Origin of the sequence: Sinomonas albida (genome assembly GCF_004919045.1) — a bacterium.
Taxonomy (GTDB): Bacteria; Actinomycetota; Actinomycetes; order Actinomycetales; family Micrococcaceae; genus Sinomonas; species Sinomonas albida.
This window is the reverse complement of record NZ_SWDW01000009.1, coordinates 137,723-191,035: the sequence shown is the minus strand read 5'-3', so window position 1 is coordinate 191,035 and position 53,313 is coordinate 137,723. Positions and strand designations below refer to the sequence as shown.

47 protein-coding genes, 1 tRNA gene and 1 pseudogene are annotated in these 53,313 nt (G+C 69.6%); 20 read left to right on the top strand and 29 right to left on the bottom strand.

Features of this window, described 5'->3' with window-relative positions; translation table 11 throughout:
• Positions 1-175: 175 nt before the first annotated feature.
• From E6A26_RS11090 to E6A26_RS11080, 3 genes are all read left to right on the top strand, one after another.
• Positions 176-577: a YccF domain-containing protein gene (locus E6A26_RS11090; RefSeq protein WP_136611259.1), complete on the top strand. Its 402-nt coding sequence runs from the start codon at positions 176-178 to the stop codon at positions 575-577.
• 152 nt (positions 578-729) lie between these two features.
• The gene (locus tag E6A26_RS11085) at positions 730-1,293 is read left to right on the top strand and encodes a YceI family protein (RefSeq protein WP_136611258.1); all 564 of its coding nucleotides are present in this window, start codon (positions 730-732) and stop codon (positions 1,291-1,293) included.
• Positions 1,294-1,301: 8 nt separating this feature from the next.
• Positions 1,302-1,814: a 2'-5' RNA ligase family protein gene (locus E6A26_RS11080; protein WP_136611257.1), complete on the top strand. Its 513-nt coding sequence runs from the start codon at positions 1,302-1,304 to the stop codon at positions 1,812-1,814.
• A gap of 15 nt (positions 1,815-1,829) precedes the next feature.
• Here the strand turns inward: E6A26_RS11080 and E6A26_RS11075 are convergent, their stop codons facing one another.
• Positions 1,830-2,717, bottom strand: coding sequence for a DUF4031 domain-containing protein (locus E6A26_RS11075; protein ID WP_136611256.1), 888 nt, complete (start codon positions 2,715-2,717; stop codon positions 1,830-1,832).
• Positions 2,718-2,895: 178 nt separating this feature from the next.
• On the opposite strand from E6A26_RS11075, the gene clpB reads away from it, so the two are divergent.
• Positions 2,896-5,538: an ATP-dependent chaperone ClpB gene (gene clpB / locus E6A26_RS11070; protein ID WP_136611255.1), complete on the top strand. Its 2,643-nt coding sequence runs from the start codon at positions 2,896-2,898 to the stop codon at positions 5,536-5,538.
• Between the two features lie 103 nt (positions 5,539-5,641).
• Here clpB and E6A26_RS11065 read toward each other — a convergent pair whose 3' ends face one another.
• Positions 5,642-6,088 (bottom strand): septum formation family protein, encoded by a 447-nt coding sequence (locus E6A26_RS11065; RefSeq protein WP_168928732.1) that lies wholly within the window; start codon positions 6,086-6,088, stop codon positions 5,642-5,644.
• Positions 6,089-6,424: 336 nt separating this feature from the next.
• Here E6A26_RS11065 and E6A26_RS11060 point away from each other — a divergent pair, with 336 nt between their 5' ends.
• Positions 6,425-6,643: a DUF3073 domain-containing protein gene (locus E6A26_RS11060; protein ID WP_136611253.1), complete on the top strand. Its 219-nt coding sequence runs from the start codon at positions 6,425-6,427 to the stop codon at positions 6,641-6,643.
• A gap of 9 nt (positions 6,644-6,652) precedes the next feature.
• Positions 6,653-7,594 (top strand): NAD-dependent protein deacetylase, encoded by a 942-nt coding sequence (locus E6A26_RS11055; RefSeq protein ID WP_136611252.1) that lies wholly within the window; start codon positions 6,653-6,655, stop codon positions 7,592-7,594.
• 208 nt (positions 7,595-7,802) lie between these two features.
• Here E6A26_RS11055 and purM read toward each other — a convergent pair whose 3' ends face one another.
• The 14 genes and pseudogenes from purM to E6A26_RS10985 all read right to left on the bottom strand — a co-directional run bounded on the left by purM (position 7,803) and on the right by E6A26_RS10985 (position 23,210).
• Positions 7,803-8,987, bottom strand: coding sequence for a phosphoribosylformylglycinamidine cyclo-ligase (gene purM / locus E6A26_RS11050; RefSeq protein ID WP_136611251.1), 1,185 nt, complete (start codon positions 8,985-8,987; stop codon positions 7,803-7,805).
• The gene (gene purF / locus E6A26_RS11045) at positions 8,984-10,588 is read right to left on the bottom strand and encodes an amidophosphoribosyltransferase (protein WP_136611250.1); all 1,605 of its coding nucleotides are present in this window, start codon (positions 10,586-10,588) and stop codon (positions 8,984-8,986) included. Before purF ends, purM begins: the two co-directional genes overlap by 4 nt.
• A gap of 36 nt (positions 10,589-10,624) precedes the next feature.
• The gene (locus E6A26_RS11040; RefSeq protein WP_136611249.1) at positions 10,625-10,969 is read right to left on the bottom strand and encodes a hypothetical protein; all 345 of its coding nucleotides are present in this window, start codon (positions 10,967-10,969) and stop codon (positions 10,625-10,627) included.
• 159 nt (positions 10,970-11,128) lie between these two features.
• Entirely contained in the window at positions 11,129-12,625 is a 1,497-nt protein-coding gene (locus E6A26_RS11035; protein ID WP_234865363.1) for a nucleobase:cation symporter-2 family protein, read from the bottom strand.
• A gap of 199 nt (positions 12,626-12,824) precedes the next feature.
• Positions 12,825-13,739 carry a factor-independent urate hydroxylase gene (pucL, locus tag E6A26_RS11030; protein ID WP_136611248.1) on the bottom strand — a complete coding sequence of 305 codons (915 nt, stop codon included), beginning with the start codon at positions 13,737-13,739 and terminating at the stop codon, positions 12,825-12,827.
• A gap of 3 nt (positions 13,740-13,742) precedes the next feature.
• Positions 13,743-14,084, bottom strand: coding sequence for a hydroxyisourate hydrolase (gene uraH, locus E6A26_RS11025; RefSeq protein ID WP_136611274.1), 342 nt, complete (start codon positions 14,082-14,084; stop codon positions 13,743-13,745).
• A gap of 39 nt (positions 14,085-14,123) precedes the next feature.
• Positions 14,124-14,648, bottom strand: a pseudogene (gene uraD, locus E6A26_RS11020) (2-oxo-4-hydroxy-4-carboxy-5-ureidoimidazoline decarboxylase); the annotation flags it as partial.
• Between the two features lie 323 nt (positions 14,649-14,971).
• Positions 14,972-15,445: a thioredoxin-dependent thiol peroxidase gene (gene bcp, locus E6A26_RS11015; protein WP_136611247.1), complete on the bottom strand. Its 474-nt coding sequence runs from the start codon at positions 15,443-15,445 to the stop codon at positions 14,972-14,974.
• Positions 15,446-15,466: 21 nt separating this feature from the next.
• Positions 15,467-16,810, bottom strand: coding sequence for an allantoinase AllB (allB, locus tag E6A26_RS11010; protein ID WP_136611246.1), 1,344 nt, complete (start codon positions 16,808-16,810; stop codon positions 15,467-15,469).
• On the bottom strand, positions 16,807-18,006 hold the full coding sequence (locus E6A26_RS11005) for a glycerate kinase (protein ID WP_136611245.1): 1,200 nt from the start codon (positions 18,004-18,006) through the stop codon (positions 16,807-16,809). Before E6A26_RS11005 ends, allB begins: the two co-directional genes overlap by 4 nt.
• Before the next feature lie 12 nt (positions 18,007-18,018).
• Positions 18,019-19,809, bottom strand: coding sequence for a glyoxylate carboligase (gene gcl, locus E6A26_RS11000; RefSeq protein WP_136611244.1), 1,791 nt, complete (start codon positions 19,807-19,809; stop codon positions 18,019-18,021).
• 57 nt (positions 19,810-19,866) lie between these two features.
• Positions 19,867-20,817 (bottom strand): 2-hydroxy-3-oxopropionate reductase, encoded by a 951-nt coding sequence (locus E6A26_RS10995; RefSeq protein WP_268815401.1) that lies wholly within the window; start codon positions 20,815-20,817, stop codon positions 19,867-19,869.
• A 21-nt stretch (positions 20,818-20,838) separates the two neighbouring features.
• A complete protein-coding gene (locus E6A26_RS10990) occupies positions 20,839-21,633 on the bottom strand; it encodes a hydroxypyruvate isomerase family protein (RefSeq protein ID WP_136611242.1) in 795 nt (264 codons plus the stop codon).
• Positions 21,634-21,752: 119 nt separating this feature from the next.
• Positions 21,753-23,210: an AAA family ATPase gene (locus E6A26_RS10985; RefSeq protein ID WP_136611241.1), complete on the bottom strand. Its 1,458-nt coding sequence runs from the start codon at positions 23,208-23,210 to the stop codon at positions 21,753-21,755.
• Between the two features lie 128 nt (positions 23,211-23,338).
• Between E6A26_RS10985 and E6A26_RS10980 the strand changes: the two genes are divergently transcribed.
• Positions 23,339-23,551: a hypothetical protein gene (locus E6A26_RS10980; RefSeq protein ID WP_136611240.1), complete on the top strand. Its 213-nt coding sequence runs from the start codon at positions 23,339-23,341 to the stop codon at positions 23,549-23,551.
• 139 nt (positions 23,552-23,690) lie between these two features.
• Positions 23,691-24,263, top strand: coding sequence for a dihydrofolate reductase family protein (locus E6A26_RS10975; RefSeq protein WP_136611239.1), 573 nt, complete (start codon positions 23,691-23,693; stop codon positions 24,261-24,263).
• A 310-nt stretch (positions 24,264-24,573) separates the two neighbouring features.
• On the opposite strand, the gene E6A26_RS10970 is transcribed toward E6A26_RS10975, so the two are convergent.
• The 4 genes from E6A26_RS10970 to E6A26_RS10955 are packed head-to-tail and all read right to left on the bottom strand — an operon-like array spanning position 24,574 to position 29,737.
• A complete protein-coding gene (locus E6A26_RS10970; protein ID WP_136611238.1) occupies positions 24,574-25,386 on the bottom strand; it encodes a bifunctional allantoicase/(S)-ureidoglycine aminohydrolase in 813 nt (270 codons plus the stop codon).
• A 20-nt stretch (positions 25,387-25,406) separates the two neighbouring features.
• Complete coding sequence (locus E6A26_RS10965) at positions 25,407-26,714, bottom strand: DUF6986 family protein (RefSeq protein ID WP_136611237.1); 1,308 nt, start codon at positions 26,712-26,714, stop codon at positions 25,407-25,409.
• Positions 26,714-28,312, bottom strand: coding sequence for a malate synthase A (gene aceB, locus E6A26_RS10960; protein ID WP_136611236.1), 1,599 nt, complete (start codon positions 28,310-28,312; stop codon positions 26,714-26,716). The genes E6A26_RS10965 and aceB overlap by 1 nt, the downstream gene beginning before the upstream one ends.
• 42 nt (positions 28,313-28,354) lie before the next feature.
• On the bottom strand, positions 28,355-29,737 hold the full coding sequence (locus E6A26_RS10955) for an NAD-dependent malic enzyme (RefSeq protein WP_136611235.1): 1,383 nt from the start codon (positions 29,735-29,737) through the stop codon (positions 28,355-28,357).
• 362 nt (positions 29,738-30,099) lie between these two features.
• Between E6A26_RS10955 and E6A26_RS10950 the strand changes: the two genes are divergently transcribed.
• The 5 genes from E6A26_RS10950 to E6A26_RS17620 all read left to right on the top strand — a co-directional run bounded on the left by E6A26_RS10950 (position 30,100) and on the right by E6A26_RS17620 (position 33,844).
• On the top strand, positions 30,100-30,855 hold the full coding sequence (locus E6A26_RS10950; protein ID WP_136611234.1) for an IclR family transcriptional regulator: 756 nt from the start codon (positions 30,100-30,102) through the stop codon (positions 30,853-30,855).
• 254 nt (positions 30,856-31,109) lie between these two features.
• Positions 31,110-31,619, top strand: a complete 510-nt coding sequence (locus E6A26_RS10945; protein ID WP_136611233.1) for a nucleoside deaminase — start codon at positions 31,110-31,112, stop codon at positions 31,617-31,619.
• Positions 31,620-31,629: 10 nt separating this feature from the next.
• On the top strand, positions 31,630-33,192 hold the full coding sequence (locus E6A26_RS10940) for an NCS2 family permease (RefSeq protein WP_136611232.1): 1,563 nt from the start codon (positions 31,630-31,632) through the stop codon (positions 33,190-33,192).
• A 115-nt stretch (positions 33,193-33,307) separates the two neighbouring features.
• The gene (locus E6A26_RS10935) at positions 33,308-33,589 is read left to right on the top strand and encodes an XdhC family protein (RefSeq protein WP_136611231.1); all 282 of its coding nucleotides are present in this window, start codon (positions 33,308-33,310) and stop codon (positions 33,587-33,589) included.
• Positions 33,590-33,679: 90 nt separating this feature from the next.
• Positions 33,680-33,844, top strand: a complete 165-nt coding sequence (locus E6A26_RS17620) for a hypothetical protein (protein ID WP_168928731.1) — start codon at positions 33,680-33,682, stop codon at positions 33,842-33,844.
• Between the two features lie 294 nt (positions 33,845-34,138).
• On the opposite strand, the gene aceE is transcribed toward E6A26_RS17620, so the two are convergent.
• Complete coding sequence (gene aceE / locus E6A26_RS10930; RefSeq protein WP_136611230.1) at positions 34,139-36,946, bottom strand: pyruvate dehydrogenase (acetyl-transferring), homodimeric type; 2,808 nt, start codon at positions 36,944-36,946, stop codon at positions 34,139-34,141.
• A 185-nt stretch (positions 36,947-37,131) separates the two neighbouring features.
• Here aceE and E6A26_RS10925 point away from each other — a divergent pair, with 185 nt between their 5' ends.
• On the top strand, positions 37,132-37,905 hold the full coding sequence (locus E6A26_RS10925; RefSeq protein WP_136611229.1) for an SDR family oxidoreductase: 774 nt from the start codon (positions 37,132-37,134) through the stop codon (positions 37,903-37,905).
• A gap of 52 nt (positions 37,906-37,957) precedes the next feature.
• Here the strand turns inward: E6A26_RS10925 and E6A26_RS10920 are convergent, their stop codons facing one another.
• Positions 37,958-38,356 (bottom strand): sterol carrier family protein, encoded by a 399-nt coding sequence (locus E6A26_RS10920; RefSeq protein ID WP_136611228.1) that lies wholly within the window; start codon positions 38,354-38,356, stop codon positions 37,958-37,960.
• A gap of 8 nt (positions 38,357-38,364) precedes the next feature.
• A complete protein-coding gene (locus E6A26_RS10915) occupies positions 38,365-39,384 on the bottom strand; it encodes an asparaginase (protein ID WP_136611227.1) in 1,020 nt (339 codons plus the stop codon).
• 160 nt (positions 39,385-39,544) lie between these two features.
• Here E6A26_RS10915 and purD point away from each other — a divergent pair, with 160 nt between their 5' ends.
• Positions 39,545-40,843 (top strand): phosphoribosylamine--glycine ligase, encoded by a 1,299-nt coding sequence (purD, locus tag E6A26_RS10910; RefSeq protein ID WP_136611226.1) that lies wholly within the window; start codon positions 39,545-39,547, stop codon positions 40,841-40,843.
• Positions 40,843-41,793, top strand: coding sequence for a phosphoribosylaminoimidazolesuccinocarboxamide synthase (locus E6A26_RS10905; RefSeq protein WP_136611225.1), 951 nt, complete (start codon positions 40,843-40,845; stop codon positions 41,791-41,793). The genes purD and E6A26_RS10905 overlap by 1 nt, the downstream gene beginning before the upstream one ends.
• Positions 41,794-41,823: 30 nt before the next feature.
• Here E6A26_RS10905 and E6A26_RS10900 read toward each other — a convergent pair whose 3' ends face one another.
• Entirely contained in the window at positions 41,824-43,080 is a 1,257-nt protein-coding gene (locus tag E6A26_RS10900; protein WP_136611224.1) for a helix-turn-helix domain-containing protein, read from the bottom strand.
• 151 nt (positions 43,081-43,231) lie between these two features.
• Here E6A26_RS10900 and E6A26_RS10895 point away from each other — a divergent pair, with 151 nt between their 5' ends.
• Positions 43,232-43,492 carry a hypothetical protein gene (locus E6A26_RS10895; RefSeq protein WP_136611223.1) on the top strand — a complete coding sequence of 87 codons (261 nt, stop codon included), beginning with the start codon at positions 43,232-43,234 and terminating at the stop codon, positions 43,490-43,492.
• Positions 43,493-44,004: 512 nt separating this feature from the next.
• Here E6A26_RS10895 and E6A26_RS10890 read toward each other — a convergent pair.
• The 5 genes from E6A26_RS10890 to E6A26_RS10870 form a co-directional block, all read right to left on the bottom strand.
• Positions 44,005-44,081, bottom strand: a tRNA-Pro gene (locus tag E6A26_RS10890).
• A 142-nt stretch (positions 44,082-44,223) separates the two neighbouring features.
• Positions 44,224-46,083, bottom strand: a complete 1,860-nt coding sequence (locus E6A26_RS10885; protein WP_136611222.1) for an ABC transporter ATP-binding protein — start codon at positions 46,081-46,083, stop codon at positions 44,224-44,226.
• Positions 46,080-47,948 (bottom strand): ABC transporter ATP-binding protein, encoded by a 1,869-nt coding sequence (locus E6A26_RS10880; protein ID WP_136611221.1) that lies wholly within the window; start codon positions 47,946-47,948, stop codon positions 46,080-46,082. The genes E6A26_RS10885 and E6A26_RS10880 overlap by 4 nt, the downstream gene beginning before the upstream one ends.
• 136 nt (positions 47,949-48,084) lie before the next feature.
• Positions 48,085-48,969, bottom strand: coding sequence for a metallophosphoesterase (locus E6A26_RS10875; RefSeq protein WP_136611273.1), 885 nt, complete (start codon positions 48,967-48,969; stop codon positions 48,085-48,087).
• Positions 48,970-49,079: 110 nt separating this feature from the next.
• A complete protein-coding gene (locus tag E6A26_RS10870) occupies positions 49,080-51,401 on the bottom strand; it encodes a transglycosylase domain-containing protein (RefSeq protein ID WP_136611220.1) in 2,322 nt (773 codons plus the stop codon).
• A 37-nt stretch (positions 51,402-51,438) separates the two neighbouring features.
• Here E6A26_RS10870 and E6A26_RS10865 point away from each other — a divergent pair, with 37 nt between their 5' ends.
• Genes E6A26_RS10865 through E6A26_RS10855 form a run of 3 tightly spaced genes read left to right on the top strand, consistent with a single transcriptional unit; the run spans position 51,439 to position 53,025 of the window.
• Positions 51,439-51,597: a DUF4177 domain-containing protein gene (locus E6A26_RS10865; protein WP_136611219.1), complete on the top strand. Its 159-nt coding sequence runs from the start codon at positions 51,439-51,441 to the stop codon at positions 51,595-51,597.
• Positions 51,594-52,109 carry a RidA family protein gene (locus E6A26_RS10860; protein WP_136611218.1) on the top strand — a complete coding sequence of 172 codons (516 nt, stop codon included), beginning with the start codon at positions 51,594-51,596 and terminating at the stop codon, positions 52,107-52,109. Before E6A26_RS10865 ends, E6A26_RS10860 begins: the two co-directional genes overlap by 4 nt.
• Positions 52,093-53,025, top strand: coding sequence for an NUDIX hydrolase (locus tag E6A26_RS10855; protein ID WP_136611217.1), 933 nt, complete (start codon positions 52,093-52,095; stop codon positions 53,023-53,025). The genes E6A26_RS10860 and E6A26_RS10855 overlap by 17 nt, the downstream gene beginning before the upstream one ends.
• Positions 53,026-53,313: the final 288 nt, after the last annotated feature.

Genomic DNA, 53,313 nt, shown 5'->3' with positions numbered 1-53,313 from the left:
CGTCGGGGCGCGGACGGCGTTCGGCGCGGGCCGCGCCGAGCGAGCGCTCCCGCGTCGAACTCGCGCCGCGGCTGATCGTTCTGCCGGCAGGGCCGGCGCCGCCGCCCGGGGCCCGCGCACGGCGCGCGGCCCCCGGCGCGTGGCTTAGAGCGCCCGGAAGCGGCAGACTGGACCCATGAAGACCCTGCTCAATGTGATCTGGTTCGTGTTCGGCGGCTTCGTGCTCGCCCTCGGCTATTTCCTCGCCGGCATCGTGTGCTGCCTTCTCGTGGTCACGATTCCCTGGGGGATCGCATCGTTCCGCATCGGCGCGTACGCGCTGTGGCCGTTCGGCCGGACGATCGTCGACAAGCACGAGCACGTGAGCGTTCCGACGGAGATCGGCAACATCATCTGGCTTCTCGTGGCCGGCGTGTGGATCGCGATCGGCCACGTGGCCACCGCGGTCGCGATGGCCGCGACGATCGTGGGCATCCCGCTCGCGGTAGCCAACATCAAGCTCATCCCCGTCTCGCTCTTCCCGCTGGGGAAGCGCATCGTCAAGTCGGACAAGCTCTTGGCCAGCTACTCGCGCTGACGGCGAATTGCGCCGGGCGGAGGGTGGTGCAGCGAGCCGCCGTGCGCCCGGCGAGAGCGCGGCGAACGGTGCACCGAACGGTCGGGCAATGCGGTACCTTTTGTGACCGATCCCTCAGGAGCTATAAGTTTGGTTACATCTAAGGAGGCCACATGCCCGAAATCGACCCCACTTACGCGGGGGAATGGCGGTTTGACCCTGCTCACACGCGCCTCGGGTTCTCGACCCGTCACGCGATGGTCACGAAGGTTCGCGGATCCTTCAACGACGTTGAGGGCGTCATCAACGTCAACGCCGAGGATCCGACAGAGTCGAGCGTCAACGTCAAGATCCAGGTGGCGAGCATCGACACGCGCAACGCCCAGCGCGACGAGCACCTTCGCACCAACGACTTCTTCGATGCACCGCACTACCCGGAAATCACGTTCAAGAGCACGCGCATCGACCAGGTCGAAGAGAACAGCTTCATCGTGAACGGCGATCTGACGATCCGCGGCGTGACCAAGGAGATCGCGGTTCCGCTCGAATTCGTCGGCGTCGAGCGCGACCCGATGGGCAGCCTGCGGGCCGGCTTCGAGGGCTCGCGCCGCATCGATCGCAAGGACTTCGGCCTCAACTGGAACGTCGCGCTCGATTCGGGCGGCGTGCTCGTTTCGGACCGCATTCTGCTCGAGTTCGAGATCTCCTGCATCAAGACCGAGGACCAGCAGAGCTAGGTCCAGCCATGGACGCGCGGAAGGCGCCCGCGGCACCGGAATCCACCGGTCCGCTGGGCGCCTTCGTCGTCGTCGCGTTCGTCGAGCGGACGCCGGTCGGGGTGCCGTTCAGCAAGCACCGCTGGCCTCTCCATGTAACCCTCCTCCGGTTCGACGCCGCGCATGCGGCGGCCCTCGCCGCCGTCGGGCGCGCCTTCTCGGGCCACGACGGCGGTCTCGGCATCCGGATCGGGGACGACGCCCACTTCGGCTACCACGGTCGCGTCCGCGTCTCGCTCGTCGAGCCGGAGCCCGCGCTCCAGACCCTGCACGCGCGCGTCCTCGCCGAGGTCGAGGCCGAAGGTGGGCGCGTGCACAGCCCCCAGCACACCGGGCAGGGCTTCCGGCCCCACGTGAGCGTCCAAGGCGAGCGGCGCGTGCACCGCGGCGACAGCCTCCGCCTCGACGACTTCGCGCTCGTCGACATGGCACCGGGCGGCGACACGTCTGTGCGCGTCGTCGTCGCCGAGTGGGGCGCGTGAGGCAGGCCGGGCGAGCTATGCGCCCGCGAGCAGCTCTGCGAGCTCGGCGCGGAGGTTCGCGCGCGCCGGCTCGAGCCACAGCTCCTGGGCCCGTGCGGTGTGGAAGAGCGGGTCGAGCGTGAGCAGGTGCTCGAGGACGCGGGCGCGGCCCGCACGGAACTGCTCGTCCGGGACGTGGGCGTACTCCTCGCGCACCTGGGCCGCGTAGCGCCAGTAGCCCGCGGGCTCCCTGCCCAGGACGGCAAGGTCGGCGTCGCACAGGAGCTGCCCGGCGCCGTCGTCCGTCCCCGGCGCGTGGCCCGCGGTGAGCCGCACGAGCCGCGCGACCTCGGCGACCTCGCGCCGCGCGAGTCCCGCGTCCGCGAGCCGCGCTTCGGCCAGTTGAGCGGACTCTTCCTCGTCGCGGCCCGCGGCCCCCGCATACACGGCGTCGTGGAACCATCCGGCGAGGACGACGGCGCGGGGCGCCTCGCCGCTCTCGGCGATCCGTTCGAGGGCGTCGAGGACCGCGAAGAGGTGGGCGGGTGTGTGGTAGCGGCGGTGCGGCTCGGACCAGCGGTCGACGAGCTCTCGGCCCAGACCTGCCTGGCCGGGCAGGAGCCGCTCCCAGCGCTCGGCAAGCGGCACGGACAGCGCCTTGGCGCGCTCGCGGGCCGGGATCCGGAGTCCCGAGGCGATGAGGGCCCGTGCGAGCGTCCGCCCGTCCACGGACCGCGCGCCGAGGGCCACGAGTTCGGCGTGCCGGCGCTCGGGGACGTCGTAGTGGTCTTCGTCGAAGGCCCGCTCCGGGATTTCTGCGGCCGCGGCGAACGCGTGCAGCTCAGCGAGGGACGTGTCGGACACGAGGTGCGCGAAGACGGTCCCATGCGCGGGCCACATCGGGGTGTCGATGAGGATCGCCATGCCTCTCAGCATGGCACGTCGCAGCATGGCACGCGGGGTGGGCCGATGCCCCGGTCGCCGGGCAGGGCTTCGTTTGGATCCGAGAGTTGAGTCGACTAGACTCAGGTTAAATGCGTTGACCGAAGTGAGATCGACGCTGTTTCATGGGGTCTGGAACCCGGGGGAAGGGAGCATCGCTTTGGACGTCAAATTCACCACGAAGAGCCAGGAGGCGCTTTCGGCTGCGGCCATGAACGCCTCGACGGCGGGCAACCCGCAGGTCGAGCCGGCCCACCTCCTCAAGGCGCTGATGGACCAGCGGGAGGGCGTCGCCGTCGCGCTCCTGCGCGCCACGGGCGCGGACCCGGACGCCGTGAGCGTGGCCGCGAGCACGGCCATCAAGGCGCTTCCCTCGAGCTCGGGCACCACGGTCGCCCAAGCGCAGCTGAGTCGCCAGGCGCTTCAGGTCATCCAGGCGGCGAAGGAAGAGTCCGAGCGGCTCGGCGACAGCTACGTCTCGACCGAGCACCTCCTGCTCGGGCTCGCGGCCGACGGCGGCGCGGCGGGCCACGCGCTCCGGGACAACGGCGCCAACCTCGAATCGCTCAAGGCGGCCCTCCCGGGCGTGCGGGGCGACCGCAAGGTGGACAGCCCGGACCCCGAGAATACGTTCCAGTCCCTTGAGAAGTACGGCACGGACCTCACCGCGATTGCCCGCGCGGGCAAGCTCGACCCCGTGATCGGCCGGGATGCCGAGATCCGGCGTGTAGTCCAGGTCCTCTCCCGGCGCACCAAGAACAACCCCGTGCTCATCGGGGAGCCGGGCGTCGGCAAGACCGCGGTCGTGGAGGGCCTCGCCCAGCGCATGGTCGCCGGGGATGTTCCCGAGAGCCTGCGCGGCAAGACCCTCATCTCGCTCGACCTCGGCTCGATGGTGGCGGGAGCGAAGTACCGCGGCGAGTTCGAGGAGCGCCTCAAGGCCGTCCTCGAGGAGATCCGCAGCTCCGAGGGCCAGATCGTCACGTTCATCGACGAGATCCACACCGTGGTCGGCGCCGGCGCCACGGGGGAGTCGTCGATGGACGCCGGGAACATGCTCAAGCCCATGCTCGCCCGCGGGGAACTGCGCCTCATCGGCGCCACGACGCTCGACGAGTACCGCGAGAACATCGAGAAGGACGCGGCGCTCGAGCGTCGCTTCCAGCAGGTCTTCGTCGGCGAGCCGAGCGTCGAGGACACGATAGCGATCCTCCGCGGCCTCAAGGAGCGCTACGAGGCGCACCACAAGGTCTCGATCTCGGATTCGGCCCTCGTGGCGGCGGCAAGCCTCTCGAACCGCTACATCGCGGGCCGGCAGCTGCCGGACAAGGCGATCGACCTCATCGACGAGGCCGCGTCGCGGCTCCGTATGGAGATCGACTCGGCGCCGGAGGAGATCGATCAGCTGCGCCGCGCCGTCGACCGCCTCACCATGGAGGAGCTCGCCCTTGACGGCGAGTCCGACGCGGCCTCGATCGAGCGGCTTGCGGCGATCCGGGAAGACATGGCCAACCGGAAGGAAGAGCTCGCGGCGCTCAATGCGCGGTGGGAGGCCGAGAAAGCCGGGCTCAACCGCGTGGGCGAGCTGCGCGCCCGTCTCGACGAGCTGCGCTCGCTGGCCGACAAGGCGCAGCGCGACGGCGATCTGGGCGAGGCTTCGCGGATCCTCTACGGCGAGATTCCCACGGTCGAGCGCGAGCTCAAGGATGCCTCCGCGGCCGAGCAGGAGGCGAGCGCGACCGTCAAGATGGTGGCCGAGGAGGTCACGGCAGACGACATTGCCGAGGTCATCTCCGCGTGGACCGGGATCCCGGCCGGGCGCATGCTCCAGGGCGAGAGCCAGAAGCTCCTGCACATGGAGGAGGAGCTCGGGCGGCGGCTCATCGGGCAGGCGAAGGCCGTTCAGGCGGTCTCCGACGCCGTGCGGCGCGCTCGGGCCGGCATCAGCGACCCGAATCGGCCCACCGGCTCATTCCTGTTCCTCGGGCCGACCGGCGTCGGAAAGACCGAGCTCGCAAAGGCGCTCGCGGACTTCCTGTTCGACGACGAGCGCGCGATGGTGCGCATCGACATGAGCGAGTACTCCGAGAAGCACGCGGTGGCCCGGCTTGTCGGTGCGCCTCCCGGCTATGTGGGCTACGAGGAGGGCGGGCAGCTCACGGAGGCCGTGCGCCGGCGCCCGTACTCCGTGATCCTGCTGGACGAGGTCGAGAAGGCCCACCCCGAGGCGTTCGACATCCTGCTCCAGGTCCTCGACGACGGCCGGCTCACGGACGGCCAGGGCCGCACGGTGGACTTCCGCAACACGATCCTCGTGCTGACGTCCAACCTCGGCAGCCAGTACCTCGTGGACCCCGACCTGAGCCAGGCCACGAAGCAGGACGCCGTCATGCAGGTGGTGCACGGGGCGTTCAAGCCCGAGTTCCTCAACCGGCTCGACGACATCATCATGTTCGAGCCGCTCTCGGTGGACGAGCTCTCGCGGATCGTCCAGCTCCAGGTCGATGCTCTCCAGAGCCGGTTGCACGAGCGGCGCCTCACCCTCGACGTCAGCGACGGGGCGCGGGCGTGGCTCGCGATGTCCGGCTACGACCCCGCGTACGGCGCGCGGCCGCTGCGGAGGCTCGTCCAGCGCGAGATCGGCGACCGGCTCGCGAAGGCGCTCCTCGCCGGGGAGATTGCCGACGGCGACACAGTCGCAGTGGACGTGGCAGACGTCTCAGTGGACCTCCACGACCTCACCGGCGCCTCGAGCGGCGGGCTGAGCGTCACGCGGAAGGCGTCCGCGGACAAGGGGGCGTAGCCGGGGCTCGCGGCCTCAGCCGAAGAGCCCGGGGGGCGGCGAGGCGCGTCGCCGAGTGGGCGGGCGTAGGCGTGTCGCCGGGGGGCGTAGGGTGCGCGGGGCGTCAGGACGGGAGCAGCGACTGGCTGAGCGAGTTGCCGTTCGAGCTCTCGACGAAGCAGTCCACGCGCCGGTCGCCGCCGCTCCAGCCGCCCTGCGTAGGGACGACCGTGCGCTGCTTGAGCTTGCTCGTGTCCTGAGGGAGGTCCAGCTTCGTCTGGCGGCACAGCTCGGCCGCGCGCGTGTCGAGCGACTCCTTGCCCGGGTAGGCGTCCGTCGCCGCGTAGGTAGCGGTCGCGACGAGTTGGGCGGAGTGGGCCTCGGTGCACGAGACGGTGCGGTTGGTGTCGGCGCTCGCGTCGAAGTCCGCGAAACAGTCGCCCACCGCGTACTTCGAGGCGGAGGTGACCCCCTCCGAGAGCGGTTCGGGTCCCGTGTGTTTCGCCGTCAGCGTAGCCACGAGCGCCCACAGGACGAGGAGGACGACGACGGCCCCTCCGACGGTCGTCACGCGGCCCCACGGGGTGGCGCGGAAGAGGCGCCTCTGATTGATGCGCCGAGGGCGCCTGGAGGGGGGCGTGGGGCGGGGTTCAGCGGTCTGTGGATCCCCCGGGTGCTGGCCATGGGAACCGTACACGCTGGTCATGCCGATCTGCGCCCTTCCTTCGTGCTCTTCGGGACGTGCCGGACGCGGTGTTCCCACGCCCGTTCGACCTCCCCCGTGAATACGCAGGCGGTCGGGATTACATGTAGTCTAGACCTACGACAAATTGATCAATGACTCCGGGGCCTCGCGAGCCTGCCTTCGCGACTACCTCCGGGACGAGGCAAAAGAGGGGGTCACGCCATGGGGCGCGGCCGTCAAAAGGCTAAGGCAACCAAGCAGGCTCGGGACATCAAGTACTACAGCCCGAACACTGACTATGCGGCACTTCAGCGCGAATTGGGCGCTTCGAACAGCCACCCGCATCATGACGCAGACCTCGAGCCGGACTACTCCGACTACGAGGACAAGTACGCGGATCAATTTGACGATGACGACGAGGACTCCCGGCAGACCGGCTGACCTCCGCTCATGAGCGAGGTCGGCCTCCGGGGGGACGATCCGTCGGTGGAGCGAGCTCACGCGGCCGCGCTCCGGTCGATAGCCCGTGAAGTCATCGAGACCGTCGAACCACAGGATCCTTCTGAGGCCCGAGCTGGGCTTCTGTCGATGCTGCGCTCTGGGCGGGTCATGGCCCTGACCGGTGCTGGAGTCTCCACGGCCTCCGGGATTCCGGACTATCGCGGCCCGGAGGGGTCGTGGCGCAAGCACCGGCCCATGACCTTCCAGGAGTTCCGCCACGATCCCGCGGCGCGGCACCGGTACTGGGCGCGCAGCTTCGTGGGCTGGCGGCACATCGACCGGGCGCGGCCCAACCGGGCGCACCGCACCCTGGCCCAGCTCGAGGCCGCCGGAAAGGTGCTCGGTGTCGTCACGCAGAACGTCGATGGCCTTCATGCCGCCGCCGGCTCCCGCAATCTGGTCACGCTGCACGGCGACCTCGACAAGGTCGTGTGCCTCAACTGCGGCAACGTCGAGGGCCGATCGAACCTCGACGAGCGGCTCACTCAGGCCAATCCGGGCTACGCGGAGGCCGTGCGACTCGATCCCGCGACGGTCAACCCCGACGGCGACGTCGAGCTTCCGCAGCTTTGGGTGGACCGCTTCCGCATGGTGGGGTGCCTCGTGTGCGGCTCGGTCGAGCTCAAGCCGGACGTCGTGTACTTCGGCGAGAGCGTCCCGACCGAGCGCAAGGAGCGGGCGACGGCGATGCTCGCCGACGCGAGCAGCCTGCTGGTCTTGGGCTCGTCCCTCGCGGTCATGAGTGGATTCCGCTTCGTGCTCGACGCGGTCCGCGAGGGCAAGCCCGTGGGGATCGTGAACGCCGGTCCGACGCGCGGCGACAGCCGGGCCCGCTGGCGGTGGCGGACCGATGTCGGAGCGGCTCTTGAGGACCTCGCGGCGTCCCTCTAACCCACTCCCGTCTCGGGTACAGAAACTCACCCTTCAAAGGCATTTCGGGTACAGAAACTCACCCTTCAAAGGCATTTCGGGTACAGATATCTGCCTCTCCCAGCGTTGCGGGTACGCCAACTTGCGCAGTTGGCGTACCCGAAACGGCGGAACGAATGAGTATCTGTACCCGAAACGGCAGGGAGCGGGAGTTGGCGTACCCGAGACGTCAGGCGTAGGCGTTGACGAGGCGGACAGCCCCGCCGTCCACGCCCTTGGCGCCCTGCACGTAATCCGGATCGCCGGCAGACGAGGTGGACGCACCCGCCGACGAGAATCCGTCGTCCGTTCCCACGGTGCCCATGGCCCACGCCTGGACGCCGCGCTCGGCGAGGCGCGCGAGGGCCGCGTCGGCGGCGGTCGGGGAGACGATCGCGACCATGCCGACGCCGAGGTTGAGCGTCCGCTCGAGATCGGCCTGCGGGACGCCGCCGAGCTCCGCGACGAGTTTGAAGATGGCCGGGAGCTCCCACGTGGAGCGGTCGACGGTCGCGAGGAGGCCCTTCGGGAGGACCCTCGCGAGGTTCGCGGCGAGCCCGCCGCCCGTGACGTGGCTGAAGCCCCGGAGCGCAAGGTCTTCGCCGAGCACCGGGTTCAGGGTCCGGACGAGGTCGAGGCAGTCGGCCGCGTACACCTTCGTGGGCTCGAGGAGCTCCTCGCCGAGCGTCCGGCCGAGCTCGGAGACCTGGCGGTCGAGGGCCCAGCCGGCGTGGTTGATGACCCGCCGCACGAGCGAGTAGCCGTTCGAGTGGATGCCCGAGGACGCCATCGCGATGACGACGTCGCCCGCGCGAACCCGCTCGGGGCCCAGCAGCGCATCGGCCTCGACGACGCCGGTGGCCGCGCCCGCGACGTCGTACTCGCTTTCGCCGAGGAGGCCGGGATGCTCGGCCGTCTCGCCGCCCACGAGCGCCGTGCCCGCCACGGAGCACGCCGCCGCGATGCCGCGCACAATGTCCGCGATCCGCTCGGGCACGACCTTGCCGCACGCGATGTAGTCCGTCATGTAGAGCGGCTCGGCGCCGACCACGACGATGTCGTCCACGACCATGCCCACGAGGTCGAAGCCGATCGTGTCGTGCACGTCCATGGCCTGCGCGATCGCGACCTTCGTCCCCACGCCGTCCGTCGACGTCGCGAGCAGCGGGCGGCGGTACGTGAGCAGGCGGCTCACGTCGAACAGCCCGGCGAAACCGCCGACGCCGCCCAGCACCGAGGCGTTGTGCGTCGCCTTGACGGCGTCCTTCATGAGTTCGACGGCGCGGTCCCCGGCCTCGACGTCGACCCCGGCGGCGGCGTAGGTGATCCCGCCTCCGGAGGCCTGGGAGTGCTGGGAGGGCGTGGGGGAATTCATACGGTGGCCTCGCGGTCTTCCGGGGTCAGCAGGGATTCGAGTTCGGAGCCGGGGCCGGGATCGCAGCCAGCCGCGCCGGGGCGGACGCCGGGATCCTCGTCCTCGGCTGGCTCGCTGCGCTGTCCGTCCTCTTGCGCCGCGTCCCGTTCGAGGAGGTTCTTTCCGAGCTTGTCCGCGCTGGGGAGCGCAATCGGGTACCTGCCCGTGAAGCACGCCGTGCACAGCCGCTCTCGAGGCTGCTGCGTCGCGGAGATCATCCCCTCCTCGGAGATGTACCCCAGGGAGTCGGCGCCGATGGCCTGCGAGATCTCCTCGACCGTCGCGCCATTCGCGATGAGCTCCGCGCGCGACGCGAAGTCGATGCCGTAGAAGCACGGCCACTTGACGGGCGGCGACGAGATCTTGATGTGGACCTCCTTCGCGCCGGCCTCCCGCAGCATGCGGACGATCGCGCGCTGCGTGTTGCCGCGCACGATCGAATCGTCCACGACCACCACGCGCTTGCCGCGGATTACGGACTCGAGCGCGTTGAGCTTGAGGCGGATGCCGAGCTGGCGCAGCGTCTGCGAGGGCTGGATGAACGTGCGGCCCACGTACGAGTTCTTGACGAATCCGTGCGCGAACGGGATGCCCGACTCCTCGGCGTAGCCCACCGCGGCGGGCGTTCCCGACTCCGGGACAGGGATCACGATGTCCGCTTCGTGCCGGTTCTCACGGGCCAGCTGACGGCCCATCTCGACGCGGGATTCGTACACCGAGCGGCCCGCGATGGCCGCGTCGGGGCGCGCAAGGTAGACGTACTCGAAGACGCAGCCCGCCGGCGTCGCCTCCCCGAAGCGGTGCGTGCGCACGCCCTTCTCGTCGATCGCGATGAACTCGCCCGGCTCGATCTCGCGGATGAAGCTCGCGCCGACGGTAGCGAGGGCCGACTGCTCCGACGCGACGACCCAGCCGCGCTCGAGGCGGCCGAGGCACAGGGGCCTGATCCCATACGTGTCTCGCGCGGCGTAGAGCGTGCCCTCGTCCATGAAGACGAAGCAGAAGCCGCCGCGGATCTTTGGGAGGAGTTCGAGCGCGGTCTCCTCGAGGGTGTGGCCCCGCTCTCCCGCGAGGAGCGCGGTCACGAGCGCCGTGTCCGACGTGTTGCCCTGCTTCATCTCGCCGGTGAGGTGGCCGCCCGTAATCTCCTCGATCATCTCGCGGAGTTCGGCGGTGTTCGTGAGGTTGCCGTTGTGGGCCAGTGCGACCGTGCCGTTGGCCGTGGCACCGAGCGTCGGCTGGGCGTTGGCCCAGTGGCTCGCGCCCGTGGTCGAGTAGCGGCAGTGGCCCACAGCAATGTGGCCCGTGAGCGTGTTCAGCGTCGACTCGTCGAAGACCTGGGAGACGAGGCCCATGTCCTTGTAGACGCTGATGCGCGTGCCGTCGCTCGCCGCGATGCCCGCGGACTCCTGGCCGCGGTGCTGCAGAGCGTACAGACCGTAGTAGGTGAGCTTGGCGACTTCTTCGCCGGGTGCCCACACCCCGAAGACGCCACAGGCGTCCTTGGGGCCTTGATCGACTGGGTCTAGGTCAAGTGAGAGGAGTCCGTCACCGCGTACCACTGGTCAATTGTCTCATGGCCGCGGAGGCGGCCCGGATCATTGCGCGGCGGGGCCGCTCCCGCCGTCGTCGTCTGTTTTGGGGCCTTCCTGCGGCTCGGTTTCCTCGGGAAGCTCCTCGACGTAGGCCTTGCGCGAGCGGGCCAGACTGATGCGGTCCAGGACCAGCGCGACGACGCCGCCCACGAGCACCCCCGCGGCCGCAAAGAGGACCAGGAAGTAGCCGAATACCGACTCCCGCGTGTACCCGTCCGGGACGGTCCCCGTGTACCCGACCACGAACGCCACGACGGCCCCGACCAGGCCGCCCGCCAGGAGGAACGGGAGGAACTTGGGGGCGCGGCGAACGGTGATCTCGTGGGTGGGCTGGGGCTCGGAAGGCATATTTCAAGGGTACCCGGGGCACGCGGATGGCCCCGCCCTCCGGAGTGGGGGGCGGGGCCAGCGGACGACGGCGCGGGCTGCTGGAGCGGGCGCGCTGCGGGCAAGCGTGCCGCGCGGTGAGAGGTCCGGCGCTCGTGGTTCGGTCTGGGGCTGTGGCGGCTAGTGCGCCCCGTTCGCCGTTTCGAGCGGAACCTCTTGGCCGTCCTTGTCCACGATCCTGCCGTCCTCGCAGCGGTCCCCTTCCTCGAGCGCGTCGAGGACCACGACCGGGATCATCCTCGTCGGCGCCGCGGCGAAGACGGACGGGTTCTGCTTCGGGTTGCCGCCGCGGAAGACGTTGAACAGGAGATTGAGGAGCACGGCCATGAGGGCCGCGGAGCTGATGCCCGAGTCGAAGATGACCTGGAACCAGGTCGGGAACTTCGCGTAGAAGCTGCCATTGACCACCGGGATGAGGCCGAACGCGATCGACGTCGCCACGATGATGAGGTTCATGTTGCCCTTGTAGTCGACCTTGGTCAGCGTCCGGATGCCCGAGGCCGCCACGGTGCCGAACAGGACGATCCCGGCGCCGCCCAGCACGGGCATCGGCACGGCGGCGACGACGCGGCCCAGGACGGGGAGCAGGCCGAGCAGCACGAGGACCACGCCGCCGGACGCGACCGCGAAGCGGCTCTTGATCCCGGTCACGGCCACGAGCCCCACGTTCTGGGCGAACGCGCTCTGCGTGAACGAGTTGAACACGGGCGAGACGGCCGAGGAGAGCATGTCCGCGCGGAGGCCGTTCGCGATGCGCTTCGAGTCGATCTTCGCCCCGGCGACCTCGCCCACGGCGAGGATGTCCGCGGTCGTCTCCGTCAGGATGACGAGGATGACGATGACCATCGAGATGATCGCGGCCGGCTGGAACGTCGGGAGGCCGAAGTGGAAAGGCTCGGGGAAGGCGACGATCGGCCCGGTGCCCACCTGCGAGAAGTCGGCTTTGCCGAGGAACACCGCGATGACGGTCGTGATGACGATGGAGAGGAGGATCGAGAGGCGCGAGATCACTCCGCTCCCGACCTTGCTCAGGACCATGATGATGGCGAGCGTGAGCGCCGTGAGCCCGATGTTCGAGGGATCGCCGTAGTTCGGCGCCTTCGAGTTGCCGCCGAGCGCCCAGTTCGCGGCGACCGGCACGAGCGAGAGGCCGATCGTCGTGATGACGACGCCGGTTACGACCGGCGGGAAGAAGTGCACGATCTGCGCGAAGAACGGCGCGATGACGAGGCCGATGAGGGAGGCGACCATGACCGCGCCGAACACCGCCTGGATGCCCCCGCCGCCGCTCACGATCGCGAGCATTGTCGCGACGGAGGCGAAGGAGACGCCCTGGACGAGCGGAAGGCGCGAGCCGAAGAACTTGATGCCCAGCGTCTGCAGCATCGTGGCGAGGCCGCCGATGAACAGGCAGGACGTGATGAGCAGCGCGATGTCCTGGGCCTTGAGGCCAGCGGCCGCGCCGACGATGAGCGGCGGGGCAATGATGCCGCCATACATCGTGAGCACGTGCTGGAAGCCGTACGCGAACGCTGTAGCGAGCGGCAGCTTCTCGTTTTCGGGGCTTGCGGCCTCGGGGGTGGGAGCGGGCGGGATGGGTGCGGTCTTTCGGGACACAGCGGACCTCCTTGTCAGCTTTGGTTTCCGAGTGCGCAACTTGGGTGGGTGGGTGTGGGTGGCGGGGTGGGTATGAGTGGCTGGGTGGGCGTAGGGAAGGCGGGACGACGGCGGCCAGGGAGTGCCGCCGTCGTCCGTCTTTGGGTGGGCGGTTAGAGGTGGGCGGGCAGGACGGCCGGCCAGGCGGCCGGTGAGAACGTCAGCAGAAGCCGGCGATGCCGTCCCACGCGTTTCCGGCGTCCGAGATCGTCTCGCGCTGGAAGTTCGCCTCGATGAGGCCGTACGGGCGGTCGGCCGCGTAGAAGACCTCGCCGGGGTTGTCGAGGCCGAACGGGCTCAGGTCGACCACGAAGTGATGCTTGTTCGGGGTCGAGAAGCGGAGTTCGTCGATCTCGGGGTGCGCGTCCAGGACCTTCTGGGCCATCTGGAAGAGCGTCTGCTGGAGCGCGTAGGAGTACTCCTCCGCGAAGCCTTCGAGCAGGAGCGCCTTGACGTCGTCGTAGGCCTTGTTGAAGTCGACGGTGCCGTTCGCGATCGCCTCGTTGTTGTAGCGCCAGCGGGCGGAGACGTCCGTCGCGAGGATGCGGTCGGTCGTCTCCGGAAGGGTCGTGAAGCGGTCCTTGGGGTAGCCCACGAAGCCTGACTCGGTCGTCTTGAGGACCGTGAGGTCGTTGAGCCCGGAGATGACGTAGAGGTTGTCGCCGTCCTTCGTCACGACCGCGTTGCGGACTTCCTGGCCCTTGCGGACGAACGAGTGGTCGTGGCCCTCGCCGTGCGCGACGATGCGCTCCCACGAGAACTGCTCGGCCTCCCAGCGGCCGCCCGTGACCCACTCGAACTCCGACGTGAAGTGGTTGGCGAGGCGGATGAGGAACTGCTCCGGAGAGCCAATCCCGTCCCGGGCGAAGCCGTAGACCGTGTTCTTCTGGGTGTCGGTCGGGACAACATGGCCGTTGTCGCCGTCGAAGTGGGCCGCCGCGAAGTCGCCGCGGAGCTGCGACGTGACGTTGAGGTCCTCGATCTCGTGGCGGGCCGTGTCGCGGGTGACCTTGACGACGCGGACCTCGGCCTTGCCGTACTGGTTCTTCCCCAGCACGATCTTGCTCTCAGACATGGGTTAACTCCCTCGGTAAGTTGAGAAGGCGAATGGACTCAGCAGGAGCGGAACGTGGTAGTGCGCCTCGTTCTCGTTGACCGTGAAGGTCAGAGAAACCTCCGGGAAGAAGGTCTCCTGCCCGATGCCGGCGAAGTAGGCTCCGGTCGCGAACTGGAGGCGGTATTCGCCGCTTGCCAGTCGCTCCGGGCCGAGGTCTTTCACCCGCCCGTCGGCATCGGTAGTGCCCGTACCAATCTGGGACCATGCCTCGCCGTCGCGGGCGTAGAGTTCGACGGCGACACCTGCGGCCGGCTTCCCGGCCGCGGTATCCAGAATGTGGGTGGTCACGTGGGAGACGCTCATGCGCCCATGCTCCTCTCGGGACAGGCTCTGCTCGAGCAGGCTTTGCTCGAGTCGAAGCACTGCGATCTCGCGGAGCTGCCCGGCGACGATCGCGTCCTCCTGCTCGGGCGAATGGCCCAGGCGCTCGCGGAGGGCGGAGAGCATCTCTGCGGCCGAACGGCCGGCGGCGCGGATCAGGAAGACCCGGCCGAACTTCTCTTCATAGGCCCTGTTGCCTTCAGCGAGCGCCGTGACGGTGGCGTGGTCGCGGGGATCGACCCCGGACTGCTCGCTGCGCGACATCGAGGCCTCGGTGGATTTGCCCCTGGCGTTCTCGCCGATCCGGGGGTGGTGCGCGAGCGCGCCCTCGAGCTCGGCGGCGGTGAACGGGCTTGCCGCGCCGCGTGCGGCGTCGAGGAGGTCTTCGAGGCTCGCGAACGGGCGGGCCTCGGTGATCTCTTCGATCCAGCGGGGGACGTCGAGGCACGGCTTCAAGAGCTCTCGTGCCTGATCGGCGGGGGCGGCGTTGAACTGTTCAAGCAACATGGCTTGTCGGGTCCTCAACTGCTCAATGCTGGCATCCACGGTGACGGCTATACGGAACGTCGGTTTCTTTGGTTCCGTATCGTGGAACTGTTATTTCAGCATGTGTAAATAGTGTGGCGGGGGCCACTGTGATTGTCAACACCCTAGCGTGTGATCCACTCCGCTTGGGGTCCGCCGTCGTGTTCCTGTCCGGTTCTAGCCGCGTCGGGTCCGTGTCGCGCCGAAACGCGCCGCAATCCGACCGATTGGGGAATGATAACCGGACAGGAGCGCGGCCTGAGCGCAAATAACCCGCGCTGGGCGCAAAAAAGAGGGGCTCCGGTTGTCCGGAGCCCCTCGAAGCGGGTGGAAGCGAGAAGGGGCTAGACCCCCAGACGGTCCCGCAGGGCCGCCACGTGGCCCTCGGCGTTCACGCTGTAGTCGATGGACTCGATGGAGCCATCCGGCGCGACGACCGCTGTCGAACGCAGGATGCCCTCGACGACCTCGCCGTGGCGGATGCGCTCGCCCCACGCGCCCCACTCCTTGGCGACGGCCGCGCCCTCGTCCGCGAGGAGCGGGAAGGTGAGGGCGAAGTCGTCGGCGAACGAGGCGATCGCCTCGACCGGATCCGGCGAAATGCCGATGACGCTGACCCCGGCGGCGTTGAGCGCGTCGAGGCTGTCGCGGAAGTCGCACGCCTCGGTCGTGCAGCCGGGGGTCGCCGCCTTCGGGTAGAAGTACACGACGACGCGGCGCCCGCGGTAGTCCGAGAGCGAGACGTCCTTCCCGGACGCGTCGGGGAGCGTGAATTCGGGGGCTAGCTGCCCGGAAGCGAGCTTCGTGGTGGTTGTCATGGTTCCTCCTCCAGCAAGGGGTCAGGCCGTGCCGCGGCGGATCAGCTGGCCCTTGGGCTCGCTGAAGTCCACCTCGGTGCCGCGCACGAAGGTGCGGCGCACCACGCCGGACAAGGTCTTTCCCTGATACGGCGTGATGTGGTTCTTGTGGTACAGCTTGTCCGCGTCGACAACGAACGCCTGGTCGGCGGCGAAGATCGCGAGGTCTGCATCGTACCCGGGCGCGAGGGTGCCCTTGCGCTGGAGCCGGGCGAGCGCGGCCGGCTTGCTGCCCATCCACTCCACCACGCGCTCGAGCGGGATGCCCCGCTGGCGCGCCTCGGTCCAGATGATGGAAAGGCCCAGCTGGAGCGACGCGACGCCGCCCCATGCGACGCCGAAGTCGCCGTTCTCGAGGTCCTTGAGGTCGATCGTGCTGGGGGAGTGGTCGGAGACGATGCAGTCGATCACTCCGTCCTCGAGCCCCTTCCAGAGCAGCTCCCGGTTGGACGCCTCGCGGATGGGCGGGCAGCACTTGAAGGCGGTCGCGCCGTTCGGGATCTCCTCCGCGAGCAGCGTGAGGTAGTGCGGGCACGTCTCGACGGTGAGCTTCACGCCGTCGCGCTTCGCGGTCGCGATCATCGCGAGCGCGTCCGACGAGGAGAGGTGCAGGATGTGGGCGCGCGCACCCGTCCAACGGGCCCGCTCGACGACCTCGGCGATCGCCACGTTCTCTGCCCCGCGCGGCCGCGAGTGCAGGAAGCTCTCGTAGACGTCGCCCTCGGGGTTCGGTGCGCGGTCGATCGCGCGCGAATCCTCGGCGTGGACGATCATGAGCCCGTCGAACGAGGCAATCTCGGCGAGGTCCTTCTCGAGCTCCTCGACTTCGAGGTGCGGGAATTCGTCCACGCCCGAGTGCAGCAGGAAGCACTTGAAGCCGAACACGCCCTCGTCGTGGAGCGCGCGGAGATCGCCCGTGTTCCCCGGGATGGCGCCGCCCCAGAAGCCCACATCCACGAACGACTGCGTCTCCGCGGCCGAGCGCTTGAGCCGGAGCGCGTCGACGTTGACGGTCGGCGGGATGCTGTTGAGCGGCATGTCGATGATGGTGGTGACGCCGCCCGCGGCGGCGGCGCGGGTGGCCGACGCGAAGCCCTCCCATTCCGTGCGGCCTGGCTCGTTCACGTGGACGTGGCTGTCCACGAGGCCGGGGATGAGAGTCTCGTCGTCGGCGAGCTCGATGACCTCGCGTCCCGCGAGCCCATTGCCGAGCGGCTCGAGCGCGACGATGCGACCGTCCGTGATGCCCACTTCCCGCGGCGCGATCCCCGCGGTCGTGAGGACGCGCTGTCCGCGGATGACCAGATCGAATCCGGTGTCAGTCATCGCACAGACTCCTTCCTGCTGTCAGTGTCAACGTTAGTGGGGGCGTCCGACGTTCCCGCGAGGCCGTGGGAAGCCAGTTTCTGCCCGATGAGCAGTCCGGTCTCGCGGACCAGCCGCCGGGCGTCCCGGAGGCAGACCTCGACGTCCCCTTCGAGATCGGTGAGCGCATGGACGGCGGCGAAGCCCGCCGCGGCACGCGCGGCGCCGTCGAGCTGGCTCCGCCCGCACACCGCGACCACGGGAACGCCATATGCGCGGGCCTCGGCGGCGACGCCTATCGGTGCCTTGCCTCCCAGGGACTGGGCGTCGAGGCTGCCCTCGCCCGTGATCGCGAGCGCGGCGCCGTCGAGCTTCTCCCGCAGGCCCGTGAAATCGACGACGACGTCGATGCCGCGCCGCCGCTGGGCCCCGAGCGCGAGGGCCGCGTACCCGACACCGCCGGCCGCGCCGGCGCCGGGCGCGTCCTTCGCAGCGGCTGCCCGAGGTCCGAGGGCCGCGCCGAGGACGGCGGCGAAGCGCGCGAGGGCGGCGTCGAGCTCGGCGACGTCCGACGGCGTGGCTCCCTTCTGCGGGCCGAACACGGCGGCGGCACCGCGCTCGCCCAAGAGGGGATTGTCGACGTCGGCGGCGAGGATGAGCGTCGCGTCGTCCAGGCGGGAGTCGAGGCCCGAGAGGTCCGCTTCGGCGATCCGCGCGAGAGCCGCGCCGCCCAGCGGGAGCTCGGTGCCGCCGTCGTCCGTGAAACGCGCTCCGAGGCCCTGGAGCATGCCCGCCCCGCCGTCGGTGCAGGCGCTGCCGCCGACGCCGAGGATGAGCCGGCGCGCGCCGGCGTCGAGCGCGGCGCGGAGGAGCTGGCCGGTGCCGAGGCTCGTCGCGTTGCGGGCGTCCTTGGCGCCGCCCGGGAGCACGTCGAGGCCCGAGGCCGCGGCCATCTCGACGACGGCGGTGCCGCTCGCCGGGTCGAGCGCGAACTCGGCCGTGAGGGGCTCGCCGGTGGGGCCCGAGACGCGCGCTCGGCGCGGGGAGAACCCCGCGCCGAGCGCCGCCGTCACGGTGCCTTCGCCGCCGTCGGCCACGGGGACCAGGACGAGCTCGGCGCCCGGGAGCCCCGCGCGGAGGCCCTCCGCGAGCGCCTCCGCCACCTCGGGCGCCGCGAGCGTGCCCTTGAACTTGTCTGGGGCGAGGACGATCTTCACGCCGGCCCCGTCCTAGTCCAGCAGCGCCACGATCGCGGTCGGGGCGTCCTCGCGGCGCTCCGCGAGGTCCTCGAACTCGACCACGTTGTCGAGCTCAGTGCCCATCGCGATGTTCGTGACGCGCTCGAGGATGGCCTCGACGACCACCGGCACCTTGTACTCCGCCATGAGGGCGCGCGCCTTCTCAAAGGCCGGGCCCAGATCGTCCGGGTGCTCCACGCGGATCGCCTTGCAGCCCAGGCCCTCGGCGACCTTGACGTGGTCCACGCCGTAGCCCTGGGCCGTCTCCGACAGGCCCGCGGAGTTGACGTTCTCGAACGCGAGGGAGACGTGGTAGTCCATCTCGAAGCCGCGCTGCGACTGGCGGATGAGGCCCAGGTACGAGTTGTTCACCACCACGTGGATGTACGGCAGCTGGTGCTGCGCGCCCACGGCGAGCTCCTCGATCATGAACTGGAAGTCGTAGTCGCCCGAGAGTGCTACAACGGTCTCGCCCGGCTTGCCGCGCACCACGCCGAGGGCAGCAGGCCCCGTCCAGCCGAGCGGCCCAGCCTGGCCGGCGTTGATCCACTTGCGCGGACCGAACACATGCAGCATCTGGGCGCCGGCGATCTGCGAAAGGCCGATCGTGGTCACGTACGTGGTCTCGGGGCCGAACGCGCGGTTCATCTCCTCGTAGACGCGGAACGGCTTCATGGGCACGTTGTCGTAGTGCGTCTTGCGCTGGAGGCGGCCGCGCTTCTCCTGGGCAGACTCGGCCCACGCCGAGTAGTCCGGGAGCGTCCCGGCGGCCTGGCGCTCGCGGGCCACCTCGAGGAGGGCCTCGAGGGCGAGGCCCGCGTCGGAGACGATGCCGAAGTCGGGCGAGAACACGCGGCCGATCTGGGTCGGCTCGACGTCGATGTGCACGAACTTGCGGCCCTCGGTGTACTTCTCGATCGAACCGGTGTGGCGGTTCGCCCAGCGGTTGCCGATCCCGATCACGAAGTCGGACTCGAGGAACGTCGCGTTGCCGTACTTGTGGCTTGTCTGGAGGCCCACCATGCCGGCCATGAGGCGGTGGTCGTCCGGGATGGCGCCCCAGCCCATGAGGGTCGGGACCACGGGGACGTTGAGGAGCTCGGCAAGCTCGACGAGCCGGTCCGAGGCGTCCGCGTTGATGATGCCGCCGCCGGCCACGATGAGCGGCCGCTGCGCGGCGGTCAGCATGTTGAGGGCCTTCTCTGCCTGCTTGCGCGTGGCTCGGGGCTTCTCGACGGCGAGCGGCTCGTAGGCGTCGATGTCGAACTCGATCTGGGCCATCTGCACGTCGAACGGGAGGTCGAGCAGCACGGGGCCGGGGCGGCCGGTCCGCATGAGCTGGAAGGCCTTCTGCACCGCGCCCGGGACCTGGCCGGGCTCGAGGATGGTCATGGCCATCTTCGTGAGCGGCTTCGCGATGGACTCGATGTCCACGGCCTGGAAGTCCTCCTTGTGCAGCTTCGCGACGGGCGCCTGGCCCGTGAAGCACAGCATCGGGATGGAATCCGCTTGGGCCGCGTAGAGGCCCGTGATCATGTCGGTGCCTGCGGGGCCCGAGGTGCCGAGGCACACGCCGATGTTGCCGGCCTTGGCACGGGAGTAGCCGTCCGCCATGTGCGAGGCGCCCTCCACGTGGCGGGCGAGCGTGTGGCGGATGCCCCCGTGGGCCTTCATCGCCGAGTACAGCGGGTTGATCGCGGCGCCGGGCAGGCCGAACGCCTCCGTGGCGCCCTCCTTCTCCAGGATGGCCACGATCGCGTCGACAGTGCGCATCTTTGCCATGTCGGTGCTCCTTAAAGGTGGGTGGGCGGTTGGCCCGGCGCGGCCGGGCCAACCGGATTAGTTCTTGCCTGAGAGCTCGTTGGTGAGCTTGAAGAGGCCGGAGTGGTCCAGTCCGCCGTCGCCGCGGGCGACGAGGGCGGAGACGAGCTGGGCGACGGCCGCACCGAGGGGAACGACGACGCCGGCCTCCCGGGCGGCCGAGGTGACGATGCCGAGGTCCTTGTTGTGCAGGGCCAGTCGGAACCCGGGGTCGAAGTTGCGGCTGAGCATCTTCTGGCCCTTCTGGTCGAGGACCTTCGAGCCGGCGAGGCCTCCGCCGAGGACCTTGAGCGCGGCGTCGGTGTCCACGCCGTAGGCCTCGAGGAAGACGATGGCCTCCGAGAGCGCCTGGATGTTGACGGCGACGATGAGCTGGTTCGCAGCCTTCACGGTCTGGCCGGAGCCTGAAGGGCCCACGTGGACGATCGTCTTGCCCACGGCGTCGAGGACCGGTTTGGCGGCCTCGAAGTCCTCGGCTGAGCCGCCGACCATGATCGAGAGCACGGCGTCGATGGCGCCCTGCTCGCCTCCGGAGACCGGTGCGTCGAGGGGGCGGATGCCGGCCGTTCGGGCGTCCGTCGCGAGGCGGGCTGCCACGTCGGGGCGGATCGACGAGGCATCAATCCACAGGGCGCCAGGCTTGGCGTTCGCGAAGACACCCTCGGGGCCGGTCACGACCGCCTCGACGTCGGGGGAGTCCGGGACCATCGTGATCACGACGTCGGCGTCCTTGACGGCCTCAGCGATGCTCTCGGCGCCGCTGCCGCCCTCGGTGACGAGCTTGGCCACCTTGTCCGAGCTGCGGTTGTAGCCGGTGACCTGGTGGCCGGCCTTGACGAGGTTCACGGCCATGGGAAGGCCCATGATGCCCAGGCCGATGACGGCGACGCTGGCCTTGTTCTCTGCGTTGCTCATGTTCTCTCCTGAAGTCTGTGTGCTGCTGGTGTTGGTCGCGAGGTGCTGGTGCAGGTGCTGTTCGCTGGTGGGGGGTCAGCCTGCGACGGGCCGGATGGTCCACTTGAACGCCTCGGCCGCCGGGGCCTTGTACTCGAGCCCGATGTAGCCGGAGTAGCCGAGCTCACGGGAGCGTGCGATCCACTCGCCGAGCGGGAGCCCGCCGGTGCCGGGGGCCCCACGGCCGGGGTTGTCGGCGATCTGGATGTGGCCGAAGTCCTTCGCGTGCCCCTCGATGACCGCCGCGACGTCGTCGCCGTTGACTGCGAGGTGGTAGAAGTCGGCGAGGAGCTTCACGTTGTCCGCACCGGCCTCCTCGGTCCTGGCGATCACCGCGAGCGCGTCCGCCGCGGTCTTGAGCGGGTACGCAGGGGTGCCAGAGACGGGCTCGAGCAGCACGGTGCCGCCGATCTCCGCGATGCCCTTGGCCGCCGCCACGAGGTTCTCGAGCGCGAGCTCGTCCTGGGCCTCGGGGGTGGACTCGGGGAGGCGGTTGCCGTACAGGGCGTTGAAGGCCCTCGTTCCGAGCCGCTCGCCGATGGCGGCGACGACCGCGATGTTGGCCTTGAACTCGCCCCCGCGGCCGGCCCACGAGACGAGGCCGCGGTCGCCGGCCGGCATGTCCCCGGCAAAGAAGTTGAGGCCGCTCAGCTGCACCCCGGCATCCTGGATCGCGGAGACGAACGCGTCGACGTCCTTGTCGGCGGGAACGGCCTCAGCGAAAGGCCACCAGAACTCAACCGCGTCGAAGCCCGCGGCCTTGGCCGCAGCCGGACGCTCGAGCAGGGGAAGCTCGGTCAGGAGGATGGAGCAGTTCACCGTGTACGTCATTGTCATGGTCCCCTCGGCGCTACTTTCATATTGCGGAAGAAGATTCTCTCTTGATGAAAGTGTAGGACCGTGGGCCGAGCCGGGTCAACCCGGTATACCGCTCCCTTTCGGAGGCTGGTTCAGGAAGTGGGGAAGCCGGTTCGGCTGGCCGGAGGAGTTGGGGAAGTTGGCCTGGGTGGGCGGGTGCCGGCCGGATGGCTGCCCAGGAGCGTGCGCGTGAGCGCCTCGGACTCCGCCATGAGGGCGGCCGCGGCGTCGTCCAAGTGGCGGTCCTCGGGTTCCGACCCATCCTCCGCCGCCCCCAGGACCGCCCGCCGGACGAGCTCCTTGGCGAGCGACGCCGTCGTGCCTTCGATGCGCCCCGCCGCGCGTTCCAGCGCGACGTCGCTGAAGCCCAGCCCACCCCCGTAGAGGGCGAGCAGCGCACGGCGCTCATCGAGCCCGGGGAGCGGGAGCTCGACCGCGAGATCCACGCGCCCCGGCCGTTGGGAGAGGGCCCGCTCGAGGACGTCGACGCGGTTGGTGGTGAGGACGAACGCGATGTCGGCGTCGCCGTCGAGCCCGTCGAGCGCATCGAGGATCTCGAAGAGGAGCGGCTGCGGCATCGGCCCGAAGCTGCGGTCCTCGGCGACCAGGTCCACGTCTTCGAGCACCACGATCGACGGCGTGAGCGCCCGCGCCATCTGCGCAGCCTCGCTGATCCGGGCGAGCGAGCGCCCGGACATCATGAGCACGGTGGTCCCTTCGGAGGCCCCGATGAGATGCCGGACGGTGTGCGTCTTGCCCGTCCCGGGCGGTCCGTAGAGCAGGAGCCCTCGCTTGAGATGCTGTCCTCGGGCCGAGAGGGCGGCCGCGTGGCGGCCCACCCCGAGCGCGTGCTCGCGGATCCGGGGGAGAACTCCCGGAGCGAGGATGACCTCTGCGTCGGCGACGTGCGGCCGGTCGACGAACGTGATCCCGCCCGAGGCCGGCGCGCGACCCGGCCCGAAGCCGGTTTCGGACAGAAGGACCACCTGGCCCTTGAAGACGCTCTCCCGCTCGAGCCGCCCTCGGAGCTCGGCGAAGAGCCGAGAGACGGCGTCCTCGTCGGTGGCGATGACCTCGAGCTGAGGGACGAAGCGCTGGTCATTCGGGGAGGCCCCGCGCTGCAGGACCGCGACCGGCGTGCCGTCGTAGCGGAAGAGGCGGAGTCCGAACTGGAGGGTGCGGCGCTGCCTGCTCGGTCCCACCGACGCGTTCGAATAGTCGGGCTGCGCGACGGCTGGGAAGGAACGGCCCACCGGGCTGGGATCCAGCATGGAGCGCAGGTCTGCGTGCATCCGCATCTGCCCGCCGCCCACGCCGAGGCCGCGAGCCGAGGGATCGCGGCCCGCGATCTCGTCCAGCACCACATCGGTGTCGACGAGGCGGAGCTGCTGGATCGGCTCGATGACCACGGGGAATTCGCCCGGGTCCGCGTCGAGGTGTTTCCGCACAAAATCGCGGATCGCGGTCCCTGATCCGCCCCGCGCGTTCTCGGCGGAAAGCCGCACGAGCTCGCCGAAATCGCTGATGAACCTCCCCAAAGCCTCATCCATGGCGCAGAGCCTAGCAGTGACCTCCGTCACTGGCGTGTTCCGCTCGGAGGAGGCAAGCTGGCCATATGGCCAGCTATGTGGGTGCCGAGCGAGCCTCGAGCACAGACCCTAGAGACTGGGGGCGGGCCTTGGCCGTTGCTCTCGAACGGCTTCTTGAGGCCGCACGCCTCGACGGGCATTACGCGGAACACGAACATCTCTACGGTGAGGACCTCGTCCTGCGGATCGAGGAGGACGGCGACGGCGCAAAAGTCACCGTCCGCTGGGTCCCGACCGGCAACGGCGGCGAGCGCCGTGCGGACGACGGCGACGCCGACGACGACGAGGAGCTCGCCGGCTGACGGGGTTGCCTCGGCGAGCCGCGGCCCGAAGGCCTCGACGGCTGTAGACCTCGGCGGGCTGTAGACCTCGGCGGGCTGTCGGCGAGAGGCGCCTGCCTGAGCCCTTGCCCGCGCCCTGCACGGATGCAACCGTGGGGGCATGGGAAGGCTCGTGGTGCAGGAAACCGTCACGGCGGACGGCTTCGCGGCGGATTCGGACGGCCACTTCACGTTCACCCAGAAGGTTGAGGGACGGGTCGACGAGTGGGATCGGCACCAGTTCGCATGGCTCGACGGCATCGACGCCATGGTGATGGGCGCCAAGACCTACGAGCTCTTCAATTCCTACTGGCCCACGCCGGCTTCGTCGGACGAGATCATCGCGGACAAGCTCAACGCGCTCGAGCGCCATGTCTTCTCCAGGACGCTCCGCAATGCGCCGTGGGGATCGCTCGGCGAGTGCAGCATCGAATCGGGGGACGCGGCCGAAGCGATCCGCCGGATCAAGCACGGGACGGCCGGCGACGTGGCGCTCTGGGGGAGCCTCACTCTGGCCCGCGCGTTCTTCGCCGCCGGCGAGGTCGACGAGCTGCGACTCCTCGTGATGCCCGCGCTGCTCGGCGCCGGACGCGGGTTCGTGCCGGAGGGCACGCAGCGCCTGGCCCTCAGGGGCACCCAGACGTTCGATTCGAGCCTCGTCGAGCTGGTCTACGACGTGGTCCGGGCGGCGTAGCCCCCGCCTCAGGTGAGCAATTGATTGACGAATGAGCAGTTCAGGCGGGTGCTGCCCCACGACACCCGCGCCTGCTGCTCGCTCGCGGACCGCTGCCGACAGGCCTCCGCCCCCGGCGTTGCGCGACCGGGGGCGGAAGTGGGTACGACGGCGCAGGACGGCTCAGTGCCAGTCCTGCCCCGCGCCGTCGTGCTTTTGGGCCGCCGCGTGAAGCGGCGGGGTGCGCCGGGGGCGCCGGGTGTGCCGGCACCCGGCGGCGGGTGCGCCGCGTGAAGCGGCGCGTGTGCCGGCACCCGGCGGCGGGTGGGCGTCAGGTGAGGCGGACCTGTCGGTTGACGTCCTTGTAGAGGAGGTACCGGAACTCGCCCGGGCCGCCCGCGTAGCACGCCTGGGGGCAGAACGCGCGGAGCCACATGAAGTCGCCGGCCTCGACCTCTACCCAGTCGTTGTTGAGCAGGTACATGGCCTTGCCCTCGAGGACGTAGAGGCCGTGCTCCATGACGTGGGTCTCGGGGAACGGGATCACGCCTCCGGGCTGGAACGTCACGATGTTCACGTGCATGTCGTGCGCGAGGTCGTCCGGGTCCACGAAGCGCGTGGTCTTCCACACGCCGTTGACGTTCGGCATCTCGCGGGGAGCGACCTCGGCGTCGCTCGTCACGAAGGACTTGGCCTCGTAGCCCTCGAGGCGCTCGTACGCCTTGCGGATCCAGTGGAACGAGACGATGCCGTCCGAGGTGTTCTCGAGCCCCCACGCGTCACCCGCGGCGAGGTAGGCGTAGCCGCCCTCCTCGAGCTCGTGCACCTCGCCGCCCAGCGTGAGGTTCATCCTGCCCTTCGTCACGAAGACCACGCCCTCGACCCCCGGCTCGAACTCGGCCTTCGGGGCCGCGCCGCCCGGGCCGATCTCGACGATGAGCTGGGAGAACGTGGTGGCGAAGCCCGAGATGGGGCGCGCGATGATCCAGGCCCGCGTGTTCGTGAAGCCCGGGAGGTTGCTCGTGACGATGTCGGTGAGGACGCCCTTGGGGATGACCGTGTACGCCTCCTTGACGATCGCGCGCTCGGTCGTGAGGTGGGTCTGCGGCGGCAGGCCGCCCTCGGGGTAGTAGTACTTGCCCATCGATGGATCCTTACGTCTGGTCAGTTCGGGACAGTCTGGAGGCGCGGGTGCGCAAGCCGCGTGAGGTCGGCTTCGGAGAGGCCCGTGAGGGCGCGGACCTCGTCCGCCCCGACGGCGCCGCATTGGACGCCGCGGAGCACGAAGGCCGCGAGCGCGCGCGCCGTCGCGGGCTCGTCGAGGACGGCCCCCACGGTTTGCTGCACGTAGTTCCGCAGCCGCTCGGTGGCATTGGCGAGGCCCTCGCGGTAGAACGCGTACGTCGCGATGTACCGCGTGGGCAGCTGATGGGCGTGGAGGTCCCAGCCCTGGTAGTAGCCGCGCTCGAGCGAGCGCCGGACCAGCCGAGCGTGGAGCTTCCACGCCTCTTCGCGCTGCGCGGCGTCGCCCACCGGGAGCACGTTCGTGGAGCCGTCGGAGAGCCGGATGCCGGTCCCGGCCACCGCGAGCTGCATGACTTCCTTGGCGAAGTCCGCGGCCGGGTGCTCCATGGACTGGTACGCGGCCGCGATCTGGAGCGACGCCGAATAGTCGTACGTGCCGTAGTGGAGCGCGGTGATGCGCCCCTCGGCCCGGTGCGGGAGCTGGGCGACGGGATGGCTGCCGTCCGCGCCGACGATGAGCTGCGGGGTCTCCACCTGGACCTCGAAGCCGAGGCGGCCGGGGTGCAGGCCCAGCGCGGCTTCGAGACGTCCGACGGCGTAGACCATCGCCTCGACCTGTTCGACCGTGCTCACCTTGGGCAGCGTGAGCACGAGGCCCTCGGGGAGACCGCCGTTCTGCACGAGGCGTGCGAGGAACAGCTCGAGCGTGCGCAGGCCCCGGCGCCGCGTGGCCTCCTCGAAGCACTTGAAGCGGATGCCCACGAACGGCGTGGCGGTCCCTGCGGCGATCGCGGCGGTGACCTGGTCCGCGGCGTGGAGCGCCTCGGCGTCCTCCGTCCCCTCCGGGTCGTCGGATCGGGCGGGGGCGAGGTAACCGTCCTCGAAGTCGATCCTGAGGTCCTCGATGGCCTCGGCCCGCAGCTTGGCCTCGACGCGGGGGGCGACCTCGGCCGCGAGCTCGGGGGACAGGCCCACGAGCTCGGCGAGGCGCCGGATCCCACCGGCCTCTGCCGCCGCGGCCAGGGCCTGCTGGCCCCAGTCCGCGGCGATCGACGGCGTGAAGCGGTCGGCCGGGACGTACACGGTGTGAACGGGCTGGCGAGTGCCGGCGTCGCCCGGGTACGCCTCTGCCAGGAGGCGGTCCGAGCCCGCGAGCTGTGCGTCGATCCGTTCGAAGTCCGCGTCACCGAAGAGCGGTGCCGGGAGGCCGGAGGCGGGGACGCTCATCAGCCCACCAGCTCGTACGCGGGCGTTGTGAGGAAGTCGGTGTAGTCCTCGGAGAGGCAGATGTCCGCGATGAGGCGGCTCGCCGGCTCGTAGTACGCCGCGAACTGGCCGGGATCGACCTCGCCGCGCAGGCGCTCGGTCTCCTCCGCAAGGAGCGTCGAGACGAGTTCGCGCGTCACGGTGTTCCCGGTGTCGCTGAGGACCACCTTGTTGTGGATCTGCTGCCACACCTGCGAACGCGAGATCTCCGCGGTCGCTGCGTCCTCCATGAGGTTGTGGATCGCCACGGCGCCGTTGCCCGAGAGCCACACGGCCGTGTAGGCGACCGCGACGTAGAGGTTGAGGCGGAGCCCGGCCTCGGTTGCGACGCCCTCGGCCGAGGACACGTCGAGGAGCTGCTCCGCGGTCACGTTGACCTCGGGGCGCTGGCGGTCCACCTGGTTGGGCTTGTCGCCGAGGACCTCGTCGAAGACCGCCTGGCACGTCTCGACGAGGTCGGGGTGCGCGACCCACGAGCCGTCGAAGCCGTCCGTCGCCTCGCGGGTCTTGTCGGCACGGACCTTCTCGATCGCGGCCGCGGTGATCTCGGGCTCCTTGCGGTTCGGGATGAACGCCGCCATGCCGCCCATCGCGAACGCCCCGCGCTTGTGGCACGTCTGGACGAGCAGCTCCGTGTAGGCCCGCATGAACGGGGCCGTCATGACCACGGAGGCGCGGTCCGGCAGCGTGAACTTCTCGCCGGCGTCGCGGAAGAACTTGATGATGCTGAAGAGGTAGTCCCAGCGGCCGGCGTTGAGGCCTGAGGCGTGGTCGCGGAGCTCGTACAGGATCTCGTCCATCTCGAATGCCGCAGGGATGGTCTCGATGAGCACGGTCGCGCGGATGGTGCCCTGGGGGATGCCGAGGTAGTCCTGCGCGAAGACGAAGACCTCGTTCCAGAGGCGCGCCTCGAGGTGGCTCTCCATCTTGGGCAGGTAGTAGTACGGTCCGCGGCCGGAGGCGATGAGCAGCTTGGCGACGTGGAAGAAGTGCAGACCGAAGTCGACGAGCGCACCCGAGGCGGGCTCGCCGTCGACCAGGACGTGCCGCTCCTCCATGTGCCACCCGCGCGGGCGGGTGACGACGACGGCGAGCGGCGCGTCCGTGTGCAGCCGGTACTCCTTGCCCTCGGGCGAGGTGAAGGAGAGCGTGCCGAGCGCGGCGTCGCGGAGGTTGAGCACGGAGTCGACGACGTTGCCCCAGTGCGGGCTCGAGGCGTCCTCCATATCGGCGAGCCAGACCTTGGCGCCCGAGTTGAGCGCGTTGATGGCCATCTTTGAGGGGCTCGCGGGGCCGGTCATCTCGACGCGGCGGTCCTCGAGCGCGGCCGGTGCAGGGGCGACCTTCCACTCGGCGGCGCGGATCTCCGCCGTCTCCGGCAGGAAGTCCAGGCGGCCGGTCGAGGCGGCCTCCGCGCGTCGTGCTTTCCGAGCCTCGAGGCGAGCCTTGCGCTCGCCGGCGAACCGTCGGTGCAGTTCCTCGACGAACGCGAGCGCCTCGTCGGTGAGGATCTCCTCGGCGCGCTCCACGGGCTTGGGGTCGGTCACAGTGATGGCCATAGCTCTACTTTCCTCCCTGGTCTGAAGTCTTGGTCCCGAGAATCAGGCGTGCGCTGCCGCGACGATGGCCGCGGCAACGTCCTGGGCGACGTGCGGGTCGAACACGCTCGGAATGATGAAGCTCGCGTTGAGCTCCTCGTCAGAGACGCGTGACGCGATGGCCTGGGCCGCTGCCACCAGCATGTCAGGGGTGACGTCGGCCACGCCAGCGTCGAGGAGGCCGCGGAACACGCCCGGGAACGCGAGCACGTTGTTGATCTGGTTCGGGAAGTCGCTTCGCCCCGTCGCGACCACGGCGGCGTGCTCCGCTGCGGCGATCGGGTCCGTCTCGGGGTCCGGGTTGGCCATCGCGAAGACGATCGCGTCCTGGGCCATCGTCGCGACCTGCTCGGGGCCGAAGAGGTTCGGCGCCGAGACGCCGATGAACACGTCCGAGCCCTTGAGCGCCTCGTGCAGCGTGCCTGAGAACGCCTCGGGGTTCGTGTTCTCCGCGATCCAGATGCGGTGCGCGTCGGTGAGCTGCTGGCCCCGGTGGATCGCGCCGTTGCGATCGCACGCGATGATGTTCGTCGCGCCCTGGGCCTGGAGCAGCTGGATGATCGCGTTCCCCGCGGCGCCGACGCCGGAGACGACGATCCGCACGTCCTCGATCTTCTTGTCCACGAGCTTGAGGGCGTTGACGAGCGCCGCGAGAGTGACGATCGCGGTGCCGTGCTGGTCGTCGTGGAAGACGGGGATGTCGAGCTCTTCCCGGAGGCGGGCCTCGATCTCGAAGCAGCGCGGCGCGGCGATGTCCTCGAGGTTCACGCCGCCGTACACCGGGGCGATCGCCTTCACGATCTTGATGATCTCCTCGGTGTCCTGCGTATCGAGGCACACCGGCCACGCGTCGACGTTCGCGAACTGCTTGAACAGGGCGGCCTTCCCCTCCATGACGGGGAGCGCGGCGGCCGGGCCGATGTTGCCGAGGCCCAGTACGGCCGAACCGTCCGTCACGACCGCGACGGTGTTCCGCTTGACGGTGAGGCGGCGGGCGTCCTCCGGGTTTTCCGCGATGGCAAGGCACACGCGGGCGACGCCGGGAGTGTAGGCACGCGAGAGGTCGTCGCGGTTGCGGAGGGGAACCTTCGGGACGACTTCGAGCTTGCCGCCGAGGTGCATGAGGAAGGTGCGGTCCGAGACCTTCCGCACGTTCACGCCGTCGAGCGCGTCCAAGGCCGCGGCGACCTGCTCGGCGTGCTGCCCGGACGTCGTGTTGCACGTGATGTCCACGGTGAGGCGGTCGTGGTGCGACTCGCTGATGTCGAGGGCTGTGACGGGGGCCCCCGCCGCGGCGACGGCGGCGGCGAGCTCGCCCGTGATGCTGATGCGCGAGGGGGCGTCGATGCGGAGCGTGATGGAGTTGCCGGGGCTGGGACTCGCCATTGAATCGTCCTTACGTCAGGAGGCAACCGCCTCGATGCTCGAATTCCGTACTATGGATATTATTGTCTGCATATCGGAAAAACAAGTCTGGGACGGGACCCCGCAATGTCTGGGACGGGACCCCGCAATGTCTGGGACGGGACCCCGCAATGTCTGGGACGGGACCCCGCAACGTCTGGGACGGGACCCCGCAACGTCTGGGACGGGACCCCGCAACGTCTGGGACGGGACCCCGCAACGCGTTGGGGGGTGGGGCGCCTGGTGACGTGGTGGCGTGTTGTATCGTGAGGTAGCCGCAGAGTTTCCGGGATGCGGATAATTAATGCCGGAACAACATCCGGTCGCAACCCATGGAGGACCACATGGCCGAGAAGGCCTCAGGCGGCGTGCAGTCCGTAGAGCGCGTGTTCGAGCTGCTCGAACTCATCACCGACGCCGGTGGGGATGTCACGCTGAGCGAGCTGTCGTCGTCGACCGAACTCCCGCTGCCCACCATCCACCGGCTCCTGCGCACGCTCGTCGCGCTCGGCTACGTGCGGCAGCTGCCCAACCGGCGCTACGCGCTCGGGCCGCGGCTCATCCGGCTCGGCGAGGGCGCCAACAAGCAGCTCGGGGCGCTAGCGCAGCCACAGCTCAAGACGCTCGTCGAGAGGCTCGGCGAGACCGCCAATATGGCCGTGCTCGACTCCGACATGGTCATCTACGTGGCCCAGGTCCCGTCGCTGCACTCGATGCGCATGTTCACCGAGGTGGGCCGGCGCGCCCACACGCACGACACCGGCGTGGGCAAGGCGATCCTCTCCCAGCTCGACGACGATCAGGTGCGCGCGATCGTGGGCCGGCAGGGCATGCCCACGCCCACGGCCTACAGTATTGGCGACGTCGAGACGCTCCTCGCGGACCTCGACAAGATCCGTGCGCGCGGCTACGCGATCGACGAGCAGGAGCAGGAGGTCGGCGTCCGCTGCTTCTCGATGCCTGTGCCCAACGCTCCGACCCCGACCGCGATCTCGGTCTCGGGCCCTGTCTCGCGCGTCGACGACGCTTTCGGGGAGCGCGCCGTGCCCGCGCTGCGCGAGGCCGCCGCCCGCATCTCCGAGGAGCTCAACCGCTCCTAGCGCAGGGAGAGCTTCCGCCTCGCGGAAGTTGTATTCCAAAAAAGTTCGCCAAACCTATGGCGCACATCACACGCCCTTGCTATCGTCGATGTGTCACGGCGGGTCCCCGGGCGAATCTGGAAAGCAGATCCCGGGAGCTATCACCAGGCAACCTCAATTCAGAGCTTTCGAAGTCTGGTCAGGCCTGGTCTGCACGGATAGCCACGGGCGTTCCCGGAGTGGCCGGACTTCCCCCCAAGCGAGGGAGTCTCCCCATGACCACCACCCTTTCCAACCCTGCGCCGCTCACGGCCGGCGAACGCCTCCACTTGGCGCGCGCCGTCCAGCTCGCGGCCCAGAACGTCCTCGAGAACGGCGGCCCCTTCGGCGCCGTGGTCGTCAGCGCTGACGGCCAGATCTTCGACGGCGTCAACCGCGTGACCGCGAACAACGACCCGACGGCCCACGCCGAGGTCACCGCGATCCGGGCCGCGTGCCGCGCGCTCGGCACGTTCGATCTCAGCGGCGCCGTCCTCTACTCGAGCTGCGAGCCGTGCCCCATGTGCCTCGCCTCCGCCCTCTGGGCCCGCGTTGAGACCGTCCGCTTCGCCGCGGACCGCCACGACGCGGCCGCGGCAGGCTTCGACGACGCCGTCTTCTACGACTACTTCGACACCCACGTCGAGCAGCGCTCGATGCCGGTGGTGCACTCCGAGCCCGAGGGGATCAGCCGCACGGCTCCCTTCGAGCAGTGGGCCACGTTCGCACAGCGCGTCGAGTACTGAGGCGGCCGCCATGAGCATCAATACCGGTAGCACCGTGCGTACCGACGAGCTCGGGCCGGAGTCCGAGGGCGCGCAGCCGACGACGGAACAGACGACGACGGCGCCCGCCACCCGCGAGCGCCCCTCGGCCCCCGCCGGGCGCGGCCTGCTGGACAGGGTCTTCAGCATCTCCCTGCGCGGATCGACGGTCTCGCGCGAGATCCGCGGCGGCCTCGTCACGTTCTTCACGATGGCGTACATCGTGATCCTCAACCCGCTCATCCTGGGCGGCTTCAACGCGGCGACGGCGCCCACGGACGTCACGGGCGCGTTCCTCCCGGCGGCCCAGGTCGGCGCCGTTACGGGCCTCACGGCCGGCGTCCTGACGATCCTGTTCGGCATCTTCGCGAACCTGCCGTTCGGCCTCGCCGCGGGCCTCGGGATCAACTCGTTCCTCGCGGTCGCGGTGGTCAAGGACGTCTCGTGGCCCGAGGCGATGGGCCTCGTGGTGATCAACGGCGTCCTCATCGTCCTCTTCGGCGTGACCGGGGCCCGGACGGCGATCTTCCGCGCTGTGCCGCGCGAGCTCAAGGCCGCCATCACGGTGGGCATCGGCCTCTTCATCGCGTTCATCGGCTTCGTGGACTCGGGCTTCGTGCGGGGAACGCAGGCGGGGCCGCCGGTCCAGCTCGGCCATGACGGCTCCATCACCACGCTGCCCACGCTCGTGTTCATCGTCGGGCTGATCCTCATGGGTATTCTCGTTGCGCGGAAGATCCAGGGCGGGATCCTCATCGGGATCGTCGCGACGACGCTCCTCGCGATGGGCGTCGAGGCGATCTGGCACATCGGCGCCGGCGGCCCCAACAACCCCGACGGCTGGCACCTCAACACGCCTGTCCTCTCGGGTCAGCTCGTCTCGATCCCGGACCTGAGCCTCGTGGGCCACTTCGACCTCTTCGGCGCGTTCGGCCGGATCGGCCTCCTCGCGGGCATCACGCTCGTCTTCACGCTCGTGTTCACGAACTTCTTCGACGCGATGGGCACCATGACGGGCCTCGCGAAGAGCGCGGGCGTGGCGGATAAGGACGGCACGTTCCCGCGGCTCAAGTCGGCGTTCATCATCGAGGGCTTCGGCGCGGTGCTCGGCGGCGCGAACTCGGGGTCGTCCAACACCGTGTACATCGACTCGGCGGCGGGCATCGGTGAGGGCGCGCGCACGGGCCTCGCGTCCGTGGTGACCGGCGCGCTGTTCCTCGGCTCAATGTTCCTCACGCCGCTCACGAGCGTGGTCCCGCTCGAGGTCGCGTCCGCCGCGCTCGTCGTCGTCGGCACGATGATGGCCGGGCAGATCCGCGAGATCGACTTCACCAAGTTCGACATAGCGCTGCCCTCGTTCCTCACGATCGTGACGATGCCCCTCACGTACTCGATCGCGAACGGCATCGGCGCGGGGTTCATCACGTGGGTCGTGATCCGGGCCGCGAGCGGGAAGGCGAGGCAGATCCATCCGCTCATGTGGGTCGTCGCGGCCGGGTTCATCGTGTACTTCGTGCGCGGGCCGCTCGGTCATCTCATCGGGGCCGGCGCCTAGCGGGCTGGGCCCCAACCAGACAAAACCCCATCAGACCGCGCCCGCGGGGCCCCGGAAGTGACGCTCCGGGCCCCCGCGGGCGCACCATTGACATACCTCATCAGAAGGGGGACCCATGATCGAGCTCCTGAGCGCGCTGCCCGCCTGGCAGCCCGCGGCCCGAGGGGCGCGCTGCGCGGTCGCGACGGTGGTCGCGGCGAGCGGATCGGTGCCGCGCCCCGTGGGCACGTCCATGCTCGTCGCCGCGCCCGAGCACCCCGGCGGCGCCCCGGCCGTCCTCGGCAGCCTCTCCGGCGGCTGCGTCGAGGGCGCGGTCGTCGCCGCAGCCCTCGACGTCTTGGACAGCGGCGACGCGCGGCTTGAGCGCTTCGGCTACTCGCCCGCGGCGAACCCTTGACCGGGCGCGACCGGTCTCGATAGAATTTCATCTATCAATAAAACTTTTCCGAATAATGAAAGTTTGGACCAGTCCAGAAAGGGGAGGAAGATGCCCACGAAAGAAACCAACCAACTTGCACCCGCGCAGGAGCCGGCCGCCGTCTACATTCCCCGCGAGTGGACTACGGATCCCGACTTCGCCGTCTCGGCTGACCGCAACGAGAGCAGGACCGGCTGGTTCAGCCGAATGCTCGGCTGGCTCGCTGGTCGCTGAACCGCAACCCCCGATAACTCGGAACGCGAGAGGGCTCCCGACGTCACGACGGCGTCGGGGCCCTCTCTGCGTGTGCCGGGACCCCGCAACGCCGTGCCAGGGACCCCGCAACGCCGCGGACGGGACCCCGCAACGCCGTGCCGGGGACCCCGCAACGGCGCGGACGGGACCCCGCAACCCTGGGGGTGTGGGGTCATCGGCGCCCGATTGCGGGGTCAGCGCCACGGCGAACGGCGTAGGACGGTCAGCTCCCGTGGGTCGGATACCCACGGGAGCTGACCGTTGAACAGGAGGTCACTCGTCGGTGCTGGCCTCCGGGCCCGCGGTGACGTCGAGGAGGCGGTACTTCTCGATGGCCCGGCGCGGGGCGTCTGCCGGGACCTCGCCGCGGCGCGCGAGCTCCTGGAGGGCACGGACGACGACGGACGTCGAGTCGATCTTGAAGAACCGGCGGGCCGAGGCCCGGGTGTCGGAGAACCCGAAGCCATCGGCCCCGAGGACGGCGTAGTCTCCCGGAACGAACTGCCGGATCTGGTCCGGGACGGCCTTCATGTAGTCGGTCACGGCCACGACGGGGCCGCGCGTCCCGGCGAGCTGCTGCGTCACGAACGGCACGGGGGCCTCGACCTCAGGGTGGAGGAACGCCTGCTCCTCGGCCGCGAGGCCATCGCGGCGCAGCTCGGTCCACGACGTCACGCTCCACACGTCCGCGGCCACGTCCCAGTCCTCGGCGAGGAGGCGGCGAGCCTCGATCGCCCACGGCACCGCGACGCCCGAGGCGAGCAGCTGCGCGCGCGGGGCATCCTGCGGGAGGCGAGCGGCGCCGTCGTCGGCCTTCGTGGCTTCGACTTCCGGAGCGGCGGGACCGCTCGAACCGTCGACGTCGAGCGGAAGGCGGTACATCCCGCGCAGCAGCCCGTCGACGTCGAGTCCCTCCGGCTCGGCCGGCTGGACGATGGGCTCGTTGTAGACCGTGAGGTAGTACATGACGTTCGGGTCAGAGTGGTTCCCGCCGTACATCCGCTCGAGGCCGGCCCGCACGATGTGGCCGATCTCGTAGCCGTACGCCGGGTCATACGTGACGACCGCGGGGTTCGTCGAGGCGAGGAGGGGCGAGTGCCCATCGGCGTGCTGGAGGCCCTCGCCCGTGAGCGTGGTCCGGCCGGCCGTGGCCCCGATGATGAAGCCGCGGGCCATCTGGTCCCCGGCGGCCCAGAAGGAGTCGCCCGTGCGCTGGAAGCCGAACATCGAGTAGAAGACGTAGATCGGCACGAGCGGCTCGCCGTGCGTCGCGTACGAGGTCCCCGCCGCCGTGAACGCCGCGACCGCGCCGGCCTCGTTGATGCCCGGGTGGATGAGCTGGCCCGCGGGAGACTCCTTGTAGGCGAGGACCAGGTCGCGGTCCACGGAGAGGTAGTTCTGGCCGTTGGGGTTGTAGATCTCGGCGGTCGGGAAGAACGCGTCCATGCCGAAGGTCCGGCTCTCGTCCGGGACGATCGGCACGATGCGCTTGCCGAACTGCTTGTCGCGCATGAGGTCCTTGAGCAGGCGCACGAAGGCCATGGTGGTCGCCGCCTGCTGCCTGCCCGAGCCGCGCGAGGCGACGGCGTACGCGGACGACGGCGGGAGGCTTACCGCGGCGTGGCGGCTGCGCCGCTCGGGCACGGACCCGCCGAGGGCGCGGCGCCGCTCGAGGAGGTACCGGATCTCGGGCGCGTCGGCGCCGGGGTGGTAGTACGGCGGGCGGTACGGATCGGCCTCGAGCTGCCCGTCGGTGATCGGGATGCGCAGGTGGTCGCGGAAGTCCTTGAGGTCCTGGAGCGTGAGCTTCTTAATCTGGTGCGTCGCGTTGCGGCCCTCGAAGTGGGAGCCGAGGCCGTAGCCCTTGACCGTCTTCGCGAGGATGACCGTGGGCTTGCCCTTGAACTCGGTCGCCGCCTTGTAGGCCGCGAAGACCTTGTGGTAGTCGTGGCCGCCGCGCTTGAGGTTCCAGATCTGCTCGTCGGTGAGGTCGGCGACGAGCTCCTTCGTCTCCGCGGACTTGCCGAAGAAGTGCTCGCGGACGAACCCGCCGTCCTCCGCCTTGTAGGTCTGGTAGTCGCCGTCCGGGGTCTCGTTCATGATCCGGAGCAGGTGGCCCTCGCGGTCCTTCTCCAGCAGCGAGTCCCACTCGCGGCCCCACACGACCTTGATCACGTTCCAGCCCGCCCCGCGGAAGAACGCCTCGAGCTCCTGGACGATCTTGCCGTTCCCGCGCACCGGGCCGTCGAGGCGCTGCAGGTTGCAGTTGACCACGAAGGTCAGGTTGTCGAGGCCCTCGTTCGCGGCGAGCTGGAGCAGGCCGCGGCTCTCGGGCTCGTCCATCTCGCCGTCGCCGAGGAACGCCCAGACGTGCTGATCGGACGTCTCCGCGAGGCCCCGCTGCTGCAGGTAGCGGTTGGATTGGGCCTGGTAGATCGCGTTCATGGGACCGATGCCCATGGACACCGTGGGGAATTCCCAGAACTCGGGCATGAGCCGCGGGTGCGGGTAGGACGAGAGCGCGTGGCCTTCGCGGGACTTCTCCTGCCGGAACCCGTCGAGGTCCTCTTCGGTGAGGCGCCCCTCCATGAACGCGCGCGCATACATCCCCGGCGAGGCATGCCCCTGGAAGAACACCTGATCGCCGCCGCCCGGGTGGTCCTTGCCGCGGAAGAAGTGGTTGAAGCCCACCTCGTAGAGCGTCGCGGCCCCCGCATACGTCGAGATGTGGCCGCCCACGCCGATGCCCGGCCGCTGCGCCCGGTGCACGAGCACCGCCGCGTTCCAGCGCATCCAGGCGCGGTAGCGGCGCTCGGTCTCCTCGTCTCCCGGGTACTCAGGCTCCTGGTCGGCAGGGATCGTATTGACGTAGTCGGTCGTCGTCACAAGTGGGACGCCGACGCTCTGCGCCCCGGCGCGCTGCAGGAGGTTGCGGACCACGAACTGCGCCCGTTCGGTGCCGCGTTCCTGGACGAGTGAATCGAACGATTCGATCCATTCGGCCGTCTCTTCCGGATCGTGGTCGGGCAGCTGTGCTCCGAGCCCGCTGACGATGTGCTGGGTATGCTCTCCAGTCAACAAGTCCAACCTCTTTCTGTGCGCGCCGGATTGCGCGCGCTCGTCCGCGGGACTTCGTCATCCCGTGGAGGGAGTGGTCTACGTCGCTTCCATGCTTCCGTATAATGGAAACGAAATATTGCAGTGTGGATTAAGAGTGGCGTGTGGGCGTGAGGCACGTCAAGTGTGGGCCGGCCGGAGGAGGTTCTGTGAACGAGGTGCCAAGCACGGGCGCTGGGGTGCGCGTCGCGGTCGTGACGGGTGCGGGCTCGGGGATCGGGCGCGCGGTCGCCCGCAAGCTCCTCGCGGAGGGCTGGAACGTCGCCCTCGCCGGGCGCCGGGCCGAGCCGCTCGCGGGAACGGCGGAGGGCTTCGGGGAAAGGGCGCTCGTGGTGCCCACGGACGTGAGCGCGGCCGACGACGTCGAGCGCCTCTTCGACGAGGTGACGCGCCGCTGGGGGCGGGTCGACGTGCTCTTCAACAACGCGGGCGCCTTCGGTCCGTTCGGGGACGTGAGCGAAATCGAGCCAGCGGCCTGGGAGTCGACAGTCGCCGTCAACCTCACGGGCAGCTTCCTGTGCGCCGCGGCCGCCTTCCGCGCCATGAAGGCGCAGAGTCCGCAGGGCGGTCGCATCATCAACAACGGCTCGATCTCGGCGCACAGCCCGCGCCCCAGGTCCGTCGCGTACACCGCCACGAAGCACGCCGTCACGGGGCTCACCAAGAGCATCGAGCTCGACGGACGGCCGTACGGCATCACGTGCGGCCAGATCGACATCGGCAACACGCGAACCGAGATCATGGACACGCTGGGTGTCGGCGAGGGGGCCCTCCAGGCGAACGGGTCGCGGCTCGTCGAGCCGACGTTCCCCCTGGAGGAGGCCGCGAAGGCCGTGTTCCTCATGGCCTCGCTCCCGCCCTCGGCCACGGTCGGCTCGCTCGTGATCACGGCCTCTGGCATGCCGTTCGTGGGGCGGGGCTAGTTCCCGCAGCACGGGCCGACCCCGGGCGAACGGCTGCCGGGCGCAGCCAGACTCACGCGAGCGGAAGGAGCTCGCTCAAGTCCGTGCGCGTGCCGGACGCGCTGAGCTTGCCGGTCGCGAGCGCGTCCGGCCACGTCAGGGAGCCGGTGGCGAGTCCGAGCCATGTCTCGGCGTCCGTCTCGACGACGTTGGGGGGAGTCCCGCGCGTGTGCCGCGGGCCCTCGATGCACTGGGCCACGCCGAACGGCGGGACGCGCACCTCGACCGAATTGCCCGGCGCGCGGGTGGCGAGCTCCTCGAGCGTGTACCGCACCGCCGTGGCAAGCACCGGGCGGGGCAGAGCGGACGACGGCGCCGTCCCGCCTTCGCCGTGCCGCTCACCGCGCGCGGTGAGCCATTGGGCGATCGCCGCGCGGCCGTCGTCGACCGCGATCCTCCGTCTCGGCGCCATGCGGCTCCCTAGTCGAGCAGCGCCGAGACGGCGCGCCCGAGCCGGATACGGCCGACTGGGCGCCCGCCGCCCAGGATCGGTTGGACCACATCATCGAGGACCCGAGCCACCTCGGGGATGTCTACGGCGTCCGCAGCCGCGAGCATCGTGAGGGCAACGAGCGTGGTCGCGCGGCGGTTGCCGTCGAGGACCTTCACGGCCACCGACGCGCCCTGCGGCGTCGCCATGACGAGGACGCCCTCGGCTCCGCCCTTCGCGAGGAGGCCGAGCTCGCGCATCACCACGGTGTTGTCCCGCGACCTGCCCTGCACCGCCCACGGGTAATCGAGCATGGACGTCGCAACCGTCGCCGCCCGCGCGTCGCCCAGCTGGCCGCTTCCGCCGCCGGGCGCCTTCGCGAGGTGCGAGTAGGCGCGGGCCAGCGCCGTGAGCGAGACCGCCGCCACGGGGGCACCGCAGCCGTCGATGCCGAGGTGGGCGCTGCGCTCCTCGGTGTACTCCTCGACGGTCTGGCGCACCAACTGCTGGAGGGGGTGGTTCGGCTCGAGGTAGCTGTGCTTGTCCCAGCCCTTGACCACGCACGCCCACAGGAATGCGGCGTGCTTGCCGGAACAGTTGCACGCGAGCCGGCGCTTGCCGATCTCGGAGCGCACGAGCCACGCCCGCGCCTCCTCGTCCTGCGGCCATTCGGCAGGGCACTGGAGGTCGGACTCGCGGAGCCCGGCCGCCTTGAGCATGCCCTCCACGACGTCCATGTGGTCGAGCGAGCCCACGTGCGACGCGCACGCGAGCGCCACCTGGGCACCGCGCAGGGGGACGCCGCTGCGCATCGCGGCGAGGGCCTGGAACGGCTTCAGTGTGGAACGGGCCAAGACCGGCGCGTGGATGTCCCCCAGGGCGGTCACGACCGTGCCGTCCCCCGCCAGGACCACAGCCGAGCCGACATGGCGGGACTCGACGAATCCGCTGCGTTCGATCACAGCGAGCTCCACGGCGTCGTCAGCCGTGAAGGTGGAGTGGTTGGCCATGTCCGCAGTCTATTCGCGGGCCCGCCGTTCACCCGGCCGCCGCGCGCGGCCGCGCCCGCGCGAACGCGGACGGAGCAGCGCGGATCTCGCGGTCGGAGCGGCCGTCCGCCCCCATGGACACGCCGTGCGAGCGGCGCTGGGCGGCGTTTACCCTTGGGGGGTGAAGGTTCTCGTGATCGGCCCCGGCGGCCGCGAACACGCCATTGTCCGTTCCCTGCTCGCCGATCCGGCCGTGTCCGAGGTGCACTCCGCGCCGGGCAACGCCGGGATCGCGCAAGTGGTGCCGACGCATGCCGTCGACGCGAACGATCCGGCCGCGGTCACGGTGCTCGCCGAGAAGCTCGCGGTCGACCTCGTGGTGGTGGGTCCCGAGGCGCCACTCGCCGCCGGTGTCTCCGACGCGGTGCGCGAAGCCGGCATCCCGGTCTTCGGGCCGAGCAAGGAGGCCGCGCAGCTCGAGGCCTCGAAGGCGTTCGCGAAGCAGATCATGGCCGAGGCCAACGTGCCCACCGCGATGGCTCGGGTGGCGACGACGGCGGAGGAGGCCGCGGACGCCCTCGACGCGTTCGGCGCCCCGTACGTCGTCAAGGACGACGGGCTCGCCGCCGGCAAGGGCGTCGTGGTCACCGAGGAGCGCGAAGCGGCCCTCGCGCACGCCCAGGCGTGCTTCGACGCGGGGGGCACGGTGGTCATCGAGGAGTATCTCGACGGACCCGAGGTCTCCCTCTTCGTCCTCAGCGACGGGCACACCGTGGTGCCCCTTTCGCCAGCGCAGGACTTCAAGCGGATCTTCGACAACGACCTCGGCCCCAACACGGGCGGCATGGGTGCCTACACGCCGCTCGATTGGGCGCCCGAGGGCCTCGTCGACGACGTGATCCGCCGGATCGCCCAGCCCACGGTGGACGAGATGGCGAAGCGCGGCACCCCGTTCGTGGGAGTGCTCTACTGCGGCCTCGCCCTCACGTCCCGCGGCACGCGCGTCATCGAGTTCAACGCGCGCTTCGGCGACCCTGAGACGCAGGCCGTGCTCGCGCGTCTCAGGACCCCCCTTGGCGGACTCCTCCTCGCGGCCGCGAAGGGCCGGCTGGACCAGGCGCAGGAGCTGCGCTGGGCGCCCGAGTCCGCGGTCGCCGTCGTCCTCGCCTCGGAGAACTACCCGGACACTCCGCGCACGGGTGACCGGATCCGTGGCCTCAAGAAGGCGTCCGCCGTGGACGGCGTGCACATCCTGCACGCGGGCACCAAGCTCGACGAGGACGGCAACGTCGCCACGGCGGGCGGCCGCGTGCTCGCCGTCGTCGCGCTCGGGGAGGACCTCCAGGAGGCCCGCGAGCGCGCCTACGAGGGGATGGGCCAGATCCGGCTCGAGGGCGGCCAGTTCCGCAGGGACATCGCGGCCAAGGCGGCCCGTGGCGAGGTCAGGGTCCCGGAGCGGGCCGGAAAGGCAGGCGTGTGATGACGAACGTCGAGGCGGCCGGAGGCTCCCCGCGCGGCTACGCCACCGCGGCACCCGGGCTCGAGGGCTGGCGCCACATCTACTCCGGCAAGGTCCGCGACCTGTACGAGCCGATCGAGGGGGCTGGCTTTCCGCATCCCGCGGACGTCGTGCTCGTGGTCGCGAGCGACCGGATCAGCGCCTATGACTTCGTGCTCTCGAGCACCATTCCTGACAAGGGCCGCGTCCTGACGCAGCTGAGCCTGTGGTGGTTCGAGCAGCTCAACGTGCCGAACCATGTGCTGGGCTCCACGGCGGACGACGGCGTGCCCGCCGAAGTCGTGGGGCGCGCCATGATCTGCCGGCGGCTCGAGATGTACCCCGTCGAGTGCATTGCCCGCGGGTACCTCACGGGGTCTGGGCTCGCGGAGTACCGCGAGCGCGGCACGGTGTGCGAGATCCCGCTTCCCGAGGGGCTCGTGGACGGCTCCCGCCTCCCGGAGGCGATCTTCACGCCCTCGGCCAAGGCCGAGGTCGGCGAGCACGACGAGAACATCACGTACGAGGACGTCACCGGCATGGTGGGCGACGACGCCGCTGGCCGCCTGCGCGACCTCACCCTCGAGGTCTATCGCGAGGCCGAGCGCATCGCGCGCGAGCGCGGCATCATCCTCGCCGACACGAAGGTCGAGTACGGCGTCGACCCCTCGACCGGGAACATCACGCTCGGCGACGAGGTGCTGACCCCCGACTCCTCGCGGTTCTGGGATGCGGCGACGTGGGAGCCCGGCAAGGCGCAGCCTTCGTTCGACAAGCAGTTCGTGCGCGACTGGCTCACCTCCGCCGAATCCGGGTGGGACCGCGCCTCTGGCGAGGAGCCCCCGGCGCTGCCGGCCGACGTCGTCGATCGCACCCGCGCTCGGTACGTCGAGGCGTACGAGCGGCTCACCGGCCGCCCTTTCGCGGTCTGACCCCGGCGCGCTGACTACTCGCCGTGGGCTCTACCGGCCGTGCGTGGCGCGCTGGGCCGCGAGGCGGATCTCGAGGATCGCGTCCATGGTCTGCTGGACCTTGTCGGACGCGCCCGCGTAGCTGAACTGCTCGCGGGCGTCCTTGAGGAGCTCGAGCGCCTCGTCGTTACGGCCGAGCGCCTTGAGGGCGCGTCCGTACAGGAGCGCGACCTCGCCCGCGGTGTGGCGGCCGAGGACGTTCTTCTCGGCGTGGATCTCCTTGAGCCGCTCGATCGCGTCCGGGATCTCGCTGTTGAGGTAGAGCCAGCGGGCGCGGATGAACTCGACCTCGAGCTGCTCGGGCCGGCTTCCGCCCACGATCGAGAGCGCTAGCTCAGCGCGCTCGATCGCCGCGAGCGTCTCCGGCTCGACGATGCCGCCGGAGAGCCGGACCGCCGCCGAGGCCTTGTTGAAGCGGGCCCAGAGCTCGATGTCATTCGCGGGGGAGAGGAGCTTCGCGGCACGCTCGTGGTGCTTGACGCCCTCTTCGTAGTCCGCCCGCATGAACGCCACGTTGCCGATCACCCACTCGACCTCGCCGGCGAGCTGGCCCATGGCGTCCTCGTCCACGAGCCCGCCGAGGATCCGGCAGTAGTCCCAGGCCTCGTCGAGGCGGCCGCTCTCGGCGAGTGCGCCGATGAGCGCGCGGAGTGCACCGATGTAGATGGTCGAGCCCGCGGGCAGCTGCGCGCCGATCCGCACGGCCTCGCGCGCGTGTTCGACCGCCGTGCCGAGCTGGCCGAGGCCGTGGCACACCGCGGCGAGCATCTGGTGGGCACGCACCGCGAGGCCGTCCGACTCGGCGATGATCGGGTGCTCGAGCAGGTGCTGAACGATCCGCTGGCATTCGGCGAGCTGGCCCTGCTTCATGAGGCACTCGGCCTGCATGTAGGTCATGTTCCACCACGCGCTGTTGTTCTTGCCCTCGAGGGCGAACTGCGCGGCAGTGGCGGCGTGGCTCGCGGCCTGGGCGTAGTCGCGCATGTCCCATGCCTGCCGGGCATAGAGGCCAGCGAGCACGTATTCGGCATCGTTCGCGGTGACCGGCTGGCTCCAGGCTTCGAGCGCCTTGGGCGCCAGTTCGAGTCGGCGGGCGAGCTCCTGGATGACCTCGGGCGTCGGCTCACGCCGTCCCGTCTCGAGGAGGGAGATATAGCTCGGCGAATAGAGATCCTTGCCGAGTTCGGCCTGCGTCAGCCCACGCTCAAGGCGCTCCGCCCGCAGCTTCTCTCCGAAACCGCTCCCCACAACTTCCTCCTAGACAGAGCCGCCACCCGGTATCAGGGCAACGCGATACACTGGCAGCTTGACACCCGCTGTAGATGTTATTTTACTTGGGGTGTCAATCACGACAAAGCACGCTCTGCCCGAATGCACCCGCTACAACTAAGGACATGACATGCTGAAGAAGTTGACCGCTTCTCTTGCCCTCGTGGGCGCTCTCGCGGTGGGAGGGGTTTCCGTGGCCCCGACTGCGATCGGCAATTGGCCCGATCCCATGAAGACCACGGCTATTGGCAACTGGCCCGATCCGATGTCGGCTACCGCAATCGGTAACTGGCCTGACCCGATGTCGGCGACGGCCATCGGCAACTGGCCTGACCCTATGTCGGCAACGGCCATCGGCAACTGGCCCGATCCGATGTCGGCGACCTTCTGACCAGTCAGAACACCGCGTAAGGGAGTCGCGACCGCCAAGAGGCAGCGGCGAACGCAAGGCTCCCATGAGGGGCCGTCGAGAGGCTGGCGGTTCCCGAAAGCTCGTTAGAGACCCCGCTCATCTACGGATGAACGGGGTCTTTAGCTTTTTCTGCAAGGGACTTTGGTCCCGAACATTTGAATTCGATTCGCCATGATTTTCCGAGCGTTTTCCGGGCGGAATATCGAGGTTTTTAGGCGGAATCGACCGGGTCTGCCCACCGCTAAAACGTTGCTCGTTTTGACGGGCTGTCGAATTTGATTGACGGCAGGACGGCGCGCGGGGCGGCTGCCCGCCGGTGCTGCGCGCCTTCGTCCGGGACCCGGCTTGGCGTTGTAACGGTTTGGTAACAGTATTTTGAAGTGCGCCCGCCGCGCGTGTCGTGCAGCGCCCGATCGGGGCAGCGCCCCATCCGAGCAACAACCATCGGACAACAAAAATGGCGCCGACTTCTCGGCGCCACCTCTGTGTTCTGGTCGGGATGACAGGATTTGAACCTGCGACCTCTTCGTCCCGAACGAAGCGCGCTACCAAGCTGCGCTACATCCCGATCCGCTGCCTGGATCCCCTCAGCGGTTCCCCGAAGCAACTCATCCAGAGTACCCGATCCGGCCGCCCGACGCGAAATTGCGGGGGCTGATCGCGGCGCCGCGCGGCCCGCACCGGCAGGTGCCGTCCTGCCGCCTCGGGGCTCATACCAGCGACTCCTGCCAGGCCCCGTGGAGCGCCGCGAAGCGTCCGCCGCCGCGGATGAGCTCCTCCGGGGTTCCGTCCTCGATGATCCGGCCGCCGTCCATGACGAGGACGCGATCCGCGATCTCCACGGTCGAGAGGCGGTGGGCGATGATGATGGCCGTTCGTCCGCGCCGCGCGAGCAGTCGCTGCAGGCCGGCCTGTACGAGCCGCTCCGAGGGGATGTCGAGGGACGAGGTCGCCTCGTCGAGGATGAGCACCGCTGGTGCGGCGAGGAAGGCCCGCGCGAACGAGATGAGCTGCCGCTGCCCCGCGGAGACGCGGCCGCCACGCTTGTTGACGTCCGTGTCGTACCCGTCGGGGAGGGCCGAGATGAACTCGTGGGCGCCCACGGCCTTCGCTGCGGTCTCGATCTCGGCTCGCGTCGCCTTGGGCCGGCCCAGGGCGATGTTGTCCGCGACCGAGCCGCTGAACAGGAACGCCTCCTGCGTGACCATGACGACGGCGCGGCGCAAGTCGGGCGTCGAGAGCCGGCGGAGGTCCACGCCGTCGAGCGTCAGCGCGCCCGAGGAGACGTCGTAGAAGCGCGCCACGAGCTTGGCGAGCGTCGACTTGCCGGCGCCCGTCGCGCCGACGAGCGCGATCGTCTGGCCCGCCGGGATGTCGAGGCTGAACTCGGGAAGCACCACCGGGCCGTCGCCGTAGCGGAACTCGACGCGGTCGAAGCGCACCTGTCCGTGCGGATCCGGCAGGGGCTCGGGCTCCCGAGGCGGGACGATCGTGGGAACCTCTTCGAGCAGGCCGGACACCTTCTCGAGCGCCGCCTGCGCGCTCTGGAACGAGTTGTAGAACATCGCCATGTCCGCGATCGGCTGGTAGAAGCGCTTGACCGAGAGGACGAGGGCGAGGAGCACGCCCACGGCCAGACTCCCGCCCAGGACGCGCAGGCCCGCGACGAGCAGCACGACCGAGACCGTGATGTTCCCGATCATAACGAGGCCGGGCTGCAGGACGCCGTTGAGCTGGATCGACCGCGCGGTGATCTTGCGGTAGTCCTCGGCGAGCTCGCTGAACTCGGCGTTGTTCTCAGGCTCCTTGCGGAACGCCTTGACCGCCCGGATGCCCGTCATCGTCTCGACGAAGTGCACGATCAGCCGTGCCGAGGCGACGCGGGAGGCGCGGTACGTGACCTGCGAGCGGACCTGGTACCAGCGGGCCAAAGCGAACATCGGTGCCGCCGCGAGCAGCATGATCACGCCGGACGGCCAGTCGAGCAGGAACACGGTGCCCGCGGTGAAGATCATGAACAGGACGCCGGAGACGAGCGAGCTCACGCCCGAATCGAGGAGTTCGCGCAGCGCCTCGAGGTCGGAGGTCTGCCGGCTGATGATCCGGCCCGAGGTGTAGTGCTCGTGGAAGTCGAGGCTCAGCCGCTGGGTGTGCCGGAACACGCGCACGCGCAGGTCCAGGAGCATGGCCTGGCTGAGCTTGGCCGTCGAGGTGACGTAGCCGGCCGTGAGGAGCGCCGTGGTGAGGGCCGCCGCGAGGTACAGGGCGCCCGTGATCCATACGAGCGTCGAGTCACCACGGATGAGCAGAGGCAGCGCGTTGTCGATCCCAGCGGCGATGATCGCGGGTCCGGCGGCCTTCGTGGACTGCGAGATGACGACCATCCCGAGCGTCACCCAGAAGCGCACCCGTACGGGGCGGATGAGGCTCGCCAGGAGGCGCAGGGACCGGCGCCGCGCCGCACGGGAGTCCTCGCTGGTCAGGTCGAAGTCGTCTTCCGCGTGCTCCGGGGCCGCGGGCGTGCGCGGCGCGGCGGTCTGGGGAGCAATACCTCGCGGCGCGGAGCTCATCGGGCCTCCTCGAGGTCGTCCAGATCATCGTCGTCCAACTCGGTGTCGAGGTCCCGAGGCTCCGAGTCGAGGCTCGCGATCACGTACCGGTAGTGGCCGTTGCGGGCCAGCAGCTCGGCGTGGGTTCCCACGTCGTCGATCACGCCGTCCCGCAGGAGCGCCACGCGGTCGGCGAGGGCCACGGTCGAGGGACGATGGGCGACGATGAGCGTCGTCGTGTCGGCGAGCACCTCGCGCAGGCGGCCTTCGACGCGCTCCTCCGTGGCGACGTCAAGCGCGGAGAGCGGATCGTCGAGGACCAGGACCGAGGGCTTGGCCGCGATCGCGCGCGCGAGCGCGATGCGCTGGCGCTGCCCGCCCGAGAGGCTCAGCCCCTCCTCGCCGATCCGGGTGTCGACACCGTCCGGCAGCGAGTACGCGAAGTGGGCCTGGGCGACGTCGAGCGCCTCGTCGAGCAGCGCCTGCGCCTCGGGGCCCTCCCGCACGGCCGCGCCGAGCAGCACGTTGTCGCGGACCGAGCTCGAGAACAGCGTCGTGTCCTCGAACGCGACCGAGACAGCACGCCGCAGGTCGGGCAGCGTCAGCTCGCGCACGTCGATGCCGTCGATCTCGATCGAGCCGGCGCTCACGTCATAGAGCCGGGGTACGAGCTGGAGGAGCGTGCTCTTCCCGGATCCCGTGACGCCGACGAGGGCCATCGTCTCGCCGGGAACGAGCTCGAGGTTGACATTGCGCAGGACCGGGCCCGCGCCGTCGTTCGCTGCCGACTTGCCCTTGCCGTTCCGCGTGGCGAACGCGAAGCGCACATTGCGGAAGGCGAGCGCGCCGTGGGGCGCCTCGAGCGCCGCCGGCCGTTCGGGATCGGCGATCGTGGCGGGCTGGTCCATGACCTCGTAGTGGCGATCGATCGCCGTCTTCGCGGTGAGCGCCATGCCGACGAGCGCGCCGGACATTTCCACCGGGTTCGCGACCGCGGCCGCGGTCGCGAAGAACGCGGCGAGCGCGCCGATCGTGATCTGACCGGTCCCAGCGAGCCAGAGCCCCACCATGAGCCCCGTGCCGAGCGCGAGCTCGGGGAGCAGCGTCACGACCATGCTGAAGATCGCGAGGTGGCGCGCCTTCGTGACCTCCGTATCACGCAGCTCCTCTGCCTGGAGGGCGAAGCTCTCGAGGGCCTCGCGGCTGCGGCCGAACGCCTTGAGCACGCGGATCCCGTGGACCGACTCTTCGACCGCGGTGGCGAGGTCGCCGGCCTGGTCCTGGCTGCGGCGCGAGACCGCGACGAACTGGCGGCGGAAGCGGAAGCTGTAGATGCTGATCGGGATTGCGGCCGCGAGGAAGATGAGCGCGAGCTGCCACGAGATGGTGAACAGCATCGCAATGCCCACGAAGACGGTCGCGAACGAGATGATGAGGTACATCGCCCCGAACGCGAGCCAGCGGCGCAGGAGGTTGAGGTCCGTCATGGCGCGCGAGAGCAGCTGACCCGAGCCCCAGCCGTCGTGGAACGACACCGGGAGAAGCTGCAGGTGGCGGTACAGCTTGACACGCAGGGATGTCTCGACGTTGGTCGCGGGATCGAGCACGAAGATGCGGCGCAGGAACGTCAGGACCGCTTCGCAGACTCCCATGACGAGGACGACGACGGCGGCCCACACGACTGCCGACGGCCCGGCTCCCGGGCGGAGCAGCGTGTCGATGATGGCGCGGAACACCTGCGGCACGAGGACCGCGAGCACCGATGCGAGAAGCCCGACCCCGAGCCCGGCGATGAGCGCCGGGATGATCGGCCGGGCTTCCGGGGCAAGCCGAGCGAGGCTGCCGCGAAACGAGATCTGGTCTGGGGCGGGGGCCTGCTGTGGCATGCCGGCGCTCACACCTCCGGTCAGGAGTAGTTAGCTGTGGCAACTACCCTACGCCATGACCCTGTGAGCGCCCCTTGCGGCGCGCTCGCGCGGCCAGCGAGGCCCCGGCCAGCCAGGCCCCGTCATGAGGTACCGCTCAATTTCGCGGAGTCAGCGTCAGGAGGACCGCCTCAGGGCGGCACGCGATGCGGACCGGCGCGAAGCGGGAGGTGCCGATCCCGCCCGAGACGTTGAGCGGCACCCAGCGGCCCTCGTACTCCCATTTCGTGAGGCCCTTGGCGCGCCACGTCGGGAGATCGCAATTGGAGACGAGGGCGCCGTAGCCGGGGAGGCAGATCTGGCCGCCATGGGTGTGGCCCGCGAGCATGAGGTCTGCGCCGCTGCGCGTGAAATGGTCGAGGACGCGCTGGTACGGCGCGTGGATGACCGCGACCTTGAGATGGCGCTTCCGGTCGTGTCCTGAGGCGCCTTGGGGCCAGCCCGCATAGCGCTCGCGCTTGAGGTGCGGATCGTCCACGCCGGAAAAGTCGAACCGCACCCCGTTGAAGGCGAGCGACTGCGAGCGATTGGTCAGGTCCACCCAGCCCGCCTCGCCGAAGCCTGCGGAGAGGCGTGGCCAGTCGAGTTCGACGCGGTCAGGGAGCGGGCGCCGGTTCGACGGGCCCAGCAGGTACGTCGCCGGGTTCTTGAAGACCGGCGCGTAGTAGTCGTTCGACCCCGGGACGTAGACGCCCGGATACCGCATGAGGGGCCCGAGGGCGTCGAGCAGGGGATCGACGGCGTCGATGTGGCTCAGGTTGTCGCCCGTGTTGACCACGAGATCCGGGGCGAGCTCGGCGAGGCCGGCGAGCCACTGTGCCTTCTTGGCCTGGCCCGGAACGAAGTGGATGTCGCTCAGGTGCAGGACGCGCAGCGGCGCCGAGCCGTGGGGGAGGACCCGGACCGTCTCCTCGCGGAGGCGGAACTGGTCCTTCTCCCACCAGCCGTAGGCCGCGGCGGCAGCACCGGCCGACGCCGCCATGCCTGCGAGCAGGCCTGCGCGTTTCGCGCCCGTGGCGAGGGCCGCCGTCGTTCGCTGTGCGGCGCGGGCGAGCGTGCTGCCCGCCGCGGGGGCAGCCCCGAGGTCAGCCACTAGCCGCCGTTCCCGCTGCCGCCTTTGCCCTTCGACGGCGACGGGGCGGGCGCACCGGGGGCGGAGGGCGCGGGGGCCTGGCCGCCGTTGTTGCCCGTGTTGCTCGAGCTCTGCGGCAGCGGCTGGGACTGCGTCGGGGTGATGAGGCTCTGCGGCGGGGCATCGAACGCACCGTGGTCGTAGAGCGGGCCAGCCTGCGCCATGTAGTACGCCCACTGCGGACCGGCGATGTACGCACCGTCGATCACAGGCCAGTGGCGGCCATTGACCATCACATTCTGGCCGAGATGCTTCTCGTCAGCCGAGCCGGTCGTGATCCCGAAGAACGAGGCCGTCGCGAGGCCGCGGGTGTAGCCGACCACCCACGTCTGGTTGTTGTACTGGTTTGTACCGGTCTTGGCGGCGTCGGGGAAGGGCAGCTTGATGGTGGTCCCGTTGGCGTCCTTGATGTTGTAGCCGGAGCCCTTCGTGAGGACGTCCTGCAGGACGTTCGTGACGGCCTTCGCGACGTCCGGCTTGACGGCGTTCGGCTTGCACTGTTGATCCTGCCCGCCGATCCGCTTGCCCTGCGAGTCGACGACATCCGTGATCGCGATGGGCGAGCAGTACGTGCCGTTGGCGGCGAACGTCGCAAACGCGTTGGCGACCGTCATGGGGGCCTGGTTTCCACCGCCGAGGAGGTTGCCGAGGACGGTCATGTCAACGCTGCCGATGTCCGAGCCGCCGATGCCGCCGTTGTGGAGCCCGAGCGAGTCGGCCATTCGCTGGATGTCGCAGAAGTCGTTGAGGCCCGCTGCGGTGGCGAAGGTCGCGGTGTTGATCGAGTTGTAGATCGCCTCGCGGACGGTCATCGGCTGCAGCCACTTGGCGTCCGGTTCGTCGTTCTGCAGGTCGTCGGCGGCGCCCAGGGATTTCTCGGCGGAGTTGAACGCGCCGCTGACCTTGCAGGTCGATTTCCACGGATAGTTGAGCGGATACACCTTCCTCGACGAGTCGACCTTCTGGTCTGTGGGTTTGCCCTCGTTGAGCCACGCCGCGAGGGTCACGGGTTTCATGGTCGAACCCGTTGACATACCGCCCACGCCGCCGAGGGGCCCGCTCTTGTCGCGGTCGTCCACATTGAAGTTGTAGACGGTCACGTAGTCCTTGCCCTGCCCCGGCAACATCCGGGAATTCTGGGCCATCGAGATGATCTTGCCCGTCCCGGGTTGGATGGACACGAGCGAAGCGCCCCACGGCCAGGGGCCGTTGTTCGCGCCCGCCGTACCGTCCACCTGCTGCTGCGCCGGTCCTTGGGCCCGCGGATCGAGAGTCGTCTTGATAGTCAGTCCGCCCCGCAGGAGCTTCTGGTCGCGTTCGTCCGGCGTCGCCCCGTAGGCAGGATCGTTCTCGATCTGGTGCACCACGTAATCGCAGAAGTACTGCGCCTGCGAGGCGTATGCACAGCCCTGCTTCGGCGGGTTGATTTTGAGCTGGATGGGCGTCGCGACAGCGGCGTCGTGGTCCTTCTGGTTGATGTAGCCGTGCTGGAGCATGGCGTCGAGCACGAGGTTGCGTCGTTTGATCGAGGCATCGGGGTGGACGCTCGGGTCGTACATCGACGGGCTGTTGACGAGGCCCGCGAGGAGCGCGGCCTGCGGAAGGGACAGGTCCTTCGCGTCGACCGAGAAGAAATACTGGCTAGCCGCCTCGATGCCGTAGGCGTTCCGGTTGAAGAACACGAGGTTGAGGTAGCCCTCGAGGATCTGGTCCTTCGAGTACTGCTTCTCGAGGCCGATCGCGAGCTTCATCTCGCGCAGCTTGTCGCCCACGCCCTTCTGGCCGTTGAGCACCACGTCGGCGTCCTTGCCCTGCGAGACGAGGTTCTCGTTGATGACGTTGGTCACGTACTGCTGTGTGAGCGTCGAGGCACCTTGCTTGTCGCCACGGACGTTCGACGCGACGGCACGGAGGATACCCGTCATGTCGATGCCGCCGTGCTCGTAGAAGCGGTAGTCCTCGATCGCGACAATTGCGTTCTTGACGTTCGGCGACATCTGGTCGAGCTTGAGCGGCGTCCGGTTCTCATTGAAGAGGGTCCCGATCTGCGACCCATCAGCCGCGACGATCTTCGTCACCTGCCCCGGAGGGGTGACAGTGAGCTCGCTCGGGAGGCTGTTGAAGAACTGCACCGAGCCGTTCGCGGCGCTCCCCGTGACGGCCGCGGCGGGCACCATGAGGCCCGCCACGAGCACTCCGCAGATCGCGCTGACGCCAAGGAAAGCGAGGATCTTGCCGAGTGTGGTGGCCGTGTCGAACAGCGGATTCTTGCCAGACGCCATGTAGGGCAGTCTAACCGGACCGACTACGCTGGACCTTATGACCTCGTGGGAATACGCCACCGTGCCACTGATCGTCCATGCGACCAAGCAGATCCTCGACCAGTGGGGCGAGGACGGCTGGGAGCTCGTCCAGGTTGTCCCCGGACCTGGCGGAAACGGCCTCGTGGCCTACATGAAGAGGGAGAAGCAGGCATGAGCGAAGCGCAGGCCGGCGCGGCAAAGGCCGCCGCGGTCGAGGCAGGTGCCCTCGGCGCCGTCGAACGCCGCCTGGCAGACCTCGGCGTGAGCCTGCCCGAGGTTGCGGCGCCCGTCGCCGCCTACGTTCCCGCCGTCGTCGCCGGTGGCTTTGCCTACACGTCCGGTCAGCTTCCGTTCGTCCAGGGCCAGCTGCCTGCCACCGGCAAGGTCGGCGCGGAAGTGAGCGCCGAAGACGCGAAGAAGTACGCCGAGACCTGCATCGTCAACGCGCTCGCGGCCGTGAAGGCGCAGATCGGCGACCTTGACCGCGTCACGCGAATCGTCAAGGTGGTGGGCTTCGTGGCCTCCGATCCGTCCTTCACGGGCCAGCCCGGCGTCATCAACGGCGCCTCGGAGCTGCTCGGCAAGGTGTTCGGCGAGGCGGGCGCGCACGCCCGCTCCGCCGTCGGCGTCGCGGTGCTGCCGCTCGACGCCCCGGTTGAGGTGGAGTTGATTGCAGAGTTCGCATAGCCGGCGTTTCATCGTCCCCAAGCGGCTTCAGGGGGCGGCGCGCAGTTGGCTTGAAGAAGGGGACCGCCCGCCGCGCACGGCGCGGCTCGCGTCCTCGGTAGTACTCGTCCGGGATTCGGCCGAGGGCACGGAGACGTGGCTCGGCTACCGGCCGGGCAACTCTCCGCTCGGGGTCGTCGCGTTCCCCGGCGGGTCGGTGCAGAACACCGATCACGACACCTTCGACTGGTTCGGCCCGTCCGTGGGCCAGTGGGCCGAGATGCTCGGCGTCGATGACTTCTCCGTGGCCCGCGCGCACGTCGTGGCCGCGATCCGCGAGCTCTTCGAGGAGACCGGCGTGCTCCTGGCCGGATCCGATGCGACGACCGTCGTCGAGGGCACCGGCACGCCCGACTGGACCCGCGCACGCGAGGCCGTAGCCGCGCAGGAGATCGGCTTCGCCGAGCTCATCACGAAGCGCGGGCTCGGCCTGCGCACGGACCTTCTCCGGCCCCTCGTGCACTGGGTGACCCCCGAGTTCGCGCACCGGCGCTTTGACACCCGCTATTTCGCGGCGACGCTCCCCGTGGGCCAGACGCCCACGCTCCTCCCGAGCAAGGGCGTGTGGGGCGAATGGGTCCTCCCCGCCCGAATCCTCAAGGAGCGCGACACTTCTGAATTCGGCGATCGGATCGGTGCCGAGGACTCTCGCGGACTCGCGCTCCCGGAGCTCCTCGTGCCCGCGAGCGAGATCATCCTCGAGAAGATCGCGAAGGCGAAGGGCTGCATCGCGTACCTGAACGTCAAGCGGTCCACGCACACGTACAAGGCGCAACTCGAGGACGACGGCGGGCAGCTGTGGCTCCGCGTCGAGGCCCCCAGCGCGGCCCCGGCCACGGAGGCGCTCGCGACCGTCCCGTCGGCGCCCCCCGCCTGACCGCCCCGCCTGACCCGTCCGACCCGCCTGACCGCCCCGCCTGATTCGCCTGACCGCCCCGCCTGACCCGTCCGACCGCCCCGCCTGATTCGCCTGACCGCCCCGCCTGATTCGCCTCGGGTACGCCAACTTCCGCTTTCCGGGGTTTCGGGTGCGCCAACTTCGGCTTCCCGGGGTTTCGGGTACGCGCGCGTCCCTCGCTGCCAGACGGGCCTTGCAAATTAAGAACGACGGCGGCCTCTAAACAACTTATGTTTTTTGGCGCCCTTTGTTTTTAAAACTTTGGGG

Bases quoted from the DNA above. Each gene is read 5' to 3' on its own strand.
- E6A26_RS11090 (WP_136611259.1), top strand. From the start codon at position 176: ATGAAGACCCTGCTCAATGTGATCTGGTTCGTGTTCGGCGGCTTCGTG.
- E6A26_RS11085 (WP_136611258.1), top strand. From the start codon at position 730: ATGCCCGAAATCGACCCCACTTACGCGGGGGAATGGCGGTTTGACCCT.
- E6A26_RS11080 (WP_136611257.1), top strand. From the start codon at position 1,302: ATGGACGCGCGGAAGGCGCCCGCGGCACCGGAATCCACCGGTCCGCTG.
- E6A26_RS11075 (WP_136611256.1), bottom strand. From the start codon at position 2,717: ATGGCGATCCTCATCGACACCCCGATGTGGCCCGCGCATGGGACCGTC.
- E6A26_RS11060 (WP_136611253.1), top strand. From the start codon at position 6,425: ATGGGGCGCGGCCGTCAAAAGGCTAAGGCAACCAAGCAGGCTCGGGAC.
- E6A26_RS11055 (WP_136611252.1), top strand. From the start codon at position 6,653: ATGAGCGAGGTCGGCCTCCGGGGGGACGATCCGTCGGTGGAGCGAGCT.
- purM (WP_136611251.1), bottom strand. From the start codon at position 8,987: ATGAATTCCCCCACGCCCTCCCAGCACTCCCAGGCCTCCGGAGGCGGG.
- E6A26_RS11040 (WP_136611249.1), bottom strand. From the start codon at position 10,969: ATGCCTTCCGAGCCCCAGCCCACCCACGAGATCACCGTTCGCCGCGCC.
- pucL (WP_136611248.1), bottom strand. From the start codon at position 13,739: ATGTCTGAGAGCAAGATCGTGCTGGGGAAGAACCAGTACGGCAAGGCC.
- uraH (WP_136611274.1), bottom strand. From the start codon at position 14,084: ATGAGCGTCTCCCACGTGACCACCCACATTCTGGATACCGCGGCCGGG.
- bcp (WP_136611247.1), bottom strand. From the start codon at position 15,445: ATGACAACCACCACGAAGCTCGCTTCCGGGCAGCTAGCCCCCGAATTC.
- allB (WP_136611246.1), bottom strand. From the start codon at position 16,810: ATGACTGACACCGGATTCGATCTGGTCATCCGCGGACAGCGCGTCCTC.
- gcl (WP_136611244.1), bottom strand. From the start codon at position 19,809: ATGGCAAAGATGCGCACTGTCGACGCGATCGTGGCCATCCTGGAGAAG.
- E6A26_RS10990 (WP_136611242.1), bottom strand. From the start codon at position 21,633: ATGACGTACACGGTGAACTGCTCCATCCTCCTGACCGAGCTTCCCCTG.
- E6A26_RS10985 (WP_136611241.1), bottom strand. From the start codon at position 23,210: ATGGATGAGGCTTTGGGGAGGTTCATCAGCGATTTCGGCGAGCTCGTG.
- E6A26_RS10975 (WP_136611239.1), top strand. From the start codon at position 23,691: ATGGGAAGGCTCGTGGTGCAGGAAACCGTCACGGCGGACGGCTTCGCG.
- E6A26_RS10970 (WP_136611238.1), bottom strand. From the start codon at position 25,386: ATGGGCAAGTACTACTACCCCGAGGGCGGCCTGCCGCCGCAGACCCAC.
- E6A26_RS10965 (WP_136611237.1), bottom strand. From the start codon at position 26,714: ATGAGCGTCCCCGCCTCCGGCCTCCCGGCACCGCTCTTCGGTGACGCG.
- aceB (WP_136611236.1), bottom strand. From the start codon at position 28,312: ATGGCCATCACTGTGACCGACCCCAAGCCCGTGGAGCGCGCCGAGGAG.
- E6A26_RS10955 (WP_136611235.1), bottom strand. From the start codon at position 29,737: ATGGCGAGTCCCAGCCCCGGCAACTCCATCACGCTCCGCATCGACGCC.
- E6A26_RS10950 (WP_136611234.1), top strand. From the start codon at position 30,100: ATGGCCGAGAAGGCCTCAGGCGGCGTGCAGTCCGTAGAGCGCGTGTTC.
- E6A26_RS10945 (WP_136611233.1), top strand. From the start codon at position 31,110: ATGACCACCACCCTTTCCAACCCTGCGCCGCTCACGGCCGGCGAACGC.
- E6A26_RS10940 (WP_136611232.1), top strand. From the start codon at position 31,630: ATGAGCATCAATACCGGTAGCACCGTGCGTACCGACGAGCTCGGGCCG.
- E6A26_RS10935 (WP_136611231.1), top strand. From the start codon at position 33,308: ATGATCGAGCTCCTGAGCGCGCTGCCCGCCTGGCAGCCCGCGGCCCGA.
- E6A26_RS17620 (WP_168928731.1), top strand. From the start codon at position 33,680: ATGCCCACGAAAGAAACCAACCAACTTGCACCCGCGCAGGAGCCGGCC.
- E6A26_RS10920 (WP_136611228.1), bottom strand. From the start codon at position 38,356: ATGGCGCCGAGACGGAGGATCGCGGTCGACGACGGCCGCGCGGCGATC.
- E6A26_RS10915 (WP_136611227.1), bottom strand. From the start codon at position 39,384: ATGGCCAACCACTCCACCTTCACGGCTGACGACGCCGTGGAGCTCGCT.
- E6A26_RS10905 (WP_136611225.1), top strand. From the start codon at position 40,843: ATGACGAACGTCGAGGCGGCCGGAGGCTCCCCGCGCGGCTACGCCACC.
- E6A26_RS10895 (WP_136611223.1), top strand. From the start codon at position 43,232: ATGCTGAAGAAGTTGACCGCTTCTCTTGCCCTCGTGGGCGCTCTCGCG.
- E6A26_RS10885 (WP_136611222.1), bottom strand. From the start codon at position 46,083: ATGAGCTCCGCGCCGCGAGGTATTGCTCCCCAGACCGCCGCGCCGCGC.
- E6A26_RS10880 (WP_136611221.1), bottom strand. From the start codon at position 47,948: ATGCCACAGCAGGCCCCCGCCCCAGACCAGATCTCGTTTCGCGGCAGC.
- E6A26_RS10875 (WP_136611273.1), bottom strand. From the start codon at position 48,969: ATGGCGGCGTCGGCCGGTGCTGCCGCCGCGGCCTACGGCTGGTGGGAG.
- E6A26_RS10870 (WP_136611220.1), bottom strand. From the start codon at position 51,401: ATGGCGTCTGGCAAGAATCCGCTGTTCGACACGGCCACCACACTCGGC.
- E6A26_RS10865 (WP_136611219.1), top strand. From the start codon at position 51,439: ATGACCTCGTGGGAATACGCCACCGTGCCACTGATCGTCCATGCGACC.
- E6A26_RS10860 (WP_136611218.1), top strand. From the start codon at position 51,594: ATGAGCGAAGCGCAGGCCGGCGCGGCAAAGGCCGCCGCGGTCGAGGCA.